The sequence below is a fragment of the Pedobacter antarcticus genome, from assembly GCF_900103515.1.
Taxonomy (GTDB): Bacteria; Bacteroidota; Bacteroidia; order Sphingobacteriales; family Sphingobacteriaceae; genus Pedobacter; species Pedobacter antarcticus.
On the sequence record NZ_FNGZ01000001.1, the window covers coordinates 597,203 to 654,873 of the forward strand.

Here is a 57,671-nt window from a genome sequence, read left to right on the forward strand (position 1 = left end):
AATCTTTTTGATTGCACTATCCTTCAGTTGCCTGATCCGTTCTCGACTTAGCTTAAATTCCAGAGCAATATCATCCAACGACAAACAAGTGTAACCAAAGAGTCCAAAAAACCTTACTATCACTGCTTTTTCTTGCCTTGGCAGTTGCCTGTATACTCCGTTAAATCCAATAATCGGCTCGTTAAAAGACTGAAGGTCAATTTTCTCATCAAAACCAATTAAAGACTTAGGGTAGATATCTAAAAGGGTACTTCCAGTTTCTTCATTCAGCCGCTTATCCAATGAAATACAGTGTTTTGCGTATATCAGCCGCATGAGAACCTCTTGTTCCTCGGTCTGCATTTCCTCTGCGATCTCCGCCTGATTCGGAAGACGTTCCAGTTTTTGCTCTAAAACTGCACTGATCTTATTAATCTTTGCAATTGCGTTAATCAAATTCAGCGGCAAACGTATTGTTCTGGTTTGCTGAGAAATAGCCAATAGAATCGATTGCCTTATCCACCAGACGGCGAACGATATAAATTTGAAACCTTTGGTAATATCAAACTTGCCAGCAGCACGGATCAACCCGCAATTGCCCTCATTTACCAAGTCGCCCAGACTTAGTCCACGATGCTGATACTGTTTAGCAACAGAGACTACAAAACGGAGGTTGGTACGAATCAGTACAGACACCGCCCGTGTATCTCCCTGGTTAATTTTCTCACATAAAGCTGCTTCACTTTCATAACTCAACAGCGGAATCTTTCCGATCTCATTTAGATATTTATTAAATGAATCCTGTTCCCTATTCGTAATTGACGGTAGTATTTTTATTTCCCTCATAAATTTTTTTACACAAAAATGAGATTTAAAATTACTGTAAGGAAACTAGGCGTACCTATACTGAAAAACAAACGGATAAACATACGAATAAGAATATTTTGTTCGGAAATGGATATTGAATACTGCGTTTACCAGTTTTTATTCCCGAATTTTAATCTAAAATTAATTTAGTAACCGCTGGTTATTTTATTTTAACTATTATTGCAGTGAAACTTATTTCTAATTATGAAACGAAAAATTGATCATATAGATAAATCCATCCTTAGGGTATTACAGGAAAGTGCAGATCGACCTTATAAACAGATGTCGTCCATATTGCACTCGCCCACCAGTACTATAAGCGAAAGGATTAAAAAGTTAAAGCAAAGCGGAATAATCATCAGCACAGTTGTAAAGCTTGATAGGAAAAAACTTCAGCAGGATATCTTAGGGCACGTATATCTCAGACTTACCATCACATCAAAGGAAGTAATCGAGAAGTTCCGGCAGAAGCTATTACTGATCCGGGAAGTTAGTTCTTGTACATCTATTACAGGGAGTTATAATATAAAAATTAAAGTCATTACGAATGATACTTCAAGATTTCACGAAATAGAGCGAGAAATCGCGAGCTTTCCACATGTTGAAAGAGTGCTGAATTATATTGAACTTGATGAGATTATCCCCTACAGCGGATTTCATTTTTAGTCAAACAAATTCAGATGCAGATAGTTGATTTGGAAAACATCCATGCCTTCTACCGTCATTCAGCGTTTTAGTTACAATTACTCAGAAAGAATATTGACAGTCAATTTTCTTTCTGGTAATGTGTATCAGTATCTTGATGTGCCTGAAGAATATTATGAAGCAATGCTAATAGCCCGTTCCAAGGGCAAATACTTCAATAAGTATATCAAAAACCACTTTGTTTTTAACCACATTAACAAATAAATTACTAAAATTCGCACATAAATAACTGTAAAACCGCGGGCATTTAGGGGAATAAATCTATGTTTGCAGCCAAATAAAGATTCATGCTGCAAAAGCTTAACTCCTATATAGCCATATTTTTCCTCTACATGCTCTCTTGTCTTCCTATGTTTGTGCTATATGGAATATCTGATATCTTATTCTTTTTCGTCTACCGCGTATTAAAATATCGAAGAAAGGTAGTGAGGACCAACCTTAAAAATTCTTTCCCCAGCTGGACCGACAAGGAACTTGATAATTATGAGAGAAAGTACTTTGCTTACCTTGCCGATGTGATTATGGAAATAATCAAGATGGCCACTATCTCTAAAAATACGCTTAACAAACATTATAAATTCAAAAATGCACATCTTATTAATGCGTATCTGGATCGTGGTGAAAGCGTATTAGCGTGTTCAGCTCATTATGGAAACTGGGAAGGTGGAACTTTGGCGATTGGATTAAATGTTAATGGAGATAGTTACGCTATATACAAGCCACTTAACAATTTTGTATTCGACAAATGGTTCAAGCATATTCGAACGCGTTTTGGTAACCGTATGGTCCCTATGCGTCAAACGCTAAGAGAAATTGCAGCCACAAAAGATAAGGCCAGTTTATTCTGTTTTGGAAACGATCAGGCGCCCGGTAAACACGAATCACATGAATGGATTACGTTTCTGAATCAGCAGACTTCGTTTCAGCAAGGCATCGAAAAAATAGCCATTAAGACAGGCCGGCCTATTTTCTATATTAAAGTAAAAGTAGTTAAAAGAGGGTATTATGAATTGGATTGTGTTCCCCTGCTGGAAAATCCAGCGCAAAAAAACAGGCATGAAATAACTTTACTTCATGCCCGCTTTCTAGAACAGACTATCCTTTCAGATCCCACCTACTGGCTGTGGAGCCACAGAAGATGGAAACATCAACCTACTGAGTAACGCTAAGATTCAGCGTTTCAGATGTCTGCAGCCTTATTTTTTTACTTAATTCCGGGTTCTTACTTAAAGCCTGGCCGTAAGAAGGAATCATATGTTTAAGCTTATTTTGCCACTCTTTGGTATTCATTTCCTCTTTAAAGCATTTTTCCAGCAAGGTGACCATAATTGACACTGCGGTAGATGCACCCGGCGAAGCACCTAATAATGCGGCAATAGACCCGTCTCCAGCCGCAACCACTTCAGTACCAAACTCCAGAATACCACCGTGCTCAGCATCCTTTTTAATCACCTGAACACGCTGACCCGCAGTTTCCAGCTCCCAATCTTTCATCTCTGCAGAGGGAAGATACTCCTTTAAAGCAGCAAGACGATCCTCAGGCGTTTGTCGAACCTGGTCAATCAAATACTTAGTTAAAGGCAGGTTATCAAGGCCTGCAGCAATCATTGGACGGATATTATTGAGTTTAATGGAAAGTGGTAAATCCATTAATGAACCGTTCTTTAAGAACCGCGTTGAAAAACCCGCATAAGGACCAAATAATAAAGCCTTCTTACCATCAATCATTCTCGTATCAAGATGCGGTACAGACATTGGCGGCGCACCAACAGACGCCTTACCGTAAACCTTGGCATTATGCTTTTCAATCACTTCCGGATTTGTACATTTCAGCCACTGTCCACTTACCGGGAAGCCGCCAAAACCCTTACCTTCAGGAATATCAGACTTCTCAAGTAATGGTAAAGAGCCACCTCCAGCGCCTATAAATACAAACTTAGCCTCTATGACTTTCTTCTTTCCAGTGAGTTCATTTTTAACTTTTATCTCCCACAACCCGTTCTTCTTTTTCAGCTTGCGCACCTCCTGGTTAAACTCCATAGATACATTAGATTTAAGCTGTAATTTACTGAACATCATACGCGTTAATGCTCCGAAGTTAACATCAGTACCTAAGGTCATGCGCGTGGCAGCAACTTTATCTGCCGGATCTCTGTTCTCCATTACCAGAGGCATCCATTCTTTTAAAAGAGCCGGATCTTCAGAATAAGTCATTTCTTTAAACAATTCACATTGCTGTAGATTTTCGTAACGCTTACGCAGAAAATCAACATTATTCTCTCCCCATACAAAGCTCACATGAGGAATACTTTTGATAAAGTTATCAGGAGAATCCACCATTTTGTTCTGAACCAGAAAAGACCAGAACTGTTTCGACACTTCAAAAGACTCGGCAATTGCAATTGCCTTATCGGTAGAAACACTTCCGTCAGGCAACTGAGGCGTGTAATTTAGTTCACAGAACGCAGAGTGGCCCGTTCCTGCATTGTTCCATGCATCTGAACTTTCTGCTGCCGCTACACCTAGCCTCTCATAAATACCGATCTTCAGATCGGGTGATAACTCTTTTAGGAGAACTCCTAAGGTAGCACTCATAATACCTGCGCCAATTAACACAACATCGACTGCTTCTTTATCTGAATTAGAACTTTTACTGGTCATGGAAGGATTGATAATGTATTCTTTTTTTTATGATTGCAAAAATAATATAATGAGTGGTAGTTAAGGGCTAAAAACTCATTTAAATGGTGTTTTTTTTACGGCATGCTGATAAAGTAAGCTAAATACATTATCAGATACCTAAGTCGCTGGCTTCAAGCTAACGTACCTGGCCATTTCCTCTGACTATCCATTTATAACTAGTCAGTTCTGAAAGACCCATAGGACCTCTGGCGTGTAACTTTTGTGTGCTAATTCCGATCTCCGCACCCATTCCAAACTGGCCGCCGTCAGTAAAGGAAGTAGAAGCATTTACATACACGGCGGCAGCATCTACTGCATTTAAAAATAAGGTCTGTTTCTGATCGTCTTCGGCTATAATTGCCTCACTATGCCTGGAGCTGAATGAAGCGATATGTCTTAATGCTTCGTCTAACTCCGATACCGTTTTTATCGCTAATTTGTAATCCAGAAATTCGGTACCGAAGTCTTCAGGTCCTGCCTGGTGCAGCAGGCCTTCAGGATAAATACCTTTCAGCGCTTCAAAAGCCGCAGGATCGGCATATAGCTGAACATCTTTTCCTGCCATAGGTGCTACCAGCATTGCCAGATCATTCAGCCGTTCGCGATGAATCAATAAACAATCCAGCGAATTACAAACGCTTACACGCCTGGTTTTAGCATTGAAAAGAATCGCCTTACCTTTTTCCAGATCTCCGGAAATATCAAAATAAGTATGTACGATCCCGGCTCCTGTTTCAATAACAGGAACTTTACTGTTTTCGCGGACAAAGTCAATTAATCCCTGGCTGCCACGTGGAATGATCACGTCTACATAAGCCCTCGCAGATAACAGCTCTTCTGTAGCCTTGCGATCTGCCGGCAAAAGCGTTACGACACCAGTGTCCACTTTGTTTTCTGCTAAAACGCTATGGATAATCAATAAAAGTGCACGATTGGTCTCATCCGCGTCCTTTCCGCCTTTGAGTATAGCTACATTGCCGGTTTTCAGGCATAATGCGAACACATCTAACGTTACATTTGGTCTTGCCTCATAAATAACCCCGATTACACCTAAGGGCACCCGAATTTTAGAGATATCGAGACCATTTTCCATTACTTTATTTTCCAGCACTTCACCTAGCGGACTTTTAAGAGTGGCCACATTGCGAATGTCGGCAGCGATAGCGGCCACCCTATCCGGGTTCAATAATAACCGGTCATATTTAGGGTCAGAATGATCCATATTGTTTAGATCAAGCTGATTAGCTTTTAATATCTCTACCGTTTGTTTAACTATTTCTTCTGCAAGATCCGTCAATACCTTATTGACAAGTTCAGCAGATAAATTATGCATTTGCTTGCTGCTTTCGCGGGCAAGCTCAAATTGTTGTATATATTCCATGATTAGTTGCGTCATTGATTATTCCGTTTGCGACGGAAACTGTGCCTGCAGATTAGTCTACGAGGTAAAAATAATTATAGTGGACCAGGGCTTTATGCCCTTTGATGCCGGTTCTTTCCCTGGCCTTATCAGCACCATATTCTGCTATACCTACACCAATAAGTTTAAAGCTGGTATCCATTATGCGGATGATATCACCTTTTTTAAAATCCGAACACACCTCTGTTATACCTACAGGAAGCAAACTTCTGGCCTGGCCGGAAAGTAGAACCTCTTTGGCCCCCTGGTTAATTGTTATACTTCCTGTTGCAGATTCCCAGGCATGAGCGATCCATTTTTTCTTTCCTGAAACCTGTTTTTCCGGATGAAAATAGGTGTGTTCTATTTTCTTATCGAGAATTAAACTTAAGATATGATCCTTTTTACCATTCGCTATATGTACTGGAATTCCCAGACTCGCGACTTTATTAGCCATGCCTAATTTAGTGACCATCCCCCCACGACCAGATGAAGATTTAGAAATGCTGATGCCGGACTGAATCTCCTCGTTCCCCTTTCTGACATCTGTGATAACCACGGAACCTGGAAGATTGGGGTCTCCGGTATAAATACCGTCCACGTTAGACAAGATAATTAATGCGTCCGCTTCCAGCATGGAAGCGACCAGGCCAGCTAACTCGTCATTATCAGTGAACATCAATTCTGTAACCGATACGACGTCATTTTCATTTATAACCGGCACTACCCGGTGTTTCAGCAAGATCTCGAGACAGTTTTTAATATTCAGGTAATGAAGCCGATCCCTGAAGTCTTCCTTAGTAACCAGAACCTGGGAACATAGAATCCCATGCTTCTCAAAATAGGATAAATACGTATTAATCAATTTAATCTGACCAATAGAGGCCAGTAATTGTCTGGCAGCAACGTTGTCCTTTTTTTCAGGGATAGTAATCATACTTCGGCCAGATGCTACTGCTCCAGAAGAGATTAGTATAACTTCCAGGCCTCTTTTTTTGAGTGCGGCAATCTGATCAACCAGATGCGCTATGCGCTCCAGATCGGGTAAACCATTAGAAAGAGTTAATACATTGGAGCCAATTTTGACTACAATTCTTTGATAAGAATAAGACATGTTTAAGATTAAAAGAATGGAGAAACATTTACAACAGTGCAATCAGCGCTGTCCAACCAGTTTGATGACTTGCCCCAAGCCCTCTTCCATGATCACCGTCAAAGTATTCATGGAACAGTATATAATCCTTAAAATAAGGATCATGATGAAACTTGGGGTTGCCACCCATTCCGGGTCGTTCTCCGGCCTCGTTCTTTAAAAAGATTTGTTTCAGGCGCAGACTGATCTGATCTGCGATTTCCGAAAGACTCGAATATTGGCCGCTTCCGGTTGGATATTCCACTTTGAATTCATCTGTATAATATTCTTCGAAACCGCGCAGGGCGGAGATCATCAGATAGTTCATTGGCATCCAGATCGGTCCACGCCAGTTGCTGTTACCACCAAACATACCTGAATCACTTTCGGCAGGCAGATAATCTACTTCAAATTTATGCTCTTCCAGCTCATAGCGGAATGGTTCGTCCCTGTAAATTGCCGAAAGAGATCTGATGCCGTAATCACTCAGAAATTCAGCAGGATCCAGCATTCTTCTGAGCAATAGCTTCATCCGGTGCCCTCTTAACAGCGAGAGCAAGTGTTCATTATTTCCTTTGGTATCCGTCCAGTGACTTACCAGAGATACCAGGTCTGACCTCTCTTTAGAAAACCACTCTAAACGGCTTTTCAGTTGCGGCAGTTTTAGCCATTTATCTTCCTCGAATAAGATCTGGGCGAACATCGGGATCAGTCCCACCATACTTCTCAGACGAAGTCTGTCAGCGGTACCGTCAGGCTTGCGGAGCATATCATAATAAAAGCCGTCATCATCATCCCAAAGGCCAGAAGAATCCTCGCCCATAATTGCCATGGAACCTGCTATATATAAAAAGTGTTCACTGAATTTAACTACCATACTTTCGTAGGCATCATCCTCCACTGCCAGTTCCATACTTATTTCCATCATATTCAGGGCGTACATAGCCATCCAGCTGGTACCGTCCGCCTGTTCCAGGAATCCACCCCCCGGAACCGGCTGGCTCCGGTTAAACACACCAATATTGTCAAGACCGAGGAAACCACCTTCAAAAATATTGTTTCCTTCACTATCTTTTTGGTTAACCCACCACGTGAAATTAAGGAGGAGTTTATTAAACATTTCAACAAGAAACTTAAAATCACCCCGGCCTTTATCCTTCTTATCTGCCTTGTAAACATGCCATGTAGCCAACGCATGCACCGGTGGGTTTACGTCACCAAAGTCCCACTCATAAGCCGGAAGCTGCCCGTTCGGGTGCATATAATTTGCACTAACGAGCAACAAAAGTTGCTTCTTTGCAAAATCTGCGTCAAGCGCTGCAAAACTAATACAGTGGAAAGCAAGATCCCATGCTGCGAACCATGGATACTCCCATTTATCGGGCATGGACAGAATATCATTTGCGGCAAAATGTTTCCAGTGCGAATTTCTACCTTTTTTTCTAATTGCCGGGGGCTTTACTACACCCTGGTCGCCATTTAACCAGCGGTTCACTTCAAAACTATAGAACTGTTTATTCCATAATAAACCTGCAAGCGCTTGTCTTTTGACGTTGAGCTCATCTCCTTTACAATGTTCAGGAAGCTGGCCGTCGTAGAAAACATCAGTTTCGGAAACCCGCTGCTCAAAAATTGCATTAAAGTCATTAAATGGATCTGTCAGGCGTGATTTACTCAATCTCAGCCGAACTGTAAAAGCAACTCCCGGCTCCAATATCGTTTTATACCATACCGCTGCCTTAGTGCCACATCCCGCCGGGTTAACAGCCTCATTCTGGTTATTGACGATCCGCTCATTTATTCCGTCCTTTAAATAAGGACTGGTATTCGGTACCTGATATAATAACTGGTTACTGGTTTCATTATTTGTAAAAAGAAATTCCGGGTTTCCATCTGCATAACAGTGATAATCACCTGGATCTGAAGAGCGGATATATAACGTATTTTTACCCTGATTCAGGATCTCAGGCCTTTCTGCAGCCGGATCTGCCTTCCAGGTATTACGGAACCACAGCTGAGGGATCAGATCGAGCCTTGCAGCAGTCGTTCCCCTGTTATACGCTGTATATTTAAAAAGGAGATCTTCCGTATCATTTTTCGCAAATTCAATAAAAACATCTGCGTATTCATTCTGATCAAAACAGCCGGTATCAATAATTTCAAATTCGGGTTCAAGTCTTGTACGGGTGGCATTCTCTACGACAAGCTTTTCATAAGGAAACTCCTGCAGCGGATACTTGTACAGCATTTTCATATAGCTATGCGAAGGAGTACCATCAATATGATAATAGATTTCTTTCACATCCTCTCCGTGATTTCCCTGACCATTAGTGAGGCCAAATAACCGTTCCTTTAAGATCCGGTCCCTGCCATTCCAAAGCGCCAGGCCGACACAGAACCGCTGGCGCTCATCACTGAAGCCGCCAAGCCCTTCTTCGCCCCATCTAAAAGCCTTACTTTTGGCCATTTCATGCGTGATGAAATTCCAGGCATCACCGTCTGCACTATAGTCTTCACGCACAGTTCCCCATTGTCTGTCACTCAGGTAAGGGCCCCATTTTAACCAGTTTTCCTGGTTTGAATAATGAGCCAGAAGACGTTTTTTTTCAGGGTTTTCCGGTAGGCTGGAGTTCATAATTCAATAATAAGGAATTACAGACATAAAGAAGAGGGAAAACCGAAAATAGTCTACTGTTTTTCTAGTGGTTTATCTACCATATCGACGATCATAGATGAGATTTCATATGAAAACCATTCCTTGAACACTTTAAATGTTCTGGTTTGCGGCCAGTCCTGTTCGTCGGTATGAAAATCATTAAGTTCATTCCGGAAGATCTGGTCAAAATTCCTCTTCAGCCAGTTCTCAATCTTAGCTTTGGTCTGCAGTTCTTTAATCAGATATATGGTACCCTCATCTTCAGGGATTACCGGAAATTCAGGATCTACAAAATTAATCCAGTCATAAAAAGGCTTCTTAGCTTTAATCAGGATGGAGTTTCTGTTGACGGTTTCGAAATATAATGTAGGTTCTATCATTTGTATGGGAAATTTGAGACAAAACTATCTAAAACTTTCCTGAAAACGCGAACCCTGCGGCCCTGTTCTGATAAACTGGCATCATGACGAAATTAGACTGGTCTTTTCCAGTAACCCATTTACGGATTGAAGGGTAGATAACATAGGCGAACTTTGTCGATAAAATACCCAATCCTGCGCCGGCAACAACATCACTAAACCAATGATAATTTTTATACATCCGCAGAACACCGGTAGCGGTCGCTACAGAGTACCCACCTATTGTATACCAGACAGATACATCTCCGTATTCCTGTCTAAGAAATTCAGCTGAAGCAAATGCGGTAGCCGTATGACCCGAAGGAAAAGAGTAGTCGTTTAAACCATTCGGGCGCATTCGGTTACTACTGCTCTTAAGCAGGTGTACCGAGCCCATGGTTAACGTTCCTGAAATTAAAAGTAAAGCAGATTTATCTACAAAATTATGTTTCCCTTTCACACCGGCCAGATCCAGTCCATAAACTGCCACTATAGGCAGATAACGCAGGTAATCATCAGCAGAAGTATTAAAGCCAGGATGACGCTTATTGGTCTGCTCGTGAATGTAATTATCAAACCTTCTGAGCGTATTATTGTTTAAAGCTATAAAGCCATAACCTACGGCGGCGGCGGCTGGAATAAATTCTACAACTTTTGGTTTAGAATGATGGCTCACAGAATCTGTATACTGGGCCATTGAAATGCCTGGAAAAAATAATCCGGAAAGCAGAATAAGGGATAATTTCATAGGGCATTCAAAGTACAAAACAAAAGCCAGAAATCAGATAAACATAAAAAAAATCTAAACAAATTACGTTCCCAAAAATAGTTCTTTCAACACATTGAATACCAAATATTTATTGTTACATTCATTAAGCTAACCAAAAATTTGTATTATGGAAATCGTATCAAAAATTCAGGAATGGGGTGATAGGAATCATCCGCAATGGGTAGATTATTTTAGAATTGCTTTAGGAATTACCCTTATTTGGAAAGGCGTTGCATTCGCAATGAACCTTCATGCATTTACAGATTTAATGGACAATGCCGGACTGGGGACAGCGGTTTCGATTAGTTTGATCGCGCATACAATTATTGCCCTCCATATTATCGGGGGCCTGTTAATTGCGTTGGGGTCGAATACTCGTTTATTTTGTCTGTTGAATATTCCAATACTCTTCACGGCAGTATTTTTCGTGAATATGCCGGGGCACATTATGCGCCCCTATTCAGAATTGTGGTTGTCGGCAACAGTACTTATCGCACTTTTTTGCTTTTTAATAGAGGGTGATGGTAAATTATCCATTGAATACAAAAAATCCCAGCAGATAATTGAACAAAATAATACCAGTCAGATTTAAAATATAAAGTACCTGTTTATTGACAAAATAAGCAGGTACTAAATGATTATAAATATTTTTTTTTGTTGATTGTCATTATGGACTGGTTTTTGAATAGTTAACTACAAAATAACGCTGTTGTACAGCGAGTAACAGGAATCAGCAATTAATTAGAATTAAATAAATAAAAAAAACGCCATGAATTACAGGAAACTATTAAATGACCATTTGGACAGAAACACAGATAAAACCCCGGTTTTAGTCGCATTATTAGCAGGCTTAGCAGTTGGAGCAGCATTAGGGGTGTTATTTGCTCCAGGAAGCGGTTCAGAGACCAGAGACCTGATTGCTGACAAATCAAAAGATTTGACCGATAGTGCCAAAGAAAAACTAAGTAGCTATAAAGAAAAAATTAAGAACAGTGCAGATCATTTAGCTGACACTGCCAAAGATAAATTCCAGGGTTATAAAGAAAGAGCTCAAGACGCTGCTGAAGACCTGAAAGATGCAAAAGATAATGCAGTTGATCATGCAAAATCGGCAGCGAAAGACCTTAAAAACGACGCATCCGATGCAAAAGATGCCGTTAAAAACGCTTAACCAAAAATAAAGACATAAAAAAACCGGTCAATGACCGGTTTTTTTATGTCTTTATTTTTAGGCAGTTTTCAATGCGCCGTAAATCTCTGCATATAATAAGCCACTTCCGCCTCCATAATGCGGTACAAGCGTAGTGTCCGGGCACTTCTCAATGACATATTGCTTAACGGCCTGCTCCTGCTCTGCAGAAAGCCCTCCACCAAGCAGCACAACTCTGAAGTTTTTTCCGCTGCATTGTTTAATTAGTTCCTCGCAGGAATTTACACCTATCGCGTTCCAATTGTCCATTTTATTAAGCAGACGCAGGATCACCGTTAAGATCTCCTCATGTGCACCGATAACCAGAATCGAGATTTCCTTTTCCATATTAAAATTCCATAGGAACTTCCATCAATAAAATTCGGGCGTCAGTATCCGCTGTAATTTCAATTGCGCTGGTATCCCAAATACCGTAACCATCTCTGGTTGCCAATTTTTGTCCATCTACAGATACGCTACCTTCCAGTACGAAAACATATACACCGCTCTCTTTTTTGTGGAAATTATAAACAACCTGATGATCTTTTTCCAGATTTCCCATATTAAACCAGGCATCCTGATGTATCCATACACCCTGGTCATTTTTATCAGGAGATAAAATTTGCACCAGTTCATTCGGGTGAGTCGCCGTTTGAATGATCTGCTGATCATATCTTGGTTCTACATTACGTTTGTTCGGAAATATCCAGATCTGCAAAAATTTAACCGGAACATTTTTGTTCTTATTATATTCAGCATGATAGATGCCGGTACCCGCGCTCATCACCTGAATTTCTCCGGGATCAATTACGCCGACATTACCTATACTGTCTTTATGTTCCAAACTACCTTCCAAAGGAATGGAGATAATTTCCATATTATCATGTGGGTGTTCGCCGAAACCTCTTCCCCCGTCTACACGATCATCATTCAATACTCTGAGTGCGCCAAAATTCAGACGTTCAGGATTATAGTAACCGGCAAAACTAAAAGTATGATAACTTTTTAACCATCCGTGATCTGCACCGCCTCTTGAATCTGCGGTATGTAAAACTGTCTGTGCCATGATCTTTAATTTTTTGTTATACAAATTTAAGCCCCCTGGCTGGCTTAAATCTTACCATAGGACAAGAAATAAATCAGAACTGAATTTTGTAGCCCAGCGTGGTCCATACACCTGGCATAGGTACTGCCCCAGCCTGGTTAAACTGTTCGTTAAGCAGATTAGAACCGTCCCAGTAAAGCGTACTTTTATTAAAACGGTAACCAACCCTTGCGTCCAGAATTACATAATCCTTGTAATTAATTCTTTCCGCATACCGGGAGGTTAGACTAATGTCAAGCTTATCCCAAAGACTTCCAGATACGGTTAAAGTATATTGATTACGCAGAGATTCCACAGAATATCTGGAAATAAGTGCATCTGTTAATGTCGTTTTCATCCGGGGATCCAGGTGCGTTAAAGAAATGCCGGTCCTGATTGAAGTGAAAACCTGCCCCTGAACCGGAACCGCATAATCTGCGCTCAAAGTGTAGCCCCTGGTAGACAATCTGCTGAAATTTTTTGGTTGCCACGGATCTGTTACTTCAGCTTTTACCCAGTCAATAAAGTTATTAATCCGGCGTTCAAATATGCTAGCATTCAAATTCAACCTTTTACCATTATACTTAAGACCAGATTCCAAATAAGCAGAACGTTCTGCTTTCAGCTCTGCATTACCAATATTGGTTGGCCCTTTATAGTAGAGGTCAGTAAAAGTCGGTAAACGCTGGCCTGTACCTGCATTTACAAAGACCTTCCAGTTTCCGGCAAAATTATATCCAGCGTCAATACCTGGAAAAGCTTGCCAGCCGTAATCAGAATTGTAATTCAGGTAATTTCCTATGTTAATCAGTACGTTTTTAACCCGGTCAAATTTGTATTCGCCATAAATGCCAGCATTTGTCCGGTTCCGTTTGCCAAGATTTGTACTATTGATCAACTCTTTTCTTGCTTCCAGCCCTAAGCCAAAATCACCTATACCGGTCGAAAAAACATTATTCAGTTCGGCACCCAGAACTTGCGTCACATGGTGGTTATGAAATTTGTCGGGAGTTTGTTTAATATACAGGTAATCATCAACGTTGTTCCTGTAAGTTAATCTTGGTTTGAGAGTCCAGAAGGACGTAATCTGCGTCTGATAACCGACCGATGCAGTAGTTGTCTTTACTGTTTCTTCAGCCTCCAGGTCACCCGGGGCAGAATAATAACCATTAGCACCGAAATTATTGTGGATATAGCCGGCAGAAACATCCAGCACGTCCGATTTAATTTTAAAAGTTCCCTGATAGTATACTTTTTGGTTATTAAAAGCAGTATTATGCCTGTAGCCGTTTCCAGCCTCCTGACCTGCAGAAACCAGATGAGTTGAACCGTCCAGAACCACAGAACCAGACGCTCTTATACCATAATTTGTGTATAGATCTCCATTTTTATCATCCTTGCGGAAACTGCTTCCTGCAAAAACATGGGCCGATCCACCCGAGCGGGTTGCTGTTTTAGTCACAATATTAATGGCCCCAGTCAAAGCATTCAAACCGTAAATACGGGAAGCAGAGCCTCTGAGAACCTCTATATGGTCAATATCATCTACAGAAAAAGGGAGGTTCATCATGTGATGGCCAGTCTGCGGATCAGAGAATTTCACACCGTTAACAAGAATTAGCGTCTGGTCGAATGTTCCTCCATCCAGACTAATGTCTGCCTGCACACCGCCGGGGCCACGCTGCCTGATATCCACGCCACTTACGAATCCCAGCAGATCTGTTATTGACCGTGATGGCAGGTTTTTAATCTGCTGCTGGTCTATGATCCATATATTCCGGTTTTGTGCAGAGAATGGAATCTTCAGCCGATTCTCTTTGACCATCACTTCATTCAGGTTATTAGTAGTATCCTGTTGCCCGTAGGCAGCAATTGAGGCTAAAGAACAGCCCACAAACGCTATAAAAAATCTATTCATTTGCTGGTAATTGCTGCGAATATAGCAATTCCGGAAAAGAACAACGTTATGGTTTATTTGCGGTCGCTCTTCATGAACTGCATGGAAAGTGCAGAACCCGTTCCCAGCAGAGCACCGGCTGCAACATCAGTCGGATAATGAACGCCAAGATACATGCGGCTGTAACCTATAGCCCCTGCCCAGAGATAAGCGGGTGCAGTAATGTACCATTTGTTCTGAACCTGAGAAATAGCCGTCGCAGTGGTAAACGCAGAAGAAGTATGTCCGGATGGGAAAGAGTAATGCGGTGGTTGATACACCGCATTAATTTTAACATTTGCCGCAAAAGGCCTTGGCCTTTTAAAGAGTTTTTTGAGCGCCATGGTGAGAATCACATTCACCGCGGAGCTAGATGCAATATAAGCTGCATCCTGCCGGGTCCCCTTATCATTTCCAATTATACCGCCGGCAAGAACGCCCACAGGTACTGCAAAATTCACTACATCATTGTACTTCGAAATAAACATCATGAAGTCGGTCTGTTTAGGCGTCCTGTGATTAGACAGATCTATCAGGATCCGGTCATCCAGGCATTGCAAACCCGATTGCGCAGATACCTGAAGACTGCAGAACGAGCATCCTGTCAGCAGTAATAAATAAATGAGGTTCCTGTTCATTTGGATTGATTTAAGCGGGTCCGGAGCTACGAGCCAGTTTCTGCAGCAGTTTGATAAGCCTGGTTTAATGCACCCAGAAAGGTCTCGGGAGCCTGCGCACCAGATACAGCCAATTTTTGGTTGATGATAAAAAACGGAACACCGCTAATACCTATTTTGGATGCCGCCTCTTCATCTGCCCTTACGTCATCGCCATAAACATAACCTTCCAGCATTTCCTGTACTTCGTCTGCCTGCAAACCAGATTCCTTACCCAATTCCAGTAAAACAGCAGGATCATCTATATTTTTACCGTCCGTAAAATTTGCGATAAACAAAGCTTCTTCAACTTCGTCAGCCAGCCCTTTTGACTTTGCCAGTTGAATTAAACGATGTGCCTTAAAAGAATTAGCCATAATAGCTTTGTCAAAATCAAACTGAAGGCCGACTTCGGCAGCTGCATTTTTAACATGATCTTGCATTTGGATTGCCCATTCCAGTGTCTGTCCTTTTTTATCGGCCAGGAACTGTGCAGCATTCAATTCAGTATTGGTCACCGCATGAGGATCAAGCTCGAAACTATGCCATTCTACCTCTACCTCGTCTGCATGCTCAAACTGCGCTAATGCAGTTTCAAATTTCTTTTTACCTATATAACAAAATGGACAGTTGACGTCCGACCAGATATCTACTTTCATAATTTTTTAAAATTGAGCTGGCAATTTAATCTTTCTAATGTTAGAGCCTGTTTAAAATTTATCTAATAATTTTTCACAACATAAATTTAAACAGGCTCTTATTGATCTGTAAAAATACAGGCGCTTATTTCCTGACAGTTACCTGAAAAACAGTGGTCTGATGGTATTCCTGACCGGGCCTGAGAATCGTATCCGGAAAATCCCGGAGATTCACGCTATTCGGTGCATGCTGCGTTTCTACACATAAAGCATCTGCCGGGCCATAATTTCTACCGCCCTTTCCGCCATTCACACGGAGATGTTTAGCTGTGTAAAAATGAGCAATGGGCTCAGTTGTATAAACACTTAATAATAAACCAGATCTGGCGTCGAAAGTCTCAGAGGCCATGCCAAATTCCCCGTAAGGTTTGTCAAGCACGAAACTCTGGTCGTAACCTTCATCCTGGTTCCAGTTAGCGCCGATAGCTCTTGGTGCCAGAAAATCATGCATTGTACCTGCAACGGGCACCAATTCTCCCGTAGGCACGTAATCTGCATCTTGTTTCAGATAATTACTGGCCGGTATCCGGTGAATATTTCCGGCTACGCTTCCTTTATCCGGATCTAGATTGAAATAAGTATGATGTGTCAAATTAACGGGTGTAGGGGCATCTGTAAAAGCCCTGTAATCCAGGATCAGCTCATTATCGTCGCTTAATTTATACGTAAGCTGTACCGTCAGGTTGCCCGGAAATCCTTCTTCACCCGCAGGGCTTACATATTGAAGGGTTACGCTGGGATCAATAGTTGGAAGAATATCCCAAACCTTACGATCGAAACCTTTAATTCCGCCATGCAGACTTTTATCCATCTGATAGGCTTTTCCGTCAATTTCATAACGCCCGTCTTTAATCCTGTTGGCGAAACGACCAACCACTGCTCCCAGATACGGATAAGCAGCGAGATATTCTTCTGTCAGATAACCATCCAGATCATCAAACCCCAGAACGATATCCTGCGACTCGCCCTTTGCATTCATCACCGTAAATTCACTGATAATTCCGCCGTAATTATAGATTTTAACGACGCTTCCTTTAGTGTTTTTCAGGGTTAGGGCAAAGATTTCTTTACCATCGATATGTTTTCCGGTGCTGATCTGGGATTCTTTCATATTTTAATATTACGTAGACAATACTACAAATAATACGATAAATTATCCTCGTTCTATGTAAAATAAGGATATAAACAGATTTGTTTTATAAATTTAAAGACGGCTTTGTCTGCTGTATGAAAAGACCGGCTGTTAGAACCAGAACACATAAAATGATAAAAACTGAATTGATCCGAAAATTTACCGACACCTATGGTCAGGCTCCTCAAGCTGTGTTTTTCTGCCCTGGACGCGTAAATTTAATCGGTGAACATATAGATTATAACGGCGGCCTGGTCATGCCTTGCGCGATTACACTGGGCACCTTGTTATGCCTTGCACCCAACCAGGAAAAAGTATTCCGGTTCAAAAGTTTGAATTTCGAAGAAGAAGCTGTAATTCCAATGCAGGAAAGTTATACAAAAGAAGGTAAAGACTGGTATAATTATCCGCTGGGCGTAATTAATGAATTGCTTAAAGATTATACCATTCCAGTCGGTTTCGATTTTCTGTTCAGCGGTAATATCCCAATTGGCTCAGGGCTCTCCTCTTCGGCATCAATAGAGGTTCTCACAGCCTATGCATTGGCATCCTACCTGAATCTGGATATAGATAAATTGTCGCTGGTTAAGCTTAGTAAATACGTGGAGAATAATTTCATTGGTCTGAACAGCGGTATTATGGATCAATTTGCAGTTGCATTTGGCGAGAAAGCGAAAGCCATGTTATTGAATTGCGATACGCTTGACTTTAAACAAGTAGACTGCGAGATCGGTGACCATGAACTGATTATTATTAACACGAATAAACCCCGGGAACTGGCAGAATCTAAATATAATGAGCGGGTTGCAGAATGCGAAGCAGCACTGGCAGCGCTCAACCAGGAAATTCACCTCAATAATTTATGTGAGCTGAACGCTGAGAAATTCGCTCTGCATAGCCACCTGATCACAGACGAAACTGTTTTAAAAAGAGCGACTCATGTAATTCGCGAAAATGACCGTGTAGGTTTGGCTGCAAAAGCTTTAAATGCCGGCAATCTTGAAGAATTTGGACGTTTAATGTTCGCCTCGCACGATTCCCTTCAAAACTTATATGAGGTAAGCGGTGAGGAACTTGATACACTGGTAGCCTTCTGTGCAAATTATGCAGGTGTTACCGGAGCCAGAATGACGGGTGCCGGATTTGGCGGCTGTGCAATTGCCCTGGTTAAAAAAGAAAGCCTGGAAGATTTCGAGCTGAAAATCAAGGCAGACTATCTACAGAAGATCGGTTATGCATGCGAAGTATATAAGAGTGAAATAGGCCATGGCGTATCTGCTATTTAATTTTAATTTTGCGCCATGCAGAAATTAAAGACTACAGATTTAAACCGTGTAGATGTAGCCGCTTTCAAGGAGCAGGAGAAATTACCTGTAGTGGTTGTACTGGATAATGTTCGCAGTATGAATAATGTCGGATCGGCATTCAGAACAGCAGACGGCTTTTCCATTGAAAAAATATACCTGTGCGGTATTACTGCGCAGCCACCACATAGAGAAATCGAAAAGACAGCTATCGGCGCGACAGCTTCCGTAGACTGGAAACATTATGAGAATACGCTCGATGCCATTCAGGATCTTAAAGCAGATGGCTATAAAATTATCGCGATTGAACAGGCTGTAGATAGTATTTATCTGCATGAATTTAAGCCGGGACAGCAGGAGAAATATGCGCTGATCTTCGGGAACGAGGTAAATGGTGTGAGTGAAGAAGTAATGGCGGTAATTGATAATTGCATTGAAATTCCACAATTCGGCACTAAACACTCTTTCAATATTGTGATCTCGGCAGGAATTGTCCTCTGGGACTTCTATGCAAAGATGCGACTGCTGGTTAAATAAACGGATACTCCTGAGAAAAAATGAGCCCCTGAATAAATCCAGGGGCTTTCTTGGTTAGTATAGGTTTGGTTTTAAAAGCTCTTTAAGCGTAGGGAATACCATCTTTGGTTGGCAATCTGCTCTCACCCATCAGATATTCATCTACTTTTCTCGCTGCTTCGCGGCCTTCCGAAATGGCCCAGACAACCAGCGACTGTCCTCTTCTCATATCACCAGCAGTAAAGATTTTGGCAATATTGGTTTGATATTTACCCTCTTCTGCTTTTACATTACCGCGGTTGTCAAACTCGACACCCAGTTTTTCCAGTAGTCCTTCTTTTTGCGGATACAGGAAACCCATCGCTAAAAGCACTAGCTGGCAAGGTAACTCACGCTCAGTTCCCTCTACTTCTTTGAAGTTTACAGGTCTGCCGTTCGCATCAATATCCCACTGCACATCTACAATTCTAAGTGCGCGCAGATTATTATTTTCGTCTGCCAGGAATGCTTTGGTATTTACTCCCCATGCTCTGCTGCAACCCTCTTCATGTGAGCTGGTTACTTTTAATAACATTGGAAAAGTAGGCCATGGCATGTTATCTGTACGCTTCTCAGCCGGCATTGGCATAATCTCAAACTGCGTAACAGAACGTGCACCCTGACGGTTAGAAGTACCGATACAATCAGATCCTGTATCACCACCACCGATAACGATTACATCTTTTCCGGTTGCGAGAATGTCTTCCTGTGCGATTGCAAAATTTCTTACACGTTTGTTCTGTTGTTTCAGGAAGTCCATGGCGAAATGAATCCCTTGAGCTGTTCTGCCGGTTACAGGCAGATCACGTGGTACAGTAGAGCCACCAGCCAGTACAATAGACTGATTCTCTCTCAGTAAGGTGTTCAATTCTACGTTTACACCTACGTTGGCATTACATTTAAACGTAATACCCTCTTTTTCCATCAGGCTGATACGGCGTCTCACCACATCTTTCTGCAATTTAAAATCAGGGATCCCGTAGTTTAATAAACCACCCGGTGTATCGTCCCTTTCATAAACAACTACCTCATGACCTGCACGGTTCAATTGAGCAGCGGCAGCAAGACCAGCAGGTCCGGAGCCGATAACGGCTACCTTTTTACCAGTTCTGATCATTGGCGGATCGGCTTTAATAAAGCCTTTTTCGAAAGCAATCTCAATAATATGCTTCTCGATATCCTCAATAGATACAGGAGATTTATTAATTCCCAGTACACATGCAGACTCACATGGAGCCGGGCAGATACGTCCGGTAAACTCAGGGAAGTTGTTGGTACTTAACAGAATACCTGCAGCCAGCTCCCATTCTCCTTTATAAACGGCTTCATTAAACTCTGGAATTACATTTCCAAGCGGGCAACCCGATTGACAAAATGGAACACCACAGTCCATACAGCGGGCCGCTTCCTGTTTAACCTGTTCTTTTTCGAAAGAAACTACGAACTCCTTATAATGCTGTAATCTCGTTTTAGCATCTTCTTTTACAGGAGCAGTTCTCTCATATTCTAAAAATCCAGTTACTTTTCCCATAATTTATGATGTTTTGATCGTTGAACTTCTTTTTAATAAAACCGCTTTGTATTCTTTAGGGAATACTTTAACGAAATGCGCGGATTGTGTCGCCCAGTCACTTAAGATAAATTCAGCTAATTTACTACCAGTCAACTGAATATGTTTCTTTAGCAAACTGTTGATTCTGATTTCGTCTTCTTCCTGAAGCGGATCCAGATCTACCATTTCGGTATTACATTTATGTGGAAAATCTCCGTTCACATCGTAAATCCAGGCTACACCACCGCTCATTCCGGCAGCGAAATTACTTCCTGTATTACCCAGTACGAGAACCTCTCCACCAGTCATATACTCACAACCATGGTCTCCTAAACCTTCAATAACTGCTGTTGCACCTGAGTTTCTCACAGCAAAACGTTCTCCGGCTAAACCTCTTGCGAATAATTCGCCCGATGTCGCACCATATAAAGCAACATTCCCCAGAATGATATTCTGCTCTGGGACATAAGTCACTTCTTTAAACGGATAAATCGATATCCTTGCGCCTGACAAGCCTTTACCAACATAGTCATTTCCTTCACCTTCCAGCTCCAGTGAAATACCTCTTGCGGTGAAAGCACCAAAACTTTGTCCGGCAGAACCGTGGAATTTAAAGTTGATGGTATCAGCCGGTAAACCTGCACTGCCATAAACTTTCGAAACTTCGTTAGATAACATGGTACCAATTGCACGATCCGTGTTTTTCACCTCAAACGATTGGAATACAGGCTCCTTATTAAATAATGCAGGTCCTGCAGCAGCAATCAGCTGATGATCCAGTACATTATCTATTCCATGGTCCTGGAATTCAGTCTGGAACAGGCTCAAACCATTATCAGGCGCTTTATATAAGATTGCGGAAAGATCCAGGTTTTTCAGTTTCCAGTCTGCAGGATCAACAGCACGCAGGCTCAGTGCATCGGCCTGACCAACCATTTCCTCTACAGTTTTGAAACCTAATTCTGCCATAATCTCACGCAGTTCTTCGGCCAGGAAGTAAAACAGGTTCACTACGTGATCTGCTTCTCCGGTAAATAACTTACGCAGGTTAGGATCTTGAGTTGCCACACCTACAGGACAAGTATTTAAGTGACATTTACGCATCATGATACAGCCCGAAGTAACTAATGCAGCGGTAGCCACACCCCATTCTTCAGCACCTAATAAAGCCGCAACAGCGATATCTTTACCTGTTTTTAGCTGACCGTCAGTTTGCAGGACCACACGGCTGCGTAGTCTGTTTTTCACTAAAGTCTGATGCGCTTCAGCTAAACCAAGCTCCCAGGGAAGGCCGGCATGCTGAATAGAAGTTAAAGGCGAAGCACCTGTACCACCATCAAAACCAGATACCAGGATAACATCTGCATGTGCTTTAGCCACACCAGCAGCAATTGTACCTACGCCTGCTTTAGAAACGAGTTTTACATTGATTCTGGCCTTACGATTTGCATTTTTCAAATCAAAGATCAGCTGAGCTAAATCTTCAATACTGTAAATATCATGGTGTGGAGGCGGCGAAATTAAACCAACACCCGGAGTAGCATGGCGGACTTTTGCAATCCAGTCATCTACTTTATGCCCTGGAAGCTGGCCCCCTTCACCCGGTTTAGCACCCTGAGCCATTTTAATCTGCAGCTCATCTGCATTGGTCAAATAGTTACTGGTTACGCCAAATCTCGCAGAAGCGATCTGTTTGATCGAAGAACGCATAGAATCTCCATTGGCCATTTTTTCATAACGCAGTTCGTCTTCTCCACCTTCTCCGGTATTACTTTTTCCACCGATCCGGTTCATCGCAATCGCTAGTGTAGAGTGTGCTTCGTGAGATATGGACCCGAAAGACATTGCTCCTGTAGCGAAACGTTTTAAGATACTTTCAACCGGTTCTACCTGATCCAGTGGTACCGAAGAGCGGTTATAGTTAAATTCAAACAATCCGCGGATCGTATAAGCCTGCTTAGTCTGCTCGTTAACGAGCTTGCTATATTGTTTATACGTTTGGTAGTCGTTTTTGCGGGTCGCATTTTGTAATAAATGGATAGTCTGCGGGTTAAACAAATGCTGCTCCCCTTTTCTGCGCCATTTATAATTACCACCAGTTGGCAGGATTGCATCCGGGCGGGTGTTCTTTCCGAAAATACGGCTGTGTTTAATTAATGCTTCACGTGCAATTTCATCCAGTCCCAAACCACCGATTCTAGATACAGCACCGCTGAAATAGCTATCTACCACACTTTTATGGATACCCAGAATTTCGAAGATCTGTGCACCATGGTAAGATTGTAAAGTGGAAATTCCCATTTTAGAGAAGATCTTCAGCAATCCGTTATTTACAGCGTAGATATAATTATCAATTAATTTATTGACGGCCATACCACTTTCTTTCTGGAATCCGGTAATCGTTTCCAGAGCCAGATAAGGGTTCACTGCAGTCGCACCAAAACCAATGAGACAAGCGAAATGATGTACTTCCCATACGTCTCCCGCTTCAACCACGATACCTACCGCACCACGATGACCTTTACGGATCAGGTGATGGTGTACCGCCGAAACAGCCAGTAAAGATGGAATAGCAGCATGCTCAGAGTCCAATGCACGGTCTGAAAGGACCAATACCTGGAATCCGTCTTCTACTGCATCTACTGCGTAACGGCACAAACGTTCCAGTGCTTTAGCCAATGAGCCTGGTTTACCATCTGCACGGAAATAAGTCTGCAAAGTTTTAGATTGGAATACACCGGTATCAATACTACGTACTTTCTCCAGTTCCAGGTTAGTCAGGATCGGGTGTTTAATACCGACACAGTGACATTGCATAGCATGCTCTTCCAGCAAATTACCATTGTTACCCATAAAACCAGCAAGACTCATCACCACTTTTTCACGGATCGGGTCAATTGGCGGGTTGGTAACCTGTGCGAATAACTGCTTGAAATAAGAGGATAAATGCTGCGGTTTCTGAGAAAGTACGGCCAGCGGGATATCTGTACCCATAGAACCAATTGGCTCTTTCGCTTCTAACGCCATCGGTTTCAGAATCAGGTCGACATCTTCCCTGCTATAACCAAATACCTGCTGATATTTAAAAATAGACTCTTGTGAAAGTCCTGTAAAGACCACTCTTGGATCTGAAAGTTCTTCCAGGCGAATCTGATATTGATTTAACCAGTCACCATAAGGCTTACGGCTGCATACTTCTTGTTTGATTTCTGCATCGCTGATAATTCTGCCCTGCTCCATATCCACAACGAACATTTTACCAGGGGTCAGTCTGCCTTTTTCGATAATCTCGCTCTGATCTAGAGCCAGTACGCCAGATTCAGATGCCATAATTACGCGGTCATCCTTAGTAATTGCATAACGGGAAGGTCTTAAACCATTTCTGTCCAGTGTGGCACCAATTAGATTACCATCTGTAAAAGCAATGGCCGCAGGTCCATCCCAAGGCTCCATTAAGGTTGCATGAAATTTGTAGAAGGCTTGTTTAAGCTCATCCATGTCTTCATTACCATCCCATGCTTCAGGAATCAGCATCATCATTACATGTGGCAAGGAACGGCCGGCATGCAATAATAATTCTATAATATTGTCCAGACAGCCGGAATCTGATTGTGATTCATCAATCACCGGGAGCAGGATATTCAATTCTTCAGCAGTAAAATAGCTGGAAGCAAATGATTTTACACTTGCACGGAACCAGTTCAGGTTACCTTGTAAGGTGTTAATCTCACCATTGTGGGCAATATAACGGAATGGTTGTGCCAGCCTCCATGATGGAAAGGTATTCGTAGCAAAACGTGAGTGGACTAAACCAAATGCAGAAACAACTCTTTTATCACTTAACTCTGTGAAATAGGTTCTAACCTGCATAGATGTTAGCTGTCCTTTATATACTATAGTACGTGAAGAAAATGAAGCGATATAAAAATCTGCTTTAATTCCTTTAACTGTACCCAGAATGGTTTTGCTCAGGTAGTTCTTAAAGACATATAGTTTACGTTCAAAATCTGCGCCGGCAGCAATATTTTCGGGGCGTGAAACAAAGAGTTGTTCCATTTCCGGCTCTACTGACAGTGCCATATCTCCAATATCCGCAGGATTAGTATTTACTTTCCTGAAGCCTAATACATCCAGACCCAGCTTTTCTGCTGCTCTGTATATTACTTCACGACATTCTTCCCTTGCTCTAACGTCTTTTGGCAAGAATAACATCCCTACGCCATAATCGCCCGATTGATTCAGACTGAAACCTATCTTTAAACATTCGTCATATAGAAATTCGTGGGGTATCTGTATCATAATACCTGCCCCATCGCCTGTATTAATCTCTGCACCGCATGCACCCCGGTGGTCAAGGTTTTCCAGAATGGTTATAGCGTCTGAAATAATTTGTTGTGACTTTCTTCCCTTCACATGGGCCACGAACCCAATACCGCAAGCATCGTGCTCGAATTTGGAGTCGTATAAGCCCTCATTATCTTGTAGTTGTTCCATATCTAATTGTATTCTAAACACTAAGGTATTTAAATTTTTGATCAATTACCATTCTGTTATTTTTTTTGTGAAAAACAAAGAATAGCATAATTTCAATAGGGTTAAATTGCCAACTTGGCAATTTTGACGGCCTAAAATTATCAAGTTGGCAATCGCTTGAAAATGGTCTTTTTGAGAGCGTTAAAAATGACCCGTAAAAATGATTTTTTGAGCAAAAAATTGGCTTTCCGAGCAGAAAACAGCATTTACTCCCCTCTGCTCTTTGTGCAAAACACATCAATTTGAGTCAAAAATCAGTAGTCTGAAAAATATTTGAAAAAAATATTCAATTACAATTCACTCGTCTTCAATTCATTATCTGAAGTTAATTATTTTCTGGGACTTTTTTTTGAATTTCGTTTTTGCAGACTAAACTCTTTTGCTACATTTGCAGTGGGCAAGTCCTTTACGATCAGCTCCCTTTGAACTCCCCCAGGGCGGGAACGAAGCAAGGGTAGAAGGTTGTAGCGGTGCGATAAAGGTTGCTTGCCCATTTTTTACTTTTTCAGATTGACTATGCTTTCAACGCACAATCTTCCGTCAAAAGCATACGCTGAACACTTCTCCAGTTTTTTATTCCCTAAATTATATAATCATGAAATTTTTCATTGACACGGCTAATCTTGAGCAAATCAAAGAAGCCCAGGACCTTGGTGTATTAGATGGTGTAACTACGAATCCAAGCCTTATGGCGAAGGAAGGAATTTCCGGAGACCAAAAGGTAACAGACCATTATAAAGCTATCTGTGCTATTGTAGATGGCGATGTAAGTGCAGAAGTAATCTCTACAGATTTCGAGAATATCATTAAAGAAGGTGAAGCTTTGGCTAAACTTGATCCAAAGATCGTAGTTAAAGTTCCGATGATCAAAGACGGTGTTAAAGCCATCAAATATTTCTCTTCAAAAGGCATCAGAACTAACTGTACTTTAATTTTCTCTGCAGGACAAGCTTTATTAGCTGCCAAAGCAGGTGCTACTTACGTATCTCCTTTCTTAGGTCGTTTAGACGATATAGGTCAGGAAGGTCTGCAGTTAATTGAAGATATCCGTTTAATTTTTGATAACTACGGTTACGAAACTGAAATCTTGGCTGCTTCGATCAGAGGTCCGTTACATATCATCAACTGCGCTAAATTAGGTGCTGATGTTATGACTGGTCCATTATCTTCGATCTTAGGCTTGTTGAAGCACCCATTAACTGACAATGGATTGGCGACTTTCCTTGCAGATCATAAAAAAGCTGCTGAAGCAAACGCATAAGCACAAATTTCTTTATCTTATTAAAGGGCTCCTGAATTATTCAGGAGCCCTTTTTTTGTGTTTAGACTAAAAGCGGATTGGCTTGGGAGTTAATTGGTTCCGGGGTTATTCTGTCTTGATCTCATTGGATCACCGCTTATCCAGTTCGCTTTTTTATATATTCCGATATTGCTTTGTTATTATCTATAATTGGGTCAACGATGGTGTAAAATTGGGCCAACCCCTTATAAAGATGTGCCAACCAAGAACATGGCTCTAACAAGACTCTAACGAGATACAACCATGGCTTTGAGTCGAGATGACTGGGTTATTCGGGTTCTGATGCAGTACTAATTGGTGTTTTTAGTCGAAACCCCGTAAATAACTCACTAGAATACACCATCTTGTGGGTTCGCTGTGGGTACGTGTGGGGTTCTTGTGGGTATGGTGTGGGGTTCAGTTGAACAAGAGTAAAAGAACAGTCAAACGAGACCCGAACAAAACATGACCAGAACCTTATTCACCAGGCCAGTTCTAGTTTATATTCTGCTTCGCTTTTTTAGAGTTTGGATTTAGAAAAGTCTTTGAGAAAAGTTCTTTCTGCGATTTTATAAAGATAAAATCTGATGCCGTCCGGGTCGGCTTCGGGTCAACCTCGGGTTAAGTTCAGGGGATGTCCAGGTTCCAGTCGAACAGCACTGCTATATGGCGCGCACAAGACCCAACCAAGGCCAGAACTAAACTTCTTCTATTTCCATTATACTGCGTTTAGTGTATAGCTTTTTCAGGAATGGACAAAAGATTGGCTTGGTTCTGGTTCGGCAGGGATTAAAAATTAATATTCTTATAGCTTTTTTTAAGAAGCAAGTACTGCTTTGATCTGGTCGTAGTCAATCTGCTCATCAGGAGCAATCAGAACGCCCTTCACTCCTGCTCCATTTGCAGCTTCGACATCTCTGGGTTTATCTCCAATCATTACAGATTGCGCAGGGTCAATATCATATTCTGCAATTGCTTCCAGCAGCATGCCTGATTTAGGTTTTCTGCATTCACATTCGCCGCTCACCGTTGGATGGTGCGGGCAGTAATAGGCATGAATAATTTCAGCGCCCTGCTCTTCAAACTTATTGAAAAGGATCTCATGCATTTCTGCAAGTGTTTCTTCTGTATAGCGGTTCAGCGCAATTCCGCCCTGGTTTGTGATGACTACCAGCAGGTATCCTTCATCATAAAACCGCTTTAATGGCGGGATCTGGTATTCCAGGACTTCAAAGTCTTCCAGTCTGCAGATATAGTCATAAATCTCATGGTTCAGGACTCCGTCACGGTCTAAAAATATTGCTTTATTCATTTTAATGGTTGGTTATGGCCGCTAAGATGATAAAAATATTAACCTCTTCAACCATCAATCTTGTTTGCCGGGCAAAAATAGATACCTTTAAACCATAATTTTTTATGATGACTCAAGACGAATTTAAACCGTTCATCCCTGCCGAAAGTAAGGTAGCTGAATTCACGATTAAATCAATTCTGCTTGGTTGCATAGCTGGCATCATCTTCGGAGCTGCTACTGTATACCTCGCCTTAAAAGCCGGATTAACTGTTTCCGCATCCATTCCAATCGCCGTTCTGGCAATTACCCTAGGTAAGAAATTTTTTAAGACCACTATTCTCGAGAACAACATTATTCAGACAACAGGCTCTGCCGGTGAATCGATCGCTGCGGGTGTAGTATTCACGCTGCCCGGCTTTCTATTCCTGAGTACAGATATCGGCGGACAAAGCTCCGGTGATGCCTTTTTCAATTATATGACTATCCTGATCCTGGCGATCCTGGGTGGTGTGCTGGGAACTATGATGATGATCCCTTTACGCCGCTCACTCATCGTTAAAGAGCATGATACCCTGCCCTATCCCGAAGGTACTGCCTGCGCCTCGGTACTCAAAGCGGGTGAACGCGGCGGAACATTCGCCCGTACTGCTTTCTGGGGACTAGGCTTCGCCATGGTTTACGCCATGTTCCAGAAAGTGTTCCATATCATCGCTGAAGCTCCGGCCTGGATCACCACCCAAACTAATAAATTCCTTCCCGCTGCACAGGTAAGTGGCGAAATTACGCCTGAATATCTGGGTGTCGGTTATATCATCGGCCCAAAGATCGCTGGTGTACTTGTCGCTGGTGGTGTATTAGCGTGGTTAGGACTTATCCCCTTACTGGCTACCTTAATCGACCCAATATTAGCTGCAAATCAATTGGTTAAATTAGGTTTGTTGGCAGACATCACTAAAGCCGGTGGTTCTGTTGGCTGGAATCCGGATATCCAGACGTTCTCGGATTATCCACTCGCAATTTACCAGGCTTATGTGAAACAAATCGGTGCCGGCGCAGTAGCTGCAGGTGGTTTTATCACTTTGCTTAAAACTATCCCGACTATCATTTCTTCATTTAAAGACAGCATAGGATCTTTGAAAGAAGGCAAAATAGAATCTGATATTAAAAGAACTGACCGCGACCTTTCACTTAAAGTTGTGGGTATAGGTAGTTTATTACTTATTATCTTAGTTGCTGTCCTCCCGCAAATTCCAAGTAACGGATTCGGTAGTAACCTGTTGATCGGTGTCCTCGTCGTATTATTCGGTGCCTTCTTTGTTACCGTTTCCAGTCGTATTGTCGGCCTGATCGGATCGAGTAATAATCCAATTTCTGGAATGACCATTGCCACGATTATGGGAACCTGCCTGGTCTTTATCGCTGTCGGCTGGACGGGTAAAGTCTATGAGCCAATGGCTTTGGTTGTCGGTGGTATGATCTGTATCGCAGCAGCAAATGCCGGTGCAACTTCTCAAGATCTAAAAACGGGTTATATTATAGGTGCAACTCCAAAATATCAGCAGATCGCTTTATTTATCGGTGTAATCGTATCTTCTATTGTGATTGGCTTAACCGTCCGTATTCTGGATACGCCTACCCCGGAAATGCTTGCACAGGGGATTCATCACGCCATTGGTACCGCAGAATATTCTGCTCCTCAGGCGACTTTAATGGCCACGCTGATTAAAGGGATGTTATCTTTTAATCTGGACTGGCAATATGTATTGGTAGGTGTGTTTATCGCAATCACTATTGAATTATGCGGTGTGAACTCCTTATCCTTCGCTGTGGGTGCTTACCTCCCACTATCCACTACCCTGCCGATCTTTGCCGGTGGTGCAATCAAAGGTTTCGTTGAATGGAAAGAGCGTAAAAAAATAAAAACGCTCGAAGAGGAAGAATTAGGCCCTGGTAACCTGTTCGCAACCGGACTGGTTGCTGGTGGTGCATTAGCCGGAGTTGTCGTCGCTGTATTGATGGTTATCCCGTCTGTGAGGGATAATTTGAGCAAAGTAAACCTGGAACCGCTATTGAGCACCTGGTTTGGGGACGGCGGATACCAGATATTAGGTGTATTAATCTTCTTATTCATGGGATTTGTGCTTTATAACATCGGCAGCAAACCAAATCCGGAAGAAAAACCACTGGATAGAGAATAAAAAAGATGCGTTTTTAACCTAAATAACATGGGTAAAGCCGGTTTTTAGCCGGCTTTATTAATTAATCTGGCTTACATTCAGGCGAATATCATTTTGTCAGCATATTAATTTGCAAGGGATGTATTCTAGTTCTATATTTGCATCACAATAAAGGAAAACGGTTGTCAAAATCGTTGAAATTTAAAGGATGATTCCGTAGCTCAGCTGGTAGAGCATTACACTTTTAATGTAGTGGTCCTGGGTTCGAATCCCAGCGGGATCACACCAAAGACTATCAAAACGTATAAACCCCTGCAATCAAATGATTGCAGGGGTTTTTGCTTTTAGGGAATTGCCAAAAATCGCACGAATTCACAAAACTTTGGTGAGTGATTCGGTGAGTAAGGCAAAACGGTTAAAATTGACTCACCGAATGGTATATAACCTTCTATTGAATAGGTTGTTATAAACTGAACATCTTGTAGAGATTTAGTCGCAAAGCTATGTTTGCATCATCGTTATCTATTGTTTTTAACGGTGATGCAGCTCTCGAACTGAAAGTCGGTTCTCGGGTTGTTTAACTAAAATCGAGAGATTATGAAAACCAATTTTAGCCTGCTTTTCTATCTGAAAAAGCAAAAGAACTATGTGAATGGAAATGTGCCGATCTACATGAGAATTACCGTAGAGGGAAATCGTGCAGAGATTGCCACCAATCGGGACTGTGATCCGAAACGATGGAACGCAAAAGGCGGCCGAGCCATCGGCTCCAAAGAAGATGTCAAGATGTTAAATACCTATCTCGACCAGTTGCAGAATGCAGTTTATTATGCCCATCAATGTATTTTCGATATGGGATTGCACATTACGGCCGATGCAATCAAATCCAGTTATTTGGGTACGCTTGCTAATTCCCATACCCTATTGGAAGCAGTCGCTGACCATAATGCAAAAATGGAACAACTTGTAGGAAAAGATTACGTTCGTGGTACATTGAACCGCTACAAGGTTCTGGAAACGCATCTGAAGGTTTTTATTCGATTAAAATATGGCGTAGTCGATATGGACATCAGAACTATTGACCAAGCTTTTCTAAATGGATTTGACCATTATTTGAGATCTGACAAGAGTTGTGCGAATAATTATGTGGTAAAAAACATCAAGAACCTTGGCAAAATTCTTCGCATCTGCATGGAAAATGAATGGATAGACAAATCTCCATTTACAGCTTATAAAGGCAAAACGAAGAATGTTGACCGCTTTTACCTGAACAAAGAGGAATTGGTACACATCGCAGGAAAAGAGTTTTTCTCGGAGAGATTGAAACAGGTACGTGATGTGTTTATCTTCTGCTGTTTTACGGGTTTGGCTTATATCGATGTCTTCAAACTGAAACAGGAAAATATCAGGAAGGGAATTGATGGCGACCGATGGATCTTTACCAATAGGCAGAAAACCAAAACAAGGTCATCGGTTCCACTACTGTCAACAGCTGTTGAGATTGTTGATAGATATTCCACCAACAAAGTTTGCCTCAATAAAGGATCACTTCTTCCGGTTCCCAGCAACCAAAAGATGAACGAATACCTGAAGGAGATTGCCGATCTGTGCGGAATTGAGAAAAAACTCACTTCGCATATTGCCCGCCATACTTTTGCCACTACGGTTACACTATTGAATGGAGTGCCGATAGAAAGCGTATCGAAGATACTCGGACATACAAATATCAAGACTACTCAGCATTACGCAAAGATTTTGGATATCAAGGTGAGTGAAGATATGGCGTTACTTAAGAAGAAGTTCGCGACTTTTTGAGAAGTTAGGCAATATTAATTGATGGTTAACGTCTTTATATGTGAGAGCGTTAATTTAGATTAAGCGGGAATAATCTCCGATCATTCCCGCTTTTCATTAATTAGATATTTCCAATTTTGCAATTGAGTAGTTCCAACCTTCGATGCCTTTAGCATTTAAGTCGTTTTTGATTTTCTCATCCAACAAATTCATTAAAGTACTTAGTTTAATTGTCTTCGAGTTTAATAGGATTCTAGTAAGCTGGTTTAAAAGTGTTTTTCGAAGCTCAGCCTTGAAATTTTCAGGAAAGAATATAACCAATTGTTCTAGTTTATCCAATTGCTCAAGAGAACCAATGTCTCTCAACCTACTATTATTGTCGATCTGAATTTTCTTAAGATTTTTTAGTCCCCTAAGATCGGGCAAAACTTCCATAGTCGACATTCCCTCAAAGCACAAAGAAACCAAACCTTCTAATGAATTAAGAAAATCATAATTAGGTATCTGCATGGTTCTGCTAATCTCAACAATTTTTAGATTTTTAGCAGTTGAAATCGCATCCAGATTTTTGTAGCTACCAAATAAGAGATTTAATTCCCTCAGATTTTTCAATCCAGTAATCAAATCCAGATTTGCAAGCTTGACTCCCCTTAAGGTTAGAATTTTCAATTCCGAGAGCTTCGCTATGCCCTGTAAGCCCTTCTTCATACCGTCAATATACAGCGATTTCAAAGATTTAAATTCGGAGATAAAACTTAAGTCAATTCTCGTTGATTTCGTTTCGCCAATGCTCAATTTTTTTAGGTTTAGCATTTTAAGTAATGGCGTAAAATCAGTGGTGAGAAATGATGTCACTGAAAGGTTACGGACGGAAGGAATATAGTCTAAAAAGCTAAAATCTACAACGTCATACCAAAAGATGTGAAGCCCAAACTGAGGGTTGCTTTGATAAAACTCATTTAAAACTTGCCAGGTCTTTCTATTGGGATTTTTGAAATTATAGAACTGTAAAGAATGAAGATGTTCTTCTCCTAGAAGTTTCGAAATGTCCGAAGTCTCCAGATCTTCGTAAATGTTTATGTTTCCACTAAAATTCCCCCACTTTTTATTCTGTTTAAACAGTCCCATTGCTTATAATTTACTTTTTTTATGGAACTCTTTACTAAATGCTTAAATATTTGTCCATACTCAAGTAATTAAAAGATTTCCGATTTGCAATCTAAAAAGATAAAGAATAAAAACGATAATAATGGTAATCAAATATGATTTAACATACTGAAAATTTTTCTGCTTAAAACCGGTCTGCTTCTACTGAAAGTGTTCAGTCTGCTGATTTTAAGAGTGTTTGATGTAGTGTCGGTACAATTTAGCAATTCGTAAAAGCTATTTTTCATAAAACATATTGCTTTAGATTTGAATTTTTACGACAGGTTTTGTTGGTGGTCATCGACGTGAAATTCTGTTGTCTTACTGGTGCTATAAAGGTTCCTGTTTTTTTTTTTGCAAAAGACATGTGTGATAGCTTTGATTAAAGATGATATTAAATCGAAAAACCGAAATGGAGGAGCGATGGTACGAGCGAAAGAATAAAATACAACCTTTGGTTGCTGTAGACATTTGGAATGAAATGAACTGGCTACTATTATCGAAGTCTACAAACATATTTGAATCGACAATATTCTAAATTTTTATATGTAAATTATCGTTACAAATTATCAAATATGAGCGAACCAGTAAGCCAGCATATTGTACCAAAATGCTACATTCAAAACTTCGCAGTGGAGAAGCGTAAAAACGAGTACTTTGTCGATGTATTATTTAATCAGGGTGAGGGCCTGAAAATCCACAGACAAAATGTAAAAAATATCTGCAAGATTCGGGACTACTATACATTTGATGATTTGCCTGAAGGCGAAAAGCGCTGGTTGGAAAGGTTTTATTCCACGCATATTGAAAGTGTCTATCATGATATCTACAAGACATTGACAAATCCAGACATACATATTATTACCTCGGAGCTGAAAACCAAAATCTTGGTATACATAATAGCCCAGGAGTTAAGGACACCGAAACTAGCAGAGGCGCTTAACTCGCTATCAAACAAAACGATTGAATATGCTTTTTTAGCGAACGAGCAATTAGGAACGGAAAAGAAGATCTACTCTGAAGATAATATTGAATTTTGAAGGCAAAACAATGGAAGAGGCAATTAAAGAAAGTGATAATTCCAATAGGCAGTCTGCAAATCTTGAAAGTGTAAGGAGGCTAAAGCATCTTGCAGAGCTAAAGATGGACTATCACATATTGGTAACAAAGTATGAGGGTATGATTTGCCTAATCTCTAGCGATCGTCCGGTTCATGCAGATTGGCCATTGTATTCTCCGGACAGCAAATTCAATTTTCCAGTAGACAGATTCCATATGGTTAGTCTTTATCCTTTTGACAAAGAGGTTGATCCGAATCATTTAAAAGTTCTAAGGTTAGAGCACAATGAACAACAATCAGCCATGTTCGTATCAGTGTACAACATGCGTCAGGTTGAAAAAGCGGATCGATACCTTTACGGTAGTAAGGATGACATTTTGAGGGCAATTCAAGAATATGATAAGCTCAAAGCTAGACATAACATTAGATAGCGTAATGAGCTGCTGCGTCTAAGACAGCTATTTAAGAAATCTTTATGTGCAGAGACTTCTTTCAGGCGCAAGACAATCTACTTGTAAACAAATTACTACTTTTCGAGTATTTTTTTCTGTATAAACATAGTTAATGATTGGCATGAGATCAGGCCTAAACTTGGAAAAATGGCCTCTACTTTCTATCTTGTTTAAAAATACCGGAGCTCAGTTCCCAATCGATCTTGTGATTAGCAAACCTATCGCTGAAATTTTTGGAATAGATCCAGATTATCCGTTTTAAAGCAGAAACAAAATTTATATAATAACGAACACAATGTTCGACAACACATAGCTATTATTTTATGGAATGTATTTTTTGCCTGAAGAAAAATGAAGCAAAGTCTATTGAGCATATTGTTTCAGAATCGCTCGGCAATACAATTTATTTGATGGAACGAGGTAGAGTATGTGACGCATGTAATAAAAGGTTTGCGAATTTTGAGCGAGAGGCATTAAGTAGTACCGTACTTTTGATGGAAAGGGCAAGGATGGGCATTCCAAATAAAAAAGGAAATGCTGCCCAGGGTGTTATTGGGAAAATAGGGATCCAGGGAAACAAAGATTTTCTTAAAAACCTAGTTACACTAGGTGGTTTGCCACAAGAGGAAATTGCCGACTGGGATCCACAAAAACAAACGTTTTCCCTTAAACTACCAGCCTTTGACAAAAATGAGGTAGCGGTCTCAAAGACATTGTTAAAGATTGGACTGGAGTCGCTTTTTACCTCCAAGAGAAAGGTGTTTAAAAAATATGACTTTACTCAGCTTCGACAGTTTCTAGATAATTCGGACCCTACTGAGTGGCCAATGGTTGTTTTTTCTGGGAAAACAATAGGAACGTTTGAAAGCATTCCAATTAATATCCACAAATATCATCTGTCTAGATTTAGGTGTTCATTACTATTTCAAGAAAAAGACTCTCGAACCCTGCTTTTTAAATTTAGCTACGGGGGCATTCATATGATGATCAATCTTCTGAATCGTGACCTTGATTGGTTAGAGGAACAACAGGCACCGGCGACACATGATACTATTTATCCCGCCCACTACAGGAAAAAATTAGAGAAGCATCTTGAAAAAAAAGCTAAAGATGTGGTTGTGGCGACAGCTAAAAAATGAGGACAAATTTTTCAAAGATGAGCCATGATGCCAAACCTCGCATTTTGATTAAAGTAACAGGTGTCATAACTTTTCCAAAAGCCAAATTTTACTTAACTTGGGTTTTAAATGCGCTTGATAGACCGAAAAGATATTGAAAACTGGTCCGACCAATTTGACTCAAAAGGATATTTCCCTTTGTTGATTTCCCGTTTGGTAAGATCTACTGCAACTGTGGGAACTTACGTGGATTTCCCTATGGGCAGTACTGTCTATATTGGAGGTTGGGATGGGATTGTAAAAAGTGACCAAGCGCAAGGATTTGTTCCTGATGGAGTTTCGCTTTGGGAATTGGGTACGGAGTCAACGGTAAAGAGTAAAGCAGATGAAGATTATATAAAGCGAACGCAAGATCCCGAAGGATACCTGCCTGCTGAGAGCACATTTGTTTTTGTGACACCACATTTCTGGAAAAAGAAAGATAAGTGGTTACAGGAAAAATTAGCTGAGGGCAAATGGAAAGACATCAGGGTATATGATTCTTCCATCCTGGCCCAATGGCTTGATCAGGCTGCCGCTGTATCAAGATGGTTTTCAGTTTTCATCAACAAGTATCCATCTGATGGCATAATAACTGCAGAAGAATACTGGCGGGAATGGTCTTTGGGATCAATCGGCCAACTTCCGCCAGAGACGATAACAGCCGGTAGGTCTATTGAAATCAATCTTCTGACTGAATTTTTGAATGGCCCGGCTGGAATAAAAGCGGTCAGGGCAGCATCTAAAGATGAGGCGATTGCATTTATTCTTGCAGCAACAAAATCTTTTGAAGAACACCCAAGGGAAAGATTTTTTTCAAGGACTTTGATTATCGATACACCGGGTAATTTCAGGAGCGTGAGGATCAATGTGAAAACGCTTAACCTTATTGCCAGGTTCGATGAGCCTCAGGCCTTATATGCCGCAGCAGCCGATGGCCACCATGTGTTGGTACCATTGGGACCGGATGATACGTTAAATCAGATAACTATAGACCTCCCCACAATTGATAGGGATGGGCAGATAGACGGCTTAATGAAGTTGGGGATTTCCCATTCAGATGCGGAACGATTTTCAAGGGAAGCTGGACGGGATATTACAATATTGAAACGTCTATTGAATTTTCCGCAGAATCGGCTTCCTTGGTTGGATCAGGGATATATTCGGAAAATCATTCCGGCAATGTTGATCGGAAGGTGGAATGCCGATAAAAAAGGGGATCACCAATTGCTCGAAGTGTTATCAGGCCTAAGCTATGTAGATTATGCTAATGATGCGCTAGGCCTGACTAAAATAGAAGAATCTCCATTGCTTAAAATAGGTGAATTATATAGAATAAAATCGCCCCTTGACATTTGGGCCGGATTGGCGAGCTTGCTTACAGAAAATGATCTGTTAAGGCTGAGGAATTGTTTCATACTCGCTTTTAAAAACGGCAACCCATTGGCCCTTCCCAGTAACGAGAAACATAAATGGATAATAGAATTCAATAAGGAGAAGATGTATTCGTCTTGGGCAAGAGAGGGCCTTGTTCAATCATTGATCCTGATTGGGATCTACGGCAACAATCTTAACTTGACCAGTGTTGGTGATGCTCAGATATGGGTAGATAATATTATTTATGATCTGTTCTCGGAAGCAAACGGAGATGTTTGGATCTCTCTTGATCGCGAGATGCCGTTACTTGCAGAGGCGGCACCCGATGCATTTCTTTCCATTATCGAGAGGTCGCTTAAAGACGATAACTCTCCGATCATGGATCTTTTTTTAGAAGAGAATGGATTTCTCCACAAGACCAGCCATCATACTGGGCTTTTGTGGGCATTAGAAGGTTTGGCATGGCTTCCAGAATATTTCGGCCAAGCCAGTCTGATCCTAGCTCATCTGTCCAGCATTGACCCTGGAGGACAGCTTTCAAACCGTCCGTTCAACAGTCTAGTCGAAATTTTCAAGGTTTGGCACTTCCAGACGCTCGCGAGTACCGATGAACGTATTGCAGTACTTGATACGATATGTCGAAACCAATATAACATCGGCTGGAAACTACTGATTACCCTTTTGCCGGAGTCGCATGGCGTAGCGCATCCCACACATAAAATGCGTTGGCGTGTATTCAAGCATAACTTTAACATAGACTATACCTATCAGGATATGTGGGATATGCAGCACAACATCATCAGGTTGTTGTTAGAATTTCATGATGGTTCAGATGCTCAGACAGCTCAGTTGATCGATAAGTCGGTCGAGTTATCTACGAATGACCGTAATAAGGTATTAGAACTGGTTTCAGCTTCTATTGGAACAGCAAAAAGCGGCTCAGAAATGAGCTGGGGAGAATTACGAAAAATTCTGTCTCACCACCGTTCACACCCCGAAACAGACTGGGCGCTTCCAGAAGATGTACTAAAAAAGTATCAGGAACTGTATGACGCTCTAGTCCCAAAGGATAGTATTGAGCAACTCAAATGGCTTTTTGATGGCTATCCGGAGTTTCCAGAAGGGAATACCTATGACGATAGGCAAGAAAACAAGGTGAACTTGAGGAGAAAAGATGCGGTAAAATCCATCATTGGACAACATGGTATATCAGCGATTGTGGAGTTGAGCAAAAAAGTGGAAGAGCCTTGGAGTCTGGGAAACGCACTTGCCCAAATATTGACCCAATATGCGGACATTGAGCGCCTGTTTGATATTGTGGACTTTAATGAAGATAACCAATCAAAATTCATTCGTAGTTTTATCGGTTTTATTGATGAGGCAAGAAATATTGATTGGATAGACCATTTTTATAAATATCTGCTCCGAAAATCTGTCAGCAATGATGTTCTAATCAAATTTTTGACCTCGGTGCCATCTTCGGGAGAACTTTGGAAAAAGGTAGAGGATTTGCCTCAGGAAATAAGGGATGGTTATTGGTTAACAATGAACCCTTGGCTATATCGGTCGACAGATGAAGAAAAAATTTCCGCAATAAAAAAACTAATCAATTACCGAAGATTTTTTACAGCAATTCAGGAAACTTCGCGCATATTGAACATACTCCCCTCTGGTTTAATCGTGGAATTGCTGGAAAGTGCTGCGACTGTCGAGGCCAGCGAACAAGGCAGGTTCGATTATCCTCTCGAAAAACTGCTTGACGAGATGCAGGAAAGAGCCGATATTGAACAGGCGCAGAAGATCAAACTCGAGTGGATCTATATGCCTGTTTTGGGTGGGCAGAGTTCAAGGCGTAAACCTGTAAATCTTCATCAGGAATTGGCAAATAGTCCGGCATTTTTTATCGAAGTGCTCAGCTTGTTGTATCGTCCTAAGAATCAGCTAGATATCCCCGAAGAGATCGACGAACAAACTAGGAATATGGTAGCCACTCGGGCCGAGTCGGCAAGGAAACTCTTGAACTCTTGGAGAGTTTTGCCCGGACAGGGAGAAAATAATGCAATCGACAGGGATTACCTGCACAATTGGGTCAAGCAGGTTCGCGATTTGGCTTCAAAAGCGGATAGAAGCGATATGGCCGATGTTCAGATTGGAATGCTTCTGGCGAGATTTCCCGAAAAAACTGAAGTCTGGCCACCGGAACCTATCAGTAGTTTAATAGAAGAACTCGATAGTGATTTCATCAGAAGAAATTTCATTACGCAGGTGTTTAATAACCACGGCGCATCTACACGTGGACCTTTCGATGGCGGAAATATTGAGAGAAGACTTGCCTCTAGATTTAATGGCTATGCTGAACAGCATAAAAGCGAGCGGCCGAAATTGAGCAGACTATTCAGGGACCTTGCAAAAAGGTATCTCTCTCGTGCAAAGGAAATGGATGATGAAGCAGAGCGTGATAGGCTCGATTACTAGGTATAGAAACTCTTAATCAATTTTAACAACAGCTGTCGCATCCTTAGAACTTTGTTCCTCAAGTAGAAGTACTTTCTGTTGTAGCCCGGAATGCTAACTTAGTCTTTAAATAACGCTTGCTTTATGAATATAGTAAAAGCCATTGAGGCTGGATTGAAAGCCATCAATCAAGCTAGGTTCCAAGATCTTGTAAATCATTTGTTGCACATTCAAGGGCGCACGTTTATAGGGGCACCTGGTTCGGTTGTAGCTAAGGAGAAGACCAGCAAAGGATCTCCAGACTCTTTTTTCAAAGACGGGGACAGTTATGTCTTCGTGGAGAGTACGACCAAGGAAAAGCTAGGGAAAGGCACAAGCTTCCATGAAAAATTGATGGGTGACATCAGGCATTGTTTTAACACGGATGAAACTGGTATAACGCCGGATCAAATCTCCGAAGTTGTGCTTGCCTGCGCCGAAACTATCAATGCAGAACAAGACAAAGAACTCAGAGACCTGGCAGCTTCGTACAATCCGCAGGTGGCAGTAACGTTGTTAAATATTCAAAACCTGCCATTATATATCTATGACTTTCCAGGCCTTTCCGAGCAATATGTTGGGGTGATTATCGTCAAAGGGGAAATCTATACCTTGCCCGATTTTCTCACGAAAACGACCAAGGGGCTACAGCCTTCGCTGACCAACGAATTTGTTGGTCGCACGAAAGAACTTGAAGACGGAATTTCTAGCCTGAATGTTGTCGATGTGCTTCTTTTGTCGGGGCCCGCAGGAGTTGGAAAGTCCAAATTGGCGATATCGGTGCTACAGGAAATGGCTAAAAGCAATTTTATACCCATAGTGATCCAGAGTTCGGCAGTCCCTCTTTGGGACGATTTTGTCAACCTGTTTCAAAATGGAAAAAATTATATCATTCTTTTCGATGATGCGAACAAATCGGCACAGAATCTGGCTTATCTTTTGGATTTCATTCAAAAACCTAAAGTTAATAGCTTAAAAGTTGTGATTACCAGTAGGGACTATGTTAAGCAACAGGTGGTTTCAAAACTCAGCAATTCTCTTTACAAAGAAATAACCCTTGGAATTTTGAAAGATGAGGAGATCAAAGAAATTATTCTAAAGGTATTGCCCAATCTGAAATACCACCCAGATATACAAAGGCGGATCATCGATCTTTCGAAGGGAAATGCGAGAGTGGCGTTGATGGCGACGCGGTCTGTTACCCCAAACGCTGCGACAAATTATCTCAGCAGCCCAGCTTCGCTGTATGAGAAATATTTCGAAAAATTGGCCGAGGAAATCTCAGCTTTTAGCAAGCCGATTACCCTACAGGCAATTGCCATCATTTCGTTCTTCGGGCTTATCAATAAGAAGGATGAAAAACTCCAGAAAGGGTTGGCTGATGGTTTTGGAATAGATTGGAACGAGCTTTGGTCTACTATAATGGAGTTGCATACCCAGGAAATACTCGATGTTTACGAAGGAGAGTTGGTAAAAGTTGCAGACCAGGTTCTGGCAACCTATGCATTTTACAAGTGCTTTTTAGACAAAGGCTCAGCAGTCATCGGCTACGGAAAGTGGATTGCGTTTTACCTGACGAATCCGAATTACGAATCCAGGATCCGCAATACACTTATCGATGTGAACAACACCTTCAATTATTCGCCGATAAAAGAATTGGTAGTTCCCCATTTACATCATGTAGCTCAGCAGATAAAGTCCGATGATGAAATTTACAAGTTCTATTCGATGTTCTGGTTCTATAAAGGTTATGATACGCTTAAATACCTAAGAGGATGGATCAAATCTTTACCCCAAGTCTCGACTGGGGGAAAATTGGCATTTCACTTTGAAAATAATGACCATACGAGATCAACCGAATATTTTGAACTTTTGATCCAGTTTTGGAGCCATCCCAATGAGTTGCTCGAACCATCCATTTCACTTGCCATAGAACTTGTAGCTACCCAGGACAATAGGCTTCCAGAATTTTTGAAGTTTATCAATGATTACTTCAGCTACAGGGTCGACGACCTGCAGATGGAATACGTAAGGCAACATAAACTGCTTGATGTTTTGGATGCTGAAAACCGTTCAAGCAAGCATAAAGAAATCGCAGACGGCGCTTTTCTGAAAATCCTCGAAATGCTTTTCGGAATTCACTTTACGCAATTTGGACCAGCTAAAGGACACGCCTTTACATATTATAACTTCCACCTGCCGTATAATCCAGCATTAGTGGCAGTTAGAGAGAAAATGCTGGTTGGACTGATTAAGCGAGCCGACTATAAAAAGTTTAATATAAACCGGGTTTTAGAGAAGATTGTATTTCCTGGTGGAAAGCTGGATAAAAAAATCTACATAGATGAACTTCCAATTTATGAGAGGCTGATTTCCGAGAAGTTTTCTACAGAGGAGTATTTGCATTGTAAGTTTGTTAAGAGGCTGGCAAAAAATATCGAAGAGGCAGGAGGTAAAAGTCCAGAATCTTGGAATGCATTCATCGGATCAGATATTATGAAACTCTACGAGATGCTTAGGCCGCAATGGGACAGATCGGGAAAAAGCGCTTTAGAACAGGATCAAGAAAGGCGAAAAATGTTTGAAGACTTTGTGATTCAGCGAAATTGGGAAGAGTTAGAATCGTATATCTACAAAATAGACGAGTTTTATGAGCAGCTCGATCTGCGCGATCGTTGGATGGTTGAAGGCAGCGCCACGGAAATATTCATTGCATCGAGACTAAAGGGGAAGGATTTCGCAATTCAAACCCTCAGACTATTTCTCAGTGCAAAGATAAGTGTACCCATCAATTCTAGGATTTGTTATTTTCTGTTGAATGATGCAACATTCAGTGGTCCAGAACTTCTGGAATTATTGGAGGAATTTGATTTCATAGGTAAAAACGTATGGCTGAGCACATTTTTTACGGCACTTCCTAAGGAGCAGGTTGATGCTGACATGTTGAATCGTTTGATCAGCTTTTTCGGTGATCAGAACATACAAGTACCATTATCTAGGATGTTGGATTTTGAGAAGTTTCAAGACACATTCTCTGGATTTCAGAAGAGCAAAGTTGATCTCGATGGATATAATATCATTAGCTACCTAACATGGCTTGTACTAGAAAAACCTACAGACAAAGTATATCTTGGTTGGAATTTTTGCCAAGATTGTGCTGCTTTCTTTAAGAAAAAATTGCCAGTGTTGAAACAGGCATACACCATATTAAAAGAAACCGAACGGAATTTCGATCATGATGGAAAAGAGCTAGAGGCCTTGCTAGAAATTGATCACAATTTTTTTGTCGAATATCTTGAAAGCACTTTTGTTGACTTTGATTATTTGACTTTTCGCTTTGAGGATATCCGTACGGACTATATCTGGAAGCTGCCAAATTATTCAGACATTATACCCAAGTCATTAGAAATTATCATAAGAAAAAGCCCAGTGTTCTCGGACATGACACACGCTGCTGTATCTTTGTTCAATTTCGACCCAGAAAATCAGGAGCTTGTCGAAAAAGCTAGACGACAGATATCGGAATATTTGGCAATAAATTATAAGGATCAGCAGAGGGTAATGATGTTGGAAAATATCGTGCTATGTAAGTATAGAACCGAATATGTTGGATTTTTGCGCGAGCTGTTGTTGTTGCAAAAAGATGTAGAATTTTTCCGGAAAATGTTTTTTAGTGCCTCTGGCGGTATAGCCACTGAAAGCTATGTGTCCACATTGCAAAATCAAATTGAGCTATGCCAAGAGATTATAGACATGATCAAAGGTCTTCCGGGTATATTGGATTACGCTGACCATGTTAATTATATGGAGCAGAAAATTATATGGATAAAAGAAAGCATTCAAAATGAGTTAAAGAGGAATTTCTACGATTTAGAATAGGTGATTTAATCTATTGATTATGTTTAACATAAATACCTGTATTATTGGTTCGACCATTTTTTTAATAGATTAAGCATCCCTCACCGTTTGCTCAACAATGACAGTCTTTCACATAATTTCTTGTATGAGACCGGCCATTTTCAATACACTTTAAACGTAATGAACAAGCTTAATAAAAATTTTGAAATTCTGCAATAAACCCATATCTTTAATCATAGCAATTGCAACTAAAAAATACAGACAAAAAGGTGAGTGATTCCGTGAGTCACAATTCACAAAACCTCCAGATAGCCTTCGCTGAAAACTGAACAAAGTTCATATCCCAGCGGGATCACGAAAGCCTCAATGAAAATTGAGGCTTTTTACATTAAAAGATATTTCTATTTCCTGCTTCTTTCGACTTCATTCCTACTTTATGATCTATATAAACAACAGGAAGCCTTTCATAAAGTTAAAGACATCTATGGATACCACTAAACTTAATTATCATGCCTAAGTGAGATTGTTAAATCCAGATCGTATTTGTAAATTGCAATATAATTTAGGAGCGATATGAAAAAAGAAACTAAAGACAATCTTAACGAACTTCCAAAAACATGCGTTACCGAATTATCTGATAATGAGCGTCTAATTAAAGATATATTTCGTTCTGATTTTGATAAACTTAAACTCTTTACCAAAATGTTACGCACAAATAATCTTTTCAATAAGGCCGTGATTATTCATAAGTAGTGCCGAAAGGCCTTTTTAATCCTTTGAAGCAATGCTATCACTGGCTTTGTCGCTAATGACAACCGCTTCACCACTCTTCGCCACTTCGATCAATAAGAAGTAGCCTAAAGCTATTTTTCTTATTTACAATTTTACGGATTCTATATCATGGAAAATTTTCTGCCGGTGATTGATTCCCCAATCCTTAAGTGCATAAATGAGTGGAGTCAGCGTGTCTGCATAAGGCTCCAATTTGTATAAGATTTTCACCGGGTAGCCGTCAATGACGGTTCTGGATAACAATTTATGCTGTTCCAGATCCTTAAGTTCTTTAGCCAAAACTTTTGGAGTGATCCCCGGAATACTTTCCTGGATATCTGTAAAACGATCATTCCCTACACTTACTGAAATGATATTAGGTATTTTCCATTTCCCATTGATTACATCTAGCGTATCCCGAACTGGTTGTATGGTATCCAGACAATCACAGTGTATTTTTTTTTGTGCCATATTTCAAGCTTAAAAATGTTAAAATAACTCCTTAATTTAATCTTCAGTTTCATTGATATCTTTCATCACTTCAGCAAATAGTTCTGTCGACTTAATCCGATCTTTAATATCATAGATCGTAGATACCACAATGAGTTCATCGACCTGGGTTTCTTTAAGAAAAGCTTTCGTCTGCTCTTTCACCGTTTCCTTATTGCCGACAAAGGAATATTTAAGCATTTGATATAAACTTGGATGTTGAAAAATCTCTTTCAGATCATCAGTCATATCTGTTGGTGGTTGTAATGGTTGAGAATTTCCTGTCAATACACCGAAAAACATTCTAATCAAAGAAGTGAATAATCTCTGAGCCTCTTCATCCGTATCAGCGACAACCACATTTACTCCAGCAATTGTATAAGGTTTCGCTAAAGATTCGGAAGGCTGAAATTCTTGTTTGTAAATATTTAAGGCATTCAATAAATGTGTCGATGCGAAATGGCTTGCAAAGGCATAGGGCAATCCTTTTCTTGCTGCTAAATGAGCACTGTCAGTACTGGAGCCTAATAAATAAATTGGAACATTCGCTCCTTCGGCAATTGCCGCTCTCACTTGAGCGCTTTTGTTAACTAATGAAAAGTAATTCTCAATCTTTTCAATTTCTGCAGGAAAAGATTGAGCCGCTTTCATAAAATCCGATCGTATAGCTTGCGCCGTTACTGTATCTGTGCCCGGAGCTCTACCCAGACCTAAATCAATTCGGTTGGGATATAGATGAGCAAGGGTGCCGAATTGCTCTGCTATTACTAAGGGAGAGTGATTTGGCAGCATAATACCACCTGAGCCTACTCTTATCTGTTTGGTATTTTCAGCTACATAACCAATTAAAATAGAAGTAGCGCTACTTCCTACAGCATCAGAATTATGATGTTCGGCGAACCAATATCGTTTATAGTTATTTGCTTCCGCCACTTTTGCCAACGTGAGAGAATTATTCAATGTCTGTTTGAAAGTACTGTCTTTTGAGACGATGGCAAGTTCTAAAATAGAGTGAGCAACCTGTTTTTTCATTTTTTGGATATTAATTAATAAAAATTACTTTTTATGATAGCATTAATTTATAAAAAGATAGTTAATTGAACCTTACCCCTATTCTGAAAAGAGTTGGTTGAAAAGTATTCGATATTAAATTTTTCTAAACGATGGATTTGGTAGCTCAAGATTTCCGCGGAGAGTTTGTTCTTCATAGTCAGTATGGAAAATTTCTCTTTCTTGCAAAATTGGTACTACCAATTCAATAAAATCTCGTAGACCGTGAGGATGGTCTTGCTTGATCATCAACATATCCATAATCCCTTCTTCATACCACTCTTGAATATCGTCAGCAATCTGTTCGGCTGACCCAAAAAATAAAGGTGGTGGAATTCTTTGATATGGATTCAGCTGCACCAATTTTAAATACTTTTTATGCGCTTCTGCTTCTGTGCGTCCTACGATTGGATTCTGAGAGGTTGCGATAATAAAATTATAGGGGTCTCTATTTTTCTCCTCTAATTTATGTCTCAGTGCGTTTGAGGTAACCTCTACAGCTTCCTTTGTAAACCCTCCTATAAAAGCACCGTCTGTGTAAGTGGTTGCAATATCTACAAATGTGGAGGAACTGCCTGCTGTGTACAAAACAGGCCTTCCTTGAACAGATCGACTCAAGTTCAGGGGGCCTTCAACAGAAAAATATTTTCCGCTGTAGTTTGTTAAATGCATTTTTTCTGGATTCAAAAATATCCCGTTTTCTTTATCCCTTATAAATGCATCGTCCTCATATGTATCCCACAAATGCATAAGAATTTCTAAAAACTCTCTGTGCATTGGATATTGATCTGACCTGGAAAGGTGTCCCCGACTGAAGTTAACCATTCCACCGGGATTAGAGGTAATAGCATTTAACGACGCTCGTCCCTTACTTATTTTATCTAAAGACAATGCTTGTCTGGCAATATTATAAGGATCAGTGTAAGAACTCGAGGCAGTGAATGCAAGTCCTATTCTTTCTGTCTTCATAGCTAAAGCAGACATTATAGAAACACCTTCGAACATACTCAGATAATGTGGGAAATTTCCGGCTCCAACGTGGCTCACATCAATTAAAAATAAACTTTCAAATTTCGCATCTTCCGCAAGTCTGGCCTGTTTAACATAAAAGTCAATATTTTCACTTGCATCTGCCGGCATATCGGGATGTTGCCAAGCCGTATGATTCCAACCTGTCCCTTCTATAATGGCAGCCAGTTTTAATTTTTTTCTGTTATTCATGAATTCATTATTACTTCCAGCTATCAGAACGCCTAACTGATAAAGAATACAAATTTACGGTTAACATACTTACAAAAAGATAGTGCTTTCCCAAAGGAAAGTATCTATTATAGACTATACTTTCCTTTGGGGAAGCACTATGGATTTAAAAGCATATAAAATTTAAATTAGCAGCGGCTAGAATTTCGTTAAAACGTATCATTATTGCCTACTTCTGTATCATTATTATGCTTATTAACCGCATAATTTTGCCTATATCAAATAGATAAAAATAACATAATGGCAAAGACAATTTTTATAACAGGAGCATCCCGTGGTTTTGGAAGGATTTGGACAGAAGCATTTCTAAAACGTGGTGATAATGTAGTGGCAACAGTGCGTAACCTTGATGCATTAGCAGCATTGATAAATGAATTTCCATCAAACTTATTGGTGTTAAAACTTGATGTTACGGACAAAAACGCAAGTTTTGAAGCAATTGAAGCAGCAAAAAACCACTTTGGAGTAATTGATGTATTGATAAATAATGCAGGATTCGGGCAGGTCGGGGCTATAGAAGAACTAGACGAGAAAGATGTAAGGGCGCAATTCGAAACTAATGTATTCGGTTCATTATGGACCATTCAAGCTGTTTTACCAATTATGCGGGAGCAGAAATCAGGGCAAATTATTCAGCTTTCAAGTGCATTGGGAATTAATACAGTGCCATTAATGGGGATATATAGTGCTGCTAAATTCGCTGTTGAAGGTCTTACGGAAACATTAGCTAGCGAAGTAAGTGGTTTTGGTATAAAAGTGACGATAGTAGAACCTGGCGGATACGCAACAGATTTCTTTGGAAGCAATTCCCTTGCGGTAAGTTCGTCCCTTTCTGCTTACGATGCGATAAGAAAAGATTTTTATGAGCACGCAGGAGATCAAGATTCTGGTAACCCTACAGCTACAGCGGGAGCAATTTTAGGCTTAGTAGATACTGAAAACCCACCATTAAGATTAATTCTGGGTAAAATTGCTTTACCTTGGATAAAGCATACTTATGAAGAACGTCTTAAAACATGGGAATCATGGCAAGACATATCTGTGGCAGCACATGGTTAATATAAAACTGATATTGACTGAATCTGAATGTACCAGATTCAGTCTTTTTATATGGTTAAAAAAATGAAACACTTTACCAAAATAAGCGAACTGCATGAAGCGCTTGGCGTTACACCTCCGGAACACCCTCTTTTTAGTGTGGCATACGGTGAACGGGGCACCTGTGACGGAAATAGCATACTCGAATTTTCTTCTGAATTTTATATCATAGGATTTAAGAAACTGAAATCGGGCAGCATGCAATACGGTAAAACGAAATATGACCATGACCGTGGTTCAATGTCTTTTGTAAAGCCCCGGCAGAAAGTAGCCTTTAAAAATGTAGAACTCGAGGAAAAGGGATTTTTAGTTCTGATCCATGAAGACTTCTTAACAGGAACTGCCTTTTACAATGAAATCAAGAAATATAGTTATTTCGACTATGAGGTGAGTGAGGCTCTGCACCTTTCCCCTGCAGAAGAGGACATCATCTGGAATCTGTATTTCAGCATTGAGAAAGAATATAAAAATAACACCGATGAACTGAGCAAGTCTATCATTATCAGTCATCTTGACGCCATGCTTAAATACGCACAGCGCTTTTACAAAAGGCAGTTTATAAATCGCACACAATTATCCGGCTCAACAATTACAAAGTTCAATGAATTACTTACCGCTAATTTTGAAGAGCGAAAAATGAAAGATATCGGCTTGCCAACAGTGGCTTTTATGGCAGAAAAGCTGCATATATCTTCACGTTATTTAACCGACGTACTGAAACAGGAAACAGGAAACAGGAAAAACGGCATTGGAGCTGATTCATCTTTTCTTGATTGCTGAAGCGAAAAATATGTTGACTGAAGGCGACCTGAATATTTCTGAAATTTCGCATTTGCTTGGATTTGAAAACACAACGTATTTTTCGCGTCTGTTTAAAAAAGAGGTAGGCATCACTCCTAATCAATTCAAAGGACGCTTTTTAAACTAACAATAGCTGACCATAATGATTAAGAAATTTCCGTTTCTTGTTTAGTTGGTCTCCATGAGCTGCCCAGTGCATTCTATTATGCACTATCTGAAAATCACACAGATACTTCTGTAATTGGATCATAGTCTCCACCCCTAGTTGTGCTTTGGTCTTTGTCCCAAAGTAAACAACAGTTCATTTTTATCACTTTAAAGTTGCATTTAATACATAATTAAAATAGTAATACAACTGTATAGTTATATTAGCTATATTTGTTCGACACTATTTAGTTTTTGGTAACTAGCGAGATGAAGTGTAGTAACTCGCCGATAGAATTGGGTAATGCACCTTTAAAATTTATTTAAAAAAAATATATTGGCTACTATTCATGATGTAGAAAATTTTCTTAGAGATTTTAAAACGAAAGCGCAGATTTTCGGTATTTTCTTCCGTGATTCAAGACAAAAAAATACTCAAGCGCTTTTAGACATGGAGCTTACCCCACTGAAAAGATGTCAGATAGTTGAGGCAGTAGTCGCCATAGATTATTCCGAAGGCCCTGTTGATGATGACCTTAATGGCATTGCCAGTATGTGGATTTTTGGAAGAACACATAAAAAACAAGAAGTATACATTAAGATATCTATGGGACCTAAAGATGACCCAGCCATCTGCATTTCATTTCATTTGGCAGAGTACCCCATGAGCTATCCTTTAAAAAGAGAATTATGACCAGCCCATTCAACAAAAAGCCAATGCTCCGCAAGTATAAAGAAGTTGATCTCAAATTTAGAAAGGAAGAGTTTCGGATTTGGTATCACTATTTTGAATGCACCCAGACCCAGGAGGCATTCACTAATACAGAACTGGATGAGATAAACATGAATCAAGTTTATAACCAGTATAGAGAAAGGTATGGAATTCCATTTCCAGAAGAAATCACAAGTATCAGAGAAAAATACGGAATTTCAGCATCCAAGATATCCGAGATTCTTGGACTGGGAACAAACACATACCGCTTATATGAAAATGGCGAAATGCCATCTGTATCGAACGGCAGATTGATTTCCACTATAGAAAAGCCAATTTCTTTCCTATCACAAGTTGAGGCCAGTATCCATTTTCTTAGCGAAAAAGAAATTAATAGGATTACCAGTAATATCAAGAAAATCCAAGAGCAGGAAAACAGGGCGCTATGGGAAACTATGTTTGAGGAAAAAATATTCCATAATCATAAACCCTCTGAATACAATGGCTATAAAAGTCCAGATCTTTCAAAGATTGCGAAGGTTATTTCCTATTTTTCAAGTAAACTGGACACCTATAAAACCAAGGTTAACAAATTGCTTTTTTATAGTGATTTTCTGATGTATAAGAGGACTGCACATTCCATGACAGGTATAACCTACAAGGCTATCCCCTATGGGCCTGTACCAGCCGAATATGACAAGATGTACATTAAACTTTGTGATGATGAAAAGATAAATATCACACAGATCGCATTCAGCGATGGAAATTACGGCGAAAAGATAATCGGAAAGGCAGATGATTATATGGACAATTTCAGTAAAATTGAACTCGAAGTACTGTCAAGCGTCCTTGGACACTTTAAAGGAAGTACTACCAAGGAAGTTGTAGATATAAGTCACAATGAACCTGCATGGAAAGAAAACGAACCTGCAAGAGAATTAATCAGCTACCAGAAATATGCGTTTGATCTGAAAGCCTTTTAGCTATACTTTGTTTCCCTAAAATTGTCTTTCCCTGGAATGGCTATACCATAAACCGAACCCGTGAAGGTTACAAAGTCTAAAATTGGTGAGCAGAAAAAGAGAGCGGTTTGCAGCGTTTAAATTAGCTTATTTTCATAAGTAAATTCTTAATAAGTTACGTTTTCTAAGTATACGTTTCTAACCAGAATGTAACTGGTAAAAACGTGCCGTTTAAGAGTAAGGGATCAATCCATTATACATAAAAGCCAGATACTAATTACGAGCACGGTTTTGCATAAACTAGAATTAGTTCAGTCATTGCCAATGTTATATATAATGTAATTCATTGAAATTTAATTTATTAGGGATGAGTGGACTACATACCTACAAAATCACCAATACCTAGGTAGGTATTCTAAAGTCTTGTTCGCCTAAATTTTCCCTCACTATTAAATCGTGATCACAATAAAAGTGTTAGTGTATTATTGCAAGAACAAAAATATCGGTACATTCTTATTAATTTTAACTATATATCTTGGATGCTCCACTAATTATTTTGTAATTTACTTCCAGTATGAACCACAAATCAAATTAAATGTTAAACCGTAGAAATTTTCTCAACTACGCTGCAACCGCAGTGGGAACCACTGCCATACTTTCTGCATTAGACAATCCTGCCTATGCCCTTTTCAATAATACTATTGGTGCAAACAGCCAAATCAATATTGGTGTTATAGGAATCAAAGGCATGGGATGGTCTGACCTCAAAGCTGCCCTCAAGGTACCGGGAGTAAACCTGATCGCCCTGTGTGACAGTGACGCCAATGTGCTTGACGAAAGGATGGCCGAATTAAAGTCGATGAATGTTGACGCCGCAAAAGTAAAAAGATATAAAGATTATCGTGCGCTACTTGATAATAAAGATGTCGATGCAGTAATTATCGGGACACCCGATCACTGGCATGCCCTGATGATGATTCATGCTGTACAGGCAGGTAAAGATGTATATGTCGAAAAGCCAGTCGGCAACTCTATCATCGAATGCAGTACCATGGTCAAAGCGCAGGAAAAATACAATAAGGTTGTACAAGCAGGTCAATGGCAGCGCAGTCAGCAACACTTTAAAGATGCTGTTGATTTCGTAAAGAGCGGCCAGCTGGGAAATATCAGAACTGTAAAAGTATGGTGTTACCAGGGCTGGATGAAACCTGCTCCCGTAGTAGCGGATACCTTACCTCCTGCTGGCGTAGATTATGCGATGTGGCTTGGGCCGGCGAATAAAAGAGCATTCAATGCCAGCAGATATCACTTCAATTTCCGCTGGTTCTGGGATTATGCCGGTGGGTTAATGACCGACTGGGGAGTGCATTTATTGGATTATGGCTTGCTGGGTATGAATTCACCTGTACCAAAAACCATATCTGCATTAGGTGGCCGCTTTGCCTACCCCGATCTGTATGAAGAAACTCCTGATACGCTGACTACCTTATATGAGTTTGACAAGTTCAACATGGTATGGGATTCTGCCATGGGCATAGATAACGGCTCTTATAACCGCAACCATGGGATTGCCTATATCGGTAACAACGGCACGCTTATCCTCAACAGGGACGGCTGGGAAGTCATTGAAGAAAAGATAAGCGGCAATAAAGTTAACAAGCCCTTTGTTAAATCCTCAGATAATGGACTGGACAATCATATGGTCAATTTCTTTAGTGTGGTCAGATCCAGAAAAAAAGAAGAACTGAACTGCTCTATACAGGATGCTGCACATGTAGCTACCGTCGCCCAGATGGGGAATATTGCCTTCAGAAGCGGACAAAAATTGTCATGGGATAATGCCAAACACCAGTTTACAGACCAGCAGATCAACGATAAATACCTGCTGGCCCCTTATCACAACGGTTACAGCTTACCCAAAGTTTAACGCTACAGTTTAAAAAATGCCATCGAACTATTAAAAACTGTCCAAGAGCAATTGTTAGTAAAATGCATATATAATCGAAAACTATAAACTGACAAACCTGAATTATCTTCTTATCCCATAATTCTTTGATTTTCGCTTGGTCTCTTTTTCTTGCGTCTCGATGGCTCTATTGGGTCTTCTTTGCCAAACTAGTAGTTCATTATCGAACCTGTTGTTTGATATTTTTGCGTAAATTCCTTGCGGTTCATAAAAATATGAAATATGCCTACTAATACCAAAGCACCAGAATTAACAGATGTGGGCCCGAGTCTTTGGGTAAGCAATTATGCCGATTACCTATATAGATACGCTTATACACGAATAGATGATAATGAACATGCAAGAGATTTAGTGCAAGAAACTTTTCTAGCAGCATTGGAAAGTTGGGAAAGGTTCGATGGACGTAGTTCTGAAAAAACCTGGCTTACCGCCATTTTGAAAAATAAGATATTTGATGTTTATCGCAAAAAGTCAACGGCCCTAAATAAACAGTCGATTTCACTTAATGGTTTAGATAACGATGAATTTTTCGAAAGTAATGGGCATTGGAAGAAAGAACATTATCCAGAGTCTTTTGGCATAGAAGAACCTCTTGAATTGGAAAATAAGGAATTCGACAGTATACTGAAAGCTTGTATGAAAAAACTCCCCCCTTTATGGAAGTCGGTATTCTCGATGAAACATATTGATGAGGAAACAAGCGAAACAATTTGCGCTCAGTTGAATCTGACCACTTCAAACTTCTGGGTTATCAGTCACCGGGCAAAAGTAAGCTTGAGAGAATGCCTTCAAAGGAACTGGATTTAGTGAAATAATTATGGATGGTATGAAAAAAGTAAGTGATCAGGATATGGCCGAGATGGTTAATAATTGCAAAAAAGCTACGTTCCTGATTGAAAAACGACAAACAGGAAATATCACACTTAAGGAAACGTTAGAATTGGAATTTCATCTTAAAGGTTGTGAAATGTGTAATATCTTCATGAAACAAAGTTTAATAATCAACCAGTTTGTCAAGAAGTTATTCAACCCCCGCGGAATTGAGCTAAAGTTAGACGATCAATTTAAGGAACAACTTCAAAAACAAGTCGATACAAAACTGGATCAGTCTTTAAATGAAGATTAAATTTCAATTGCCATATATTTGGCATGAATCGGAATTACAGTTTTTAATTTATTCTATGCGTTTACTAGCGTTTTAATAATTGACCGACTTCAATATCTTCTTAAATTATGGAATAGCCCTCCTCTCCTGGTTAATTAACCTACGGCTAATTCGAGATCACACTACTGCCATGTTGCTAAATCACTATCAAGTACCTCCTGCGCGTTTTTGAAATTTTCGCTTTGTCCTTAGCCGGTAAGTGATAGTGCTTTCTTTGGCTAAAATTACCTAGTAGAATTCAATTTGTCCGGGCAGTGTGGGGCAGGCTTAGGGTATTTATGAATTTAAATGTAAAATGAACTGTAAGGAGTTTGTTCCTCAGTCGACTAAGCTGATAAAGACCAATAAGTGTTCTATACAATATCTACTAATATTAAAACCCTCTATGAATGAGGCGTTAATAAAGGCGCTTTTTTTACCTGGACTTCGGCCTTCAATTTTTTTCACATAATCCAATTTCCTTGACGGGCAATCTTTAACATGCGAAGTCAAATACTGAAAGCATGAAATGTAAATAATATATAAAAAACATGAAGTTGAAAAATAACGCCGAAAGTAATATTGTCATCAGCCTCTTAATTATAGGAATTCTTTTGACCATAATAGTTCCTTTAATGCTTCCGTTACTGCCGTTAGGACATCTGAAGGAGTACGGACCTGTAGGCGATGCATTTGGCGGTGTCGCTAATCCAATAGCACAAATTGTTGGGTTCGTATTGCTTTATCGGGCTTTGCGGGCACAAATTAATGCGAACTCGATTTTGCAAATGCAGATAAACGATGAAAATAGTAAAGAAATGCAGGAGCGAGGAGTTAAGCATGTACATGAGCTTTACACTTTCCTGGAAAATAATATAAATAGCTTTAGCTATGAAAATAAATTTGAGGGTACTAATGGTATCCAGGTCTTACATGGCAGACGGGCTATTCGTTGTTTTATTGATGATATCGAAGATATGAATATAGACCTGCACAATGCCGAACAGCTACTACAACAAGATGGGGTGCGGGAAATATTAAGTATCCTGAGAATAGCAGAAAATATTTTTGATAGAATCGGTCATGCGGATATCAATGAGAACGATAAATTATTTTATATAGACCTCATGAAGCATGAACTCACATTTAGCATATTTCCCTATACCGATCTGGACGAATCTGCCAATTTAAAATTAGAACTTTGTGGAGACTGTCATAAATTTCACGGAAATTATCCTCCATTGATTTTTGATAAATTGCAGCAGTTGAAGCGACATTTTCAAAAACAATAATTGTTAGGAACTGATGTTCGATAACTTGAACTCATTAGACAATTTTTCTAATAATTTGGGATTCGGCACATTTTTTCATTTTTCCATAAAATCTTTTCATGGAAGTTGCCGGTTCATTAACTGATATTTAGAATATTGTAAACGAGCAAGGCGTCCTTGACGAAATCAAAATACGGTTGTGCAGTTGGACCAGTGTAAACGTATTCCTTGCCTTTCAGTGCGACCAAGCTGCTTTCCATTAGATATTATAACTACTGAGATTTTAAGCAAAAAAATAAATTGTAAGGAATGCTCGCCCAATGATACTAAGCCAATGACGACGTGAATATGAGCTCACTTCAATACAATTCCAAATACTTGAATAACAATAAGTTTATAACATTTAAACAGATTTTATTATGAAAATGATTAGCAACAATACAGAATTTGAACAAATTATGGCTGGTGACAAACCGGTAGTGCTTGACTTTTATGCAGACTGGTGTGGGCCATGCAGAGCATTATTACCTGTTTTAGAAGCAGTAGGCAACGACTATGCGGAAGACATCGTGATCGCGAAAATTAATGTGGAAGAAAATCCAGAGTTGGCTAAAAAGTTTAGTGTTAGAAGTATTCCAGCTGTATTCTTAATAAAGAATGGCGGAGTAGTTGACCAATTTACCGGTATTCAAAGCAGAGCTGAAATCAATAAAAGGATAGATCAGTTGATTTCCATGGATATCGAAAAAACCAACAAATTAAACATCATGCCTGGTTAGGAAATTATAATAAATTGCAGACTATCCAACATGACATTGCAACTTGACAATGAAATTTAGCAACAATAAAAAGAAGGCAATAACATTAGGGGTGGATGTTTCTAGTGTAGAAATGGCATATGAATCCTGCGCTGTTCTAAGTGGCAAAGGAGGCGAATAAATACAAGGATCAATAATATTTATATAACATTAAAACTAAAATTATGCTTAACTGGGATAATGTAATCGATTTGGCCGATAACGGCAATCACGCACCTGAAAGAAGAGTGGAGAAAACTGAAGAAGAATGGAAAGCGCAACTTACTGCCGAACAATTCTATGTGACACGTAAACATGGTACAGAAGCTTCTTTCAGTCATGAGCTGTGCACAAGCTACGACGCTGGGCTTTATTCCTGTGTTTGTTGCAACACTTTGCTCTTTGATTCCACTGAAAAATTCGAATCTGGAACTGGCTGGCCAAGCTTCACGCAACCTGTCCAGGAAAATAGGGTCAAGTACATCAAAGATGGTTCATATGGTATGGTCCGCATAGAAGCGCAATGCAATGTGTGTGATGCGCATTTGGGGCACGTATTCCCGGATGGTCCGAAACCAAGTGGCCTTCGCTACTGTATGAACGGCGAGTCGTTGATTAAAGAATTTAAAGAAACAGAGGAGTAATCATAAGGGTAAAGAACATATATGTTCAACTCCCTTACGTGCTTGTCACGGTTTTTAAATCTACCTCAATCTACGCCCTTGGTACGCATCGGAAGTCTGTAAATTGCAGTTGAGGCAGTGATAAACAGATCCGTACGGTCTTTACCGCCAAAACAAACGTTCGCTGTCCAGGGCTCTTTTACTTCGACATGACCTATCAGGATACCTGCCGGACTGTAAATAAAGACGCCTTTTCCAGTCAGGTAAATGTTACCCTCGTTATCCAGTGTCATCCCATCAGATCCCTGGTCAATGACTAGCTTCTGTCCGCTGAGCTTACCATTAGGTTCAATGGTATACCTGTAAGTTTTATTTCGCTCAATATCTGCAACATACAGGTATCTGCCATCAGGCGACCCTACGATCCCGTTTGGTTTAGCGACGTCATCAGCCACTACCACCGGCTTTTTCCCTTTTCCCGGTGGCAGGTAATAAACTTTCTGTCCTTCTATTTCCGGCTTTTTTCTGGTCCAGTAGTCGCGAGGGTAATAAGGGTCTGTAAAATAGATGCCACCCTTGCTATCTGCCCAAAGGTCATTGGGACCATTCAGTTTCTTTCCGTCCACATCTGACAGCAAGACGGTAACTTTGCCGCTATTGCTTATTGACCAGATTTCATTTTTTTCATCTGCACAGGCAAGCAGCTGACCGCGACGGTTAAAGTACAATCCATTTGCACGGCCTGCTGAATCTTTAAAAAGCGAGAGATGACCTTCAGTACTATATTTCCAAATCTTGTTATTGGGTTGGTCGGTAAAATAAACATCTCCATTTTTGTTCACTGCCGGCCCTTCTGTGAAGGAGAACTGCCGGGATATTAATTTCAGGCTATCCTGATTAAACAATTGTGCTCTTGTATCTAGTCCCATTAATATGAAGATTAATGACAGCAAAAGTGCAGGATAGTACCTGCGAGAAGTGAATGAGTATAGCATAGTTAATGTCTGAATCAAAAAGTAGTCATTTTACCCCGAAAATCAATAGATTACAAGGATTTTCAAGGAAAACACTAAAATATACATCAATTACTTCTTTTGGTCTAATAATCTTTTAGCACAGTCAGATGCACACAAAAGACCGCCAGCCATCATGATAACATCTTTAATTACCAATCTCCCCGCGGCAGATAAATAAGGAAAGCCAAACTCTGGCCCGCCTAAATTAGGTACCCAGGTTTCAGGTGTAGTAATTAAAAAGGTAAGGGTAACCA

48 protein-coding genes, 1 tRNA gene and 1 other RNA gene (2 of these 50 running past the window's edge) are annotated in these 57,671 nt (G+C 40.3%); 28 read left to right on the plus strand and 22 right to left on the minus strand.

Features of this window, described 5'->3' with window-relative positions; all coding sequences use genetic code 11:
• Nucleotides 1-825, minus strand: partial view of a sigma-70 family RNA polymerase sigma factor gene (locus BLR53_RS02490; protein ID WP_074586843.1) — the 5' portion only. 57 nt of this gene lie to the left of the window's left edge; 825 of the gene's 882 nt are visible here — the first part of the coding sequence; the start codon lies at nucleotides 823-825; the stop codon falls past the left edge of the window.
• A gap of 225 nt (nucleotides 826-1,050) precedes the next feature.
• On the opposite strand from BLR53_RS02490, the gene BLR53_RS02495 reads away from it, so the two are divergent.
• From BLR53_RS02495 to BLR53_RS02505, 3 genes are all read left to right on the plus strand, one after another.
• Nucleotides 1,051-1,512: an Lrp/AsnC family transcriptional regulator gene (locus tag BLR53_RS02495; RefSeq protein ID WP_037437804.1), complete on the plus strand. Its 462-nt coding sequence runs from the start codon at nucleotides 1,051-1,053 to the stop codon at nucleotides 1,510-1,512.
• A 42-nt stretch (nucleotides 1,513-1,554) separates the two neighbouring features.
• Nucleotides 1,555-1,755, plus strand: a complete 201-nt coding sequence (locus BLR53_RS02500; protein WP_074586846.1) for a KTSC domain-containing protein — start codon at nucleotides 1,555-1,557, stop codon at nucleotides 1,753-1,755.
• Between the two features lie 83 nt (nucleotides 1,756-1,838).
• Nucleotides 1,839-2,714, plus strand: coding sequence for a lysophospholipid acyltransferase family protein (locus tag BLR53_RS02505; RefSeq protein ID WP_074586848.1), 876 nt, complete (start codon nucleotides 1,839-1,841; stop codon nucleotides 2,712-2,714).
• Here BLR53_RS02505 and BLR53_RS02510 read toward each other — a convergent pair.
• The 6 genes from BLR53_RS02510 to BLR53_RS02535 all read right to left on the minus strand — a co-directional run bounded on the left by BLR53_RS02510 (nucleotide 2,704) and on the right by BLR53_RS02535 (nucleotide 10,566).
• Nucleotides 2,704-4,212: a malate:quinone oxidoreductase gene (locus BLR53_RS02510; protein WP_037437808.1), complete on the minus strand. Its 1,509-nt coding sequence runs from the start codon at nucleotides 4,210-4,212 to the stop codon at nucleotides 2,704-2,706. The two genes, BLR53_RS02505 and BLR53_RS02510, sit on opposite strands and share 11 nt — an antisense overlap.
• 157 nt (nucleotides 4,213-4,369) lie before the next feature.
• Nucleotides 4,370-5,629 carry a glutamate-5-semialdehyde dehydrogenase gene (locus BLR53_RS02515; RefSeq protein WP_244889439.1) on the minus strand — a complete coding sequence of 420 codons (1,260 nt, stop codon included), beginning with the start codon at nucleotides 5,627-5,629 and terminating at the stop codon, nucleotides 4,370-4,372.
• A 37-nt stretch (nucleotides 5,630-5,666) separates the two neighbouring features.
• Complete coding sequence (gene proB / locus BLR53_RS02520) at nucleotides 5,667-6,746, minus strand: glutamate 5-kinase (protein WP_074586850.1); 1,080 nt, start codon at nucleotides 6,744-6,746, stop codon at nucleotides 5,667-5,669.
• 28 nt (nucleotides 6,747-6,774) lie between these two features.
• On the minus strand, nucleotides 6,775-9,399 hold the full coding sequence (locus tag BLR53_RS02525) for an MGH1-like glycoside hydrolase domain-containing protein (protein WP_074586852.1): 2,625 nt from the start codon (nucleotides 9,397-9,399) through the stop codon (nucleotides 6,775-6,777).
• A gap of 53 nt (nucleotides 9,400-9,452) precedes the next feature.
• Nucleotides 9,453-9,800 (minus strand): hypothetical protein, encoded by a 348-nt coding sequence (locus BLR53_RS02530; protein WP_037437810.1) that lies wholly within the window; start codon nucleotides 9,798-9,800, stop codon nucleotides 9,453-9,455.
• A gap of 28 nt (nucleotides 9,801-9,828) precedes the next feature.
• Nucleotides 9,829-10,566 carry a phosphatase PAP2 family protein gene (locus tag BLR53_RS02535; protein ID WP_074586855.1) on the minus strand — a complete coding sequence of 246 codons (738 nt, stop codon included), beginning with the start codon at nucleotides 10,564-10,566 and terminating at the stop codon, nucleotides 9,829-9,831.
• 148 nt (nucleotides 10,567-10,714) lie between these two features.
• On the opposite strand from BLR53_RS02535, the gene BLR53_RS02540 reads away from it, so the two are divergent.
• A complete protein-coding gene (locus tag BLR53_RS02540; protein ID WP_074586859.1) occupies nucleotides 10,715-11,179 on the plus strand; it encodes a DoxX family protein in 465 nt (154 codons plus the stop codon).
• 177 nt (nucleotides 11,180-11,356) lie between these two features.
• A complete protein-coding gene (locus BLR53_RS02545) occupies nucleotides 11,357-11,758 on the plus strand; it encodes a YtxH domain-containing protein (protein WP_074586864.1) in 402 nt (133 codons plus the stop codon).
• A gap of 57 nt (nucleotides 11,759-11,815) precedes the next feature.
• On the opposite strand, the gene BLR53_RS02550 is transcribed toward BLR53_RS02545, so the two are convergent.
• The 6 genes from BLR53_RS02550 to BLR53_RS02575 all read right to left on the minus strand — a co-directional run bounded on the left by BLR53_RS02550 (nucleotide 11,816) and on the right by BLR53_RS02575 (nucleotide 17,261).
• A complete protein-coding gene (locus BLR53_RS02550) occupies nucleotides 11,816-12,124 on the minus strand; it encodes a hypothetical protein (RefSeq protein WP_074586867.1) in 309 nt (102 codons plus the stop codon).
• Nucleotide 12,125: 1 nt separating this feature from the next.
• Entirely contained in the window at nucleotides 12,126-12,842 is a 717-nt protein-coding gene (locus tag BLR53_RS02555) for a pirin family protein (RefSeq protein ID WP_074586869.1), read from the minus strand.
• Nucleotides 12,843-12,915: 73 nt separating this feature from the next.
• Nucleotides 12,916-14,778: a TonB-dependent receptor plug domain-containing protein gene (locus tag BLR53_RS02560; RefSeq protein WP_074586871.1), complete on the minus strand. Its 1,863-nt coding sequence runs from the start codon at nucleotides 14,776-14,778 to the stop codon at nucleotides 12,916-12,918.
• A 53-nt stretch (nucleotides 14,779-14,831) separates the two neighbouring features.
• On the minus strand, nucleotides 14,832-15,434 hold the full coding sequence (locus BLR53_RS20215; RefSeq protein ID WP_074586873.1) for a phosphatase PAP2 family protein: 603 nt from the start codon (nucleotides 15,432-15,434) through the stop codon (nucleotides 14,832-14,834).
• A gap of 26 nt (nucleotides 15,435-15,460) precedes the next feature.
• Nucleotides 15,461-16,111 carry a DsbA family oxidoreductase gene (locus BLR53_RS02570; RefSeq protein ID WP_037437850.1) on the minus strand — a complete coding sequence of 217 codons (651 nt, stop codon included), beginning with the start codon at nucleotides 16,109-16,111 and terminating at the stop codon, nucleotides 15,461-15,463.
• A 124-nt stretch (nucleotides 16,112-16,235) separates the two neighbouring features.
• Nucleotides 16,236-17,261 carry an aldose epimerase family protein gene (locus BLR53_RS02575; RefSeq protein ID WP_074586875.1) on the minus strand — a complete coding sequence of 342 codons (1,026 nt, stop codon included), beginning with the start codon at nucleotides 17,259-17,261 and terminating at the stop codon, nucleotides 16,236-16,238.
• A gap of 152 nt (nucleotides 17,262-17,413) precedes the next feature.
• Between BLR53_RS02575 and BLR53_RS02580 the strand changes: the two genes are divergently transcribed.
• Both BLR53_RS02580 and BLR53_RS02585 read left to right on the plus strand, forming a co-directional pair.
• Entirely contained in the window at nucleotides 17,414-18,568 is a 1,155-nt protein-coding gene (locus BLR53_RS02580; protein WP_143007805.1) for a galactokinase, read from the plus strand.
• Between the two features lie 15 nt (nucleotides 18,569-18,583).
• A complete protein-coding gene (locus BLR53_RS02585; protein ID WP_074586878.1) occupies nucleotides 18,584-19,123 on the plus strand; it encodes an RNA methyltransferase in 540 nt (179 codons plus the stop codon).
• A gap of 82 nt (nucleotides 19,124-19,205) precedes the next feature.
• On the opposite strand, the gene BLR53_RS02590 is transcribed toward BLR53_RS02585, so the two are convergent.
• Complete coding sequence (locus tag BLR53_RS02590) at nucleotides 19,206-20,672, minus strand: glutamate synthase subunit beta (protein ID WP_074586880.1); 1,467 nt, start codon at nucleotides 20,670-20,672, stop codon at nucleotides 19,206-19,208.
• A 3-nt stretch (nucleotides 20,673-20,675) separates the two neighbouring features.
• Nucleotides 20,676-25,187, minus strand: a complete 4,512-nt coding sequence (gene gltB / locus BLR53_RS02595) for a glutamate synthase large subunit (RefSeq protein ID WP_074586882.1) — start codon at nucleotides 25,185-25,187, stop codon at nucleotides 20,676-20,678.
• Between the two features lie 434 nt (nucleotides 25,188-25,621).
• On the opposite strand from gltB, the gene ffs reads away from it, so the two are divergent.
• Together ffs and fsa are read left to right on the plus strand one after the other, a co-directional pair.
• Nucleotides 25,622-25,721, plus strand: an RNA gene (gene ffs, locus BLR53_RS02600) — signal recognition particle sRNA small type.
• Nucleotides 25,722-25,821: 100 nt separating this feature from the next.
• Complete coding sequence (fsa, locus tag BLR53_RS02605; RefSeq protein ID WP_074586884.1) at nucleotides 25,822-26,487, plus strand: fructose-6-phosphate aldolase; 666 nt, start codon at nucleotides 25,822-25,824, stop codon at nucleotides 26,485-26,487.
• Between the two features lie 835 nt (nucleotides 26,488-27,322).
• On the opposite strand, the gene BLR53_RS02610 is transcribed toward fsa, so the two are convergent.
• Nucleotides 27,323-27,817 carry a D-glycero-alpha-D-manno-heptose-1,7-bisphosphate 7-phosphatase gene (locus BLR53_RS02610; protein WP_037437838.1) on the minus strand — a complete coding sequence of 165 codons (495 nt, stop codon included), beginning with the start codon at nucleotides 27,815-27,817 and terminating at the stop codon, nucleotides 27,323-27,325.
• A gap of 104 nt (nucleotides 27,818-27,921) precedes the next feature.
• Between BLR53_RS02610 and BLR53_RS02615 the strand changes: the two genes are divergently transcribed.
• From BLR53_RS02615 to BLR53_RS02625, 3 genes are all read left to right on the plus strand, one after another.
• The gene (locus tag BLR53_RS02615) at nucleotides 27,922-29,997 is read left to right on the plus strand and encodes an OPT family oligopeptide transporter (protein WP_074586886.1); all 2,076 of its coding nucleotides are present in this window, start codon (nucleotides 27,922-27,924) and stop codon (nucleotides 29,995-29,997) included.
• A gap of 189 nt (nucleotides 29,998-30,186) precedes the next feature.
• Nucleotides 30,187-30,259, plus strand: a tRNA-Lys gene (locus tag BLR53_RS02620).
• 314 nt (nucleotides 30,260-30,573) lie between these two features.
• The gene (locus BLR53_RS02625; protein ID WP_074586888.1) at nucleotides 30,574-31,791 is read left to right on the plus strand and encodes a site-specific integrase; all 1,218 of its coding nucleotides are present in this window, start codon (nucleotides 30,574-30,576) and stop codon (nucleotides 31,789-31,791) included.
• Between the two features lie 96 nt (nucleotides 31,792-31,887).
• On the opposite strand, the gene BLR53_RS02630 is transcribed toward BLR53_RS02625, so the two are convergent.
• Nucleotides 31,888-32,898: a hypothetical protein gene (locus BLR53_RS02630; protein ID WP_074586891.1), complete on the minus strand. Its 1,011-nt coding sequence runs from the start codon at nucleotides 32,896-32,898 to the stop codon at nucleotides 31,888-31,890.
• 593 nt (nucleotides 32,899-33,491) lie between these two features.
• Between BLR53_RS02630 and BLR53_RS02635 the strand changes: the two genes are divergently transcribed.
• The 5 genes from BLR53_RS02635 (at nucleotide 33,492) to BLR53_RS02655 (ending at nucleotide 43,334) form a co-directional block, all read left to right on the plus strand.
• Nucleotides 33,492-33,956, plus strand: coding sequence for a DUF4238 domain-containing protein (locus tag BLR53_RS02635; RefSeq protein WP_074586893.1), 465 nt, complete (start codon nucleotides 33,492-33,494; stop codon nucleotides 33,954-33,956).
• Nucleotides 33,957-33,966: 10 nt separating this feature from the next.
• Nucleotides 33,967-34,407 carry a hypothetical protein gene (locus BLR53_RS02640; RefSeq protein WP_074586895.1) on the plus strand — a complete coding sequence of 147 codons (441 nt, stop codon included), beginning with the start codon at nucleotides 33,967-33,969 and terminating at the stop codon, nucleotides 34,405-34,407.
• Nucleotides 34,408-34,751: 344 nt separating this feature from the next.
• Nucleotides 34,752-35,567: an HNH endonuclease gene (locus BLR53_RS02645; RefSeq protein ID WP_074586897.1), complete on the plus strand. Its 816-nt coding sequence runs from the start codon at nucleotides 34,752-34,754 to the stop codon at nucleotides 35,565-35,567.
• 108 nt (nucleotides 35,568-35,675) lie between these two features.
• Nucleotides 35,676-39,437 (plus strand): P-loop NTPase family protein, encoded by a 3,762-nt coding sequence (locus BLR53_RS02650; protein ID WP_074586899.1) that lies wholly within the window; start codon nucleotides 35,676-35,678, stop codon nucleotides 39,435-39,437.
• A gap of 123 nt (nucleotides 39,438-39,560) precedes the next feature.
• Nucleotides 39,561-43,334 (plus strand): nSTAND3 domain-containing NTPase, encoded by a 3,774-nt coding sequence (locus BLR53_RS02655; protein ID WP_074586902.1) that lies wholly within the window; start codon nucleotides 39,561-39,563, stop codon nucleotides 43,332-43,334.
• A gap of 855 nt (nucleotides 43,335-44,189) precedes the next feature.
• Here the strand turns inward: BLR53_RS02655 and BLR53_RS02665 are convergent.
• The 3 genes from BLR53_RS02665 to BLR53_RS02675 all read right to left on the minus strand — a co-directional run bounded on the left by BLR53_RS02665 (nucleotide 44,190) and on the right by BLR53_RS02675 (nucleotide 46,844).
• The gene (locus BLR53_RS02665; protein WP_074586907.1) at nucleotides 44,190-44,555 is read right to left on the minus strand and encodes a winged helix-turn-helix transcriptional regulator; all 366 of its coding nucleotides are present in this window, start codon (nucleotides 44,553-44,555) and stop codon (nucleotides 44,190-44,192) included.
• A 36-nt stretch (nucleotides 44,556-44,591) separates the two neighbouring features.
• Nucleotides 44,592-45,605, minus strand: a complete 1,014-nt coding sequence (locus tag BLR53_RS02670) for an LLM class flavin-dependent oxidoreductase (protein ID WP_074586909.1) — start codon at nucleotides 45,603-45,605, stop codon at nucleotides 44,592-44,594.
• A gap of 114 nt (nucleotides 45,606-45,719) precedes the next feature.
• The gene (locus BLR53_RS02675; protein ID WP_074586910.1) at nucleotides 45,720-46,844 is read right to left on the minus strand and encodes an LLM class flavin-dependent oxidoreductase; all 1,125 of its coding nucleotides are present in this window, start codon (nucleotides 46,842-46,844) and stop codon (nucleotides 45,720-45,722) included.
• Between the two features lie 279 nt (nucleotides 46,845-47,123).
• Here BLR53_RS02675 and BLR53_RS02680 point away from each other — a divergent pair, with 279 nt between their 5' ends.
• The 11 genes from BLR53_RS02680 to msrB all read left to right on the plus strand — a co-directional run bounded on the left by BLR53_RS02680 (nucleotide 47,124) and on the right by msrB (nucleotide 56,422).
• Entirely contained in the window at nucleotides 47,124-47,942 is an 819-nt protein-coding gene (locus BLR53_RS02680; protein ID WP_074586911.1) for an SDR family NAD(P)-dependent oxidoreductase, read from the plus strand.
• A gap of 63 nt (nucleotides 47,943-48,005) precedes the next feature.
• Nucleotides 48,006-48,761, plus strand: a complete 756-nt coding sequence (locus tag BLR53_RS02685; protein WP_244889440.1) for a helix-turn-helix domain-containing protein — start codon at nucleotides 48,006-48,008, stop codon at nucleotides 48,759-48,761.
• The gene (locus BLR53_RS20145) at nucleotides 48,751-48,909 is read left to right on the plus strand and encodes a helix-turn-helix domain-containing protein (RefSeq protein WP_244889447.1); all 159 of its coding nucleotides are present in this window, start codon (nucleotides 48,751-48,753) and stop codon (nucleotides 48,907-48,909) included. The genes BLR53_RS02685 and BLR53_RS20145 overlap by 11 nt, the downstream gene beginning before the upstream one ends.
• A gap of 354 nt (nucleotides 48,910-49,263) precedes the next feature.
• Nucleotides 49,264-49,620 carry a hypothetical protein gene (locus BLR53_RS02690; protein WP_051760089.1) on the plus strand — a complete coding sequence of 119 codons (357 nt, stop codon included), beginning with the start codon at nucleotides 49,264-49,266 and terminating at the stop codon, nucleotides 49,618-49,620.
• A complete protein-coding gene (locus tag BLR53_RS02695) occupies nucleotides 49,617-50,621 on the plus strand; it encodes a type II toxin-antitoxin system antitoxin SocA domain-containing protein (RefSeq protein WP_037442899.1) in 1,005 nt (334 codons plus the stop codon). The genes BLR53_RS02690 and BLR53_RS02695 overlap by 4 nt, the downstream gene beginning before the upstream one ends.
• 574 nt (nucleotides 50,622-51,195) lie before the next feature.
• Nucleotides 51,196-52,527, plus strand: a complete 1,332-nt coding sequence (locus BLR53_RS02700; protein ID WP_074586913.1) for a Gfo/Idh/MocA family protein — start codon at nucleotides 51,196-51,198, stop codon at nucleotides 52,525-52,527.
• A 261-nt stretch (nucleotides 52,528-52,788) separates the two neighbouring features.
• A complete protein-coding gene (locus tag BLR53_RS02705) occupies nucleotides 52,789-53,373 on the plus strand; it encodes a sigma-70 family RNA polymerase sigma factor (RefSeq protein WP_051760091.1) in 585 nt (194 codons plus the stop codon).
• Between the two features lie 19 nt (nucleotides 53,374-53,392).
• On the plus strand, nucleotides 53,393-53,692 hold the full coding sequence (locus BLR53_RS02710) for a hypothetical protein (RefSeq protein ID WP_037442957.1): 300 nt from the start codon (nucleotides 53,393-53,395) through the stop codon (nucleotides 53,690-53,692).
• 569 nt (nucleotides 53,693-54,261) lie between these two features.
• Complete coding sequence (locus BLR53_RS02715) at nucleotides 54,262-55,002, plus strand: hypothetical protein (RefSeq protein WP_074586916.1); 741 nt, start codon at nucleotides 54,262-54,264, stop codon at nucleotides 55,000-55,002.
• 398 nt (nucleotides 55,003-55,400) lie between these two features.
• Entirely contained in the window at nucleotides 55,401-55,760 is a 360-nt protein-coding gene (trxA, locus tag BLR53_RS02720) for a thioredoxin (protein ID WP_074586919.1), read from the plus strand.
• A 203-nt stretch (nucleotides 55,761-55,963) separates the two neighbouring features.
• Entirely contained in the window at nucleotides 55,964-56,422 is a 459-nt protein-coding gene (msrB, locus tag BLR53_RS02725; protein ID WP_074586923.1) for a peptide-methionine (R)-S-oxide reductase MsrB, read from the plus strand.
• A gap of 65 nt (nucleotides 56,423-56,487) precedes the next feature.
• Here msrB and BLR53_RS02730 read toward each other — a convergent pair whose 3' ends face one another.
• The gene (locus BLR53_RS02730; protein ID WP_244889441.1) at nucleotides 56,488-57,330 is read right to left on the minus strand and encodes an SMP-30/gluconolactonase/LRE family protein; all 843 of its coding nucleotides are present in this window, start codon (nucleotides 57,328-57,330) and stop codon (nucleotides 56,488-56,490) included.
• A gap of 156 nt (nucleotides 57,331-57,486) precedes the next feature.
• Nucleotides 57,487-57,671: the 3' end of a DUF417 family protein gene (locus BLR53_RS02735; protein ID WP_244889442.1), read on the minus strand. Its footprint extends 370 nt past the window's final position; 185 of the gene's 555 nt are visible here — the last part of the coding sequence; the start codon falls outside the window, past its right edge; the stop codon is at nucleotides 57,487-57,489.

Excerpts from the sequence above, each read along its gene's own strand:
- BLR53_RS02510 (WP_037437808.1), bottom strand. The coding sequence starts at position 4,212 with ATGACCAGTAAAAGTTCTAATTCAGATAAAGAAGCAGTCGATGTTGTG.
- BLR53_RS02650 (WP_074586899.1), top strand. The coding sequence starts at position 35,676 with ATGCGCTTGATAGACCGAAAAGATATTGAAAACTGGTCCGACCAATTT.
- BLR53_RS02730 (WP_244889441.1), bottom strand. The coding sequence starts at position 57,330 with ATGGGACTAGATACAAGAGCACAATTGTTTAATCAGGATAGCCTGAAA.
- msrB (WP_074586923.1), top strand. The coding sequence starts at position 55,964 with ATGCTTAACTGGGATAATGTAATCGATTTGGCCGATAACGGCAATCAC.
- BLR53_RS02570 (WP_037437850.1), bottom strand. The coding sequence starts at position 16,111 with ATGAAAGTAGATATCTGGTCGGACGTCAACTGTCCATTTTGTTATATA.
- BLR53_RS02630 (WP_074586891.1), bottom strand. The coding sequence starts at position 32,898 with ATGGGACTGTTTAAACAGAATAAAAAGTGGGGGAATTTTAGTGGAAAC.
- trxA (WP_074586919.1), top strand. The coding sequence starts at position 55,401 with ATGAAAATGATTAGCAACAATACAGAATTTGAACAAATTATGGCTGGT.
- BLR53_RS02505 (WP_074586848.1), top strand. The coding sequence starts at position 1,839 with ATGCTGCAAAAGCTTAACTCCTATATAGCCATATTTTTCCTCTACATG.
- BLR53_RS02645 (WP_074586897.1), top strand. The coding sequence starts at position 34,752 with ATGGAATGTATTTTTTGCCTGAAGAAAAATGAAGCAAAGTCTATTGAG.
- BLR53_RS02675 (WP_074586910.1), bottom strand. The coding sequence starts at position 46,844 with ATGAATAACAGAAAAAAATTAAAACTGGCTGCCATTATAGAAGGGACA.
- BLR53_RS02655 (WP_074586902.1), top strand. The coding sequence starts at position 39,561 with ATGAATATAGTAAAAGCCATTGAGGCTGGATTGAAAGCCATCAATCAA.
- BLR53_RS02560 (WP_074586871.1), bottom strand. The coding sequence starts at position 14,778 with ATGAATAGATTTTTTATAGCGTTTGTGGGCTGTTCTTTAGCCTCAATT.
- BLR53_RS02685 (WP_244889440.1), top strand. The coding sequence starts at position 48,006 with ATGAAACACTTTACCAAAATAAGCGAACTGCATGAAGCGCTTGGCGTT.
- BLR53_RS02550 (WP_074586867.1), bottom strand. The coding sequence starts at position 12,124 with ATGGAAAAGGAAATCTCGATTCTGGTTATCGGTGCACATGAGGAGATC.
- BLR53_RS02695 (WP_037442899.1), top strand. The coding sequence starts at position 49,617 with ATGACCAGCCCATTCAACAAAAAGCCAATGCTCCGCAAGTATAAAGAA.
- BLR53_RS02715 (WP_074586916.1), top strand. The coding sequence starts at position 54,262 with ATGAAGTTGAAAAATAACGCCGAAAGTAATATTGTCATCAGCCTCTTA.
- BLR53_RS02710 (WP_037442957.1), top strand. The coding sequence starts at position 53,393 with ATGAAAAAAGTAAGTGATCAGGATATGGCCGAGATGGTTAATAATTGC.
- BLR53_RS02500 (WP_074586846.1), top strand. The coding sequence starts at position 1,555 with ATGCCTTCTACCGTCATTCAGCGTTTTAGTTACAATTACTCAGAAAGA.
- BLR53_RS02540 (WP_074586859.1), top strand. The coding sequence starts at position 10,715 with ATGGAAATCGTATCAAAAATTCAGGAATGGGGTGATAGGAATCATCCG.
- BLR53_RS02525 (WP_074586852.1), bottom strand. The coding sequence starts at position 9,399 with ATGAACTCCAGCCTACCGGAAAACCCTGAAAAAAAACGTCTTCTGGCT.
- BLR53_RS02705 (WP_051760091.1), top strand. The coding sequence starts at position 52,789 with ATGCCTACTAATACCAAAGCACCAGAATTAACAGATGTGGGCCCGAGT.
- BLR53_RS02535 (WP_074586855.1), bottom strand. The coding sequence starts at position 10,566 with ATGAAATTATCCCTTATTCTGCTTTCCGGATTATTTTTTCCAGGCATT.
- BLR53_RS02590 (WP_074586880.1), bottom strand. The coding sequence starts at position 20,672 with ATGGGAAAAGTAACTGGATTTTTAGAATATGAGAGAACTGCTCCTGTA.
- BLR53_RS02610 (WP_037437838.1), bottom strand. The coding sequence starts at position 27,817 with ATGAATAAAGCAATATTTTTAGACCGTGACGGAGTCCTGAACCATGAG.
- fsa (WP_074586884.1), top strand. The coding sequence starts at position 25,822 with ATGAAATTTTTCATTGACACGGCTAATCTTGAGCAAATCAAAGAAGCC.
- BLR53_RS02580 (WP_143007805.1), top strand. The coding sequence starts at position 17,414 with ATGATAAAAACTGAATTGATCCGAAAATTTACCGACACCTATGGTCAG.
- BLR53_RS02640 (WP_074586895.1), top strand. The coding sequence starts at position 33,967 with ATGGAAGAGGCAATTAAAGAAAGTGATAATTCCAATAGGCAGTCTGCA.
- BLR53_RS02670 (WP_074586909.1), bottom strand. The coding sequence starts at position 45,605 with ATGAAAAAACAGGTTGCTCACTCTATTTTAGAACTTGCCATCGTCTCA.
- BLR53_RS02615 (WP_074586886.1), top strand. The coding sequence starts at position 27,922 with ATGATGACTCAAGACGAATTTAAACCGTTCATCCCTGCCGAAAGTAAG.
- proB (WP_074586850.1), bottom strand. The coding sequence starts at position 6,746 with ATGTCTTATTCTTATCAAAGAATTGTAGTCAAAATTGGCTCCAATGTA.
- BLR53_RS02495 (WP_037437804.1), top strand. The coding sequence starts at position 1,051 with ATGAAACGAAAAATTGATCATATAGATAAATCCATCCTTAGGGTATTA.
- BLR53_RS02530 (WP_037437810.1), bottom strand. The coding sequence starts at position 9,800 with ATGATAGAACCTACATTATATTTCGAAACCGTCAACAGAAACTCCATC.
- BLR53_RS02515 (WP_244889439.1), bottom strand. The coding sequence starts at position 5,629 with ATGACGCAACTAATCATGGAATATATACAACAATTTGAGCTTGCCCGC.
- BLR53_RS02680 (WP_074586911.1), top strand. The coding sequence starts at position 47,124 with ATGGCAAAGACAATTTTTATAACAGGAGCATCCCGTGGTTTTGGAAGG.
- BLR53_RS02700 (WP_074586913.1), top strand. The coding sequence starts at position 51,196 with ATGTTAAACCGTAGAAATTTTCTCAACTACGCTGCAACCGCAGTGGGA.
- BLR53_RS20215 (WP_074586873.1), bottom strand. The coding sequence starts at position 15,434 with ATGAACAGGAACCTCATTTATTTATTACTGCTGACAGGATGCTCGTTC.
- BLR53_RS02575 (WP_074586875.1), bottom strand. The coding sequence starts at position 17,261 with ATGAAAGAATCCCAGATCAGCACCGGAAAACATATCGATGGTAAAGAA.
- BLR53_RS02555 (WP_074586869.1), bottom strand. The coding sequence starts at position 12,842 with ATGGCACAGACAGTTTTACATACCGCAGATTCAAGAGGCGGTGCAGAT.
- gltB (WP_074586882.1), bottom strand. The coding sequence starts at position 25,187 with ATGGAACAACTACAAGATAATGAGGGCTTATACGACTCCAAATTCGAG.
- BLR53_RS02545 (WP_074586864.1), top strand. The coding sequence starts at position 11,357 with ATGAATTACAGGAAACTATTAAATGACCATTTGGACAGAAACACAGAT.
- BLR53_RS02625 (WP_074586888.1), top strand. The coding sequence starts at position 30,574 with ATGAAAACCAATTTTAGCCTGCTTTTCTATCTGAAAAAGCAAAAGAAC.
- BLR53_RS02585 (WP_074586878.1), top strand. The coding sequence starts at position 18,584 with ATGCAGAAATTAAAGACTACAGATTTAAACCGTGTAGATGTAGCCGCT.
- BLR53_RS02665 (WP_074586907.1), bottom strand. The coding sequence starts at position 44,555 with ATGGCACAAAAAAAAATACACTGTGATTGTCTGGATACCATACAACCA.
- BLR53_RS02635 (WP_074586893.1), top strand. The coding sequence starts at position 33,492 with ATGAGCGAACCAGTAAGCCAGCATATTGTACCAAAATGCTACATTCAA.